Below are 55,642 nucleotides of genomic sequence, written 5' to 3'. Positions count from 1 at the left end.
GGCCTCCAAGTGCGGGATGACTCCGCAGTACGAGGGCCTCGAGCGCCTGCAGAAGCGTTACGCCGACCGCGGCTTCACCGTGCTGGGCTTCCCCAGCAACCAGTTCGGCGGTCAGGAGCCGGGCACCGCCGAGGAGATCGCGACGTTCTGCTCCGCGACGTACGGCGTGAGCTTCCCGCTCTTCGAGAAGACGGACGTCAACGGCGAGGACCGGCACCCGCTCTACGCGACGCTGACCGAGACCGCCGACGCCCAGGGCGCGGCCGGCGACATCCAGTGGAACTTCGAGAAGTTCCTGATCAGTGCGGACGGCCAGGTCGTCGGCCGGTTCCGTTCGCGTACCGAGCCCGAGGCCGACGAGGTCGTGGGCGCGATCGAGGAGCACCTTCCGCGTTGATCCGAGACCGCTTCGTACGACTCGTCGTGGCGGGTTCCGCCGTGCTGGCCGCTGCGGCCGGCACGGCGGGCGCGGGCACGACCGCGCCCACGGCCATGGCCACGACCGCGGCCGAGCAGCCGCGTGTGCTCACGCTCCCCGACGACATGGTGGACACCGGCGGCGGCAGCCAGCTCATCACCGCCGTGGCACCGGACACCGGGTCGACCAGGGGCACCGTGACCTGGTGGGACCTGCGGGACGGCGTCTGGCACGCCGCGGGTTCCGCGCCCGCCCGCTTCGGTGCGGGCGGTCTCGTCGAGGGCGAGGAACGCGCCCAGAGCACCTGGACCACCCCCACCGGCCTGTACGACCTGCCGTACGCGTTCGGCATCAAGCCCGCGCCGAAGGGCACCCGGATGCCCTACCGCCCCGTCACCCGGGACTCCTACTGGTGCCAGGACAACGCCTCCTGGTCCTACAACCGGTGGGTCGAGCCGCTGCCGCCGGACTGCGCCGCCTCCGAGTCCGAGCACCTGATCAGGTACCGCAAGCCGTACGTCCACGCCTTCGTCATCGGCTTCAACTACGACGAGCCGGAACAGGAGCGCGGCGCCGGCATCTTCCTGCACGCCAACGGCCCCGGGCCCACCGCGGGCTGCGTCTCCGTGCCCGTCGAGGCCATGCGCCGCCTGCTCGTGTGGGCCGATCCGGACCGCTACCCGCACATCGCGATCGGCACGGAGTCGGGCGAGACCGCGATCACCACGTACTGACGACCGGGAACGGCCGGTGAAGCCGTTCCCCTGCTCTCCTCTGCCGACATTTGCCTAAAGGGTTTAGGTGAATGCATACTCGTTGCAGGCAGAGGAGGGTAATGTCATGGCACCACGCGCAGGACTCAGCGCCGCACGCCTGGTCCGGGCGGGAGCGGAACTGGCCGACGAGGCCGGCTTCGAGCAGGTGACGCTCTCGGCGCTCGCCAGGCGGTTCGACGTCAAGGTCGCCAGCCTGTACGCGCACCTGAAGAACTCCCACGACCTCAAGACCGGGATCGCGCTGCTCGCGCTCGAGGAGCTCGCCGACCGGGCCGCCGACGCCCTGGCGGGACGGTCCGGCAAGGAGGCGCTCGCCGCCTTCGCGGACGTCTACCGCGACTACGCCCGCGAGCACCCCGGGCGCTGGGCGGCGGCCCAGTACCGGCTCGACCCGCAGACGGCCGCCGCCAGTGCGGGCGTCCGGCACGCCCAGATGACCCGCGCCCTCCTGCGCGGCTACGACCTGGCGGAACCGGACCGGACGCACGCCGTCCGGCTGCTCGGCAGCGTCTTCAACGGCTACGTCGGCCTGGAGGCGGGCGGCGCGTTCAGTCACAGCGCCCCCGACACGCAGGAGACCTGGACGCGTGTCGTGGACGCCCTCGACGCCCTGCTGCGCAACTGGCCCGCACCCGAGAACGACCAGCCCGACAGGCAGAGGACATGAACACCGAGAACCCGTGGATCACCACCCCCGTCACCGCGGACCTCCTGCGCGGCGCCCTCGAACTGGAGCGCACCGAGCGCGGCATACTCCCGCACCGGCTGCCCGCCCGGGCCCGCGCCCAGAACACCGACCCGCAACTCGCCATGGCCGAGGCCCAGCCCGCCGGGGTCCGGCTGGTCCTGCGCACCCGGGCCACCCGCATCGAACTCGACACCGTGCCCACCAAGCGGGTCTACGCGGGCGTTCCCCCGCGCCCGGACGGCGTCTACGACCTGCTGGTCGACGGCCGTCTCACCGGCCGGGAGAGCGTCACCGGCGGCAACACCCTGACCATCGACATGACCACCGGTGCGTTCGACCACCGGACCGGCCCCGCAGGCACCCTCCGCTTCAGCGGTCTGCCCGAGGGCGACAAGGACGTCGAGATCTGGCTGCCGCACAACGAGACCACCGAACTGGTGGCGCTGCGCACCGACGCCCCCGTCGCGCCCGTACCGGACCGGGGCCGCAGGGTGTGGCTGCACCACGGCAGTTCGATCAGCCACGGCTCCGACGCCGCGGGCCCCACCGCCACCTGGCCCGCGCACGCCGCCGCCCTCGGTGGCGCGGAACTGATCAACCTCGGCTTCGGCGGCAGCGCGCTGCTCGACCCGTTCACCGCCCGCGCCCTGCGCGACACCCCCGCGGGCCTGCTCAGCGTCAAGATCGGCATCAATGTCGTCAACACCGACCTGATGCGCCTCCGCGCCTTCGGCCCCGCCGTCCACGGCTTCCTCGACACCGTCCGCGAAGGCCACCCCACCGCACCGCTCCTGGTGGTCTCGCCCGTCCTGTGCCCCATCCACGAGGACACCCCCGGCCCCACCGCCCTCGACCCCGCCTCCCTTGCCACGGGACAGCCGCGCTTCCGGGCCACCGGCGACCCGGCGGAGCGTGCGAACGGCAAGCTGACGCTCAACGCGGTCCGCGAGGAACTGGCCAGGATCGTCCGGCAGCGGTCGGCGGAGGACCCGAACCTGTACTACCTCGACGGCCGCGCGCTCTACGGCGCCGACGACTACGCCGAGCTGCCGCTCCCCGACGAACTCCACCCGGACGCCGCCGCGCACCTGCGCATCGGCGAGCGCTTCGCGGCCCACACCTTCGCCGCCGGCGGTCCCTTCGCCCTCCCCGAGGGCGCGCCGGACCAGGCATGACGCCATTGACCGGGCCGCCGGGCCGCAATCACGGACAGCTACGCTGAAGAGGGTCGAAGAAGGACGAAGCGCTCATTGACATCCTCCCCGCCCTGAGGGGTGGGGATTCCTGGCTCACGTGGGCTGGGGACCTGCGGTCCGTCAGCTCTTGCACGATCGGCACCAGCCGGGTTGAGACCAGCCCGGACCAGCATCACGCGGGCGGAGTTCTTGTCCCTGGGCGAGACGGCTCCGCACGGGGTGCAGGTGTAGGTACGTTCCGAAAGAGGAAGTGCGTGCTTGGTTCTCGCTCCGCACGATGCGCAGTCCATGGTGGTGTGCGCGGGATGCACCAGGCGGACGTCCCGCCCGTGCTTGCGGCCCATCTCGACCAGCGCCGCCTTCGTGGCCCCGATCGCCGCGTCCGCCGCCTTACGGGCCATCGTGGTCCGGCTGAGGAACTTGGGCCGGAAGTCCTCGACCGCAATCGCGTCATGGTCACGGACGACCTGCTTGGCCCACTTACGACCCGTGTCCTGCCGTTGCCGGGCGATCTTCTTCGACACCTTCGCCGCGGCGGTCCTGCCGTGCTGGGCGTGGGGCAGGTCGTGAACGTCGCTGGTCGTCGTCGCGGTCTCGGCAACGCCCCAGTCGATACCGATCACCGCTCCCGTCGGAGGCAGCGGCTCAAGGGCAGTGGTCACGACGAAGCTGGCGTACCAGTGGCCGAGGCTGTCCCGGTGGACGTGCACCGACGTCGGGGCGGCGGGCAGGTCGCGGGACCACACCACCGTCAGCACGATGCCGCCCGCCAGGTGCAGGCGCCCGTCCTTGAGCCGGAAACCCCGGGTGGTGTAGTTCAGCGTCGGGGCAGCCTCGCGTTTGCGCTTGACGCGGGGCATCCCGGCCCGCTGTCGCATCGGCAGCCGCGCCGTGATGTCCTTCAGGGCCTTGGCGCGGGCCTTGCCGAAGTCCGGGATCGTCTGCTGCTGCGCAACGGAACTGCCGTCGCGCAGCCACGCCATCGACCGCCGGGCCTCGGTCAGCATTTTGTCGAGCTGCGCCGGGCCGCACGTGGTTTTCTGCGCGGAGGTCCGGTTCAGGGCGTGGATCTTGCGGGACACGGCCACGCACTCGTTCCACACCCACCGGCACCGCGCCCACTCCGCCTCCAGAGCGGCACGCGCCGTGGACGACACGCGCAGCCGGAAGGTGTACCGGGCATGCCCGAACCCTTCCTCGACCGTCACTGTCGCCGTCATGCCACGGAACGTAACAGTCCCCACTGACAACGAAAGAGAGCGCAGGTCAGAACAGATGCGCAGACAACTCCGCCGCTTCGCGGCTCCGGCCCATGACCCCATTCCTCCCCGGCCTGAAGGCCGGGACCTCCTGGGAGAAATCAGGTGAGGATGCCGTGCTGGTGAGTGGCCCCGGCCGCCGCGTCGTCCTGCCCTCGTGGCTGGCCCACCCGCTGCGCTTCCAGCGCGGGCCCGTCCCGTGGCCGGCGGTGCTGCGCGGGGCCCTGTCCGCGGGACCCGTGATGGCGATCGGGGTGGCCCAGGGGTGGGTCGAGTTCGCGGTGCTGGCCGGGTTCGGGACGCTGTTCGCGGGCTTCAACGACCTGCCGGGGACCCGCCGGACCGGCGCCGTCTATATCGGCCTCCCCGTGCTCGTCGGGGCGCTCGGGCTGCTGATCGGGGCGGCGACCGCCGACGCCGTCCCCAGCGGCTGGTGGGTGCTGCCCCTGCTGTTCGCCGTCGGACTGGCTTCGGGTGCCGTGAGCACCGTGGGCCCGGTCTGCTCACGGACCGGGATGCAGACCCTGTGCCTCATGGTGATCGGGACCGGGGTCCCGCTGCCCGGCACGCCCTGGCTGAAAGCGCTGTTCTTCCTCGTGGGCGCGGTCTGGCTGCTCCTGCTGCGGCTCGTGCTGCGGACCCCGCGGCCGGTCGGCGGCGGTCTGGCCGGCGAACAGGCCGCGCTGGCCGGAGTCTTCGACGCTCTCGTCGGTGCCCTGGAAGCCGTGGGCGGGCCCGGGGCCGAGGCCGCACGGCGCCGGCTGACCGCGGCGATGGACCGCGGCGACGAAGCCCTGCGCCTGCGCCGCCTGTTCCGCCGGCTGGCGCACCGTTCCACGCGCCCCGGCGAACTACTCCTGGCCGAACGGTTCGCGGCCGCCACGGCACTGTGCGAGGCGAGCACCGCCCTGCTGTGGGAGGCGCACCCACTGCCGCCGAACGTCGCGGAGGGCCCCCGTCGCCTCGCGGCCGCACTGCGCGCCGGCGAACCGCCGGGGCCGCTCTTGGCCCCCGGAGGGGACACCCCGGCCCGCGCCGCGTTCGACCACGCGCTCCAGTACGCCGCCGCGGTCTTCGCCCGTACGGTCCCCGGCGTGACCAGCGCCGAGGAGGTGGCACCGCTCCCCGCCCCGGGAACCGTCCCCACCATGCGGCGCCGCGTCCTCGGGCCGGCGGGGCGCGAGTACGGGCTGCGCGTCGCGGTGTGCGTGACGGCGAGTGCCGCCGTGGCCCTCGCCATGCGGGCGGACCACTGGTACTGGCTGCCGCTCACCGCCGTCTTCCTGGTGAAGCCCGACATCGGCCCGCTGTTCTCCCGCGTCGTCAACCGCTTCGTCGGGACCGCGGTCGGAGTCGTCGTCTTCGGCGGCCTGGCCGCGATCTGGGGCGGCGGAGGCGTGTGGTGGACGGTGGTCTGCGCCGCCGTCGCGGGCGCGCTCCTGCCCGTCTCCTTCCGGCACTTCGGCCTGCAGACCTCGGTGGTCACTCTGATGGTGCTGCCCTTCGTCTGGGTGGGCGGCGACACCCAGGCGGCCGGCGACCGCCTGCTGGACACCGCGACGGCCTGCGCGATCGTGCTCGTCGTCGGCCACCTGCCGGGGTTCACCGATCCCACCGCGCGGGTGGCCCACCTGATGGCCGAGGCGCTGCGGCGTACCCGGGAGTACCTGGCCCACGTCCTCACCACCCCCGCCGGCGGGCGCCCCGGGGACCGCATGGTGCTGCGCCGCGCCGCCTACAGCTCCCTGGCCGAGGCGCGGTCCGCCGCCGAGACCGTCGCTGCGGAACTGCCCTGGGGCCGCGGTCCCCACACCGACTGGTTCCGCGTCGTCGCCGCCTCCGAGCGGATCGTGGACGCCGTCACCGCCTGCGCGGTCCGTGTCGAGCAGGGCGCGGAACGCCCCTCGCGCGAGGAGGGCGCCGGGGTCGTCCAGGCCCTGGACGCGCTCGCGGACTCCCTGGACGGCCGAACGCCGGCCACCGTCCGGCCGGAGCTCCGGCAGACCCCTTCCTGCGCGTCCCTCGCCGACGTCGTGGCCGAGCTGCGGCACATCCAGGTCTTCACCGGCGCCCTCACCGCGGGATCCCGTACCGCCCGTACCACATAGCCGCCGGGGCCGGAGCCGTCGCGTGCATTCGTCGCGATCAACCCGGTGGAGCGGCTATGGTCGGGCCAGTCGGCGACACCGGGAGGTTGACGAGGTGGCCGTTTTCCTGCTTGGGGTGGGTGCAGCGTGCTGCCTGGGCTTCGGCTTCGTCCTCCAGCAGCTCGCCGCCCAGCGCGCCCCGCTGTCCAGCTTCCTGTCCTTCCGGCTGCTGCTGGATCTCATGCGGATGCCGCAATGGCTGCTCGGCATTTTCCTGATGATCTTCGGCATGGTGCTGAGCGCGCTCGCCCTCGCCGAGGGGGAGCTCTCCCTCGTCGAACCCCTCACCGCGACGAACCTGCTCTTCGCGATGGCACTGTCGCGCCATCTGACCGGCCAGAGACTCGGCCGGCACGGCTGGTCGGGCGTGGGCTTACTGGCGCTGGGCGTCACCGCCTTCATCGCGGCCGGACGGCCCACCGGCGGCGGCCAGGTCGGCGGCCCCTTGCGGCACTGGCTGGTCATCGGCATCGTCATGGGCATCGCGCTGCTGCTGGTCGCCTGCGCGAGGCGGCTGCGCCCGTCGCCGGAAGCCACCGTCATCGCGCTCGCCGCGGGCCTGCTCTACGGGCTCCAGGACTCCCTCACGCGCACCTCGGGCCAGATCGCCGAGGCGGAGGGCATCGCGGCGCTGCTCGTGCACTGGCAGCCCTACGCCATCCTCGGCATCGGGCTCACCGGCCTCGTGCTGGTCCAAAGCGCCTTTGAGACGGCTCCATTGCGCATGTCCCTGCCCGCCCTGACCGCCGCGCAGCCGCTCGCCGGCATCGCCTGCGGTGTCGGCTTCCTCGGCGACCGCCTCCGTGTCACACCCGGGGCCCTCGCCTGGGAGGCGGCGGGCCTGGTCGCCGTCACCGTCGGCGTCGTGCTGCTCGGCCGCCATCCGGCGCTGCCCTGCGCCCAGAGCGCGCGCACGGGCACCCGCCCCGACGCGACGGGCGAGGAGGAGTCGGTCCGGGCGGCCGGCTAGTCACGCCGCCAGGAGCCGGGCGACCTCCGCGAGCGGGGGCCAGGACCACTGGCCGGCACGGGCGGCGAGGAAGTGGCGGCGCGTCCCCACCAGGGGGTCGAGCGGCCGGCACACGACGTCGGCGCGCTGCCGCTCGACACCCGACTCGGCGAGGAGGGCGACCCCCAGACCGGCCCCCGCGAGCAGGTTCACCAGGTGGAGGCTGTCCACGCGGTGGACGATGCGCGGGGCGAAGCCGGCCAGGGCGCACACGCGCTGCACGAGTTCGTCGTCGTCACTGCCCCGGGAGTTGGTGATCCACCCGGCCTCCGCGAGCCGGCGCAACCCCGCCAGGGGCACCGGGCCGCCCGGCCCGGGGTCGGACGGATGGCCCGCGGGCAGCAGCAGGAGCATCGGCTGCTCTGCGAACTGCCGCACCGAAAGCCCCTTCGGCACGGTGCGCGGCACCAGGCTGTAGTCGTACACGATGCCGAGGTCGATGTCCCCGGCGAGCAGCAGCTCCAGGGTCTGCTCGGGCTCGTGCTCGTTCAGCTCCACCTCGACGCGCGGGTACCGCTCGCGCAACCGGAGCAGGGCCGGCATCACGGCCGCCTCGACCGCGCTGACGAAGGTCGCCATCCGCACCCGCCCCACCGGTCCGGGCTCGCCGCGCAGCTCGGCGCGTGCCTCCTCGACGAGCGCCAGGATCCCGACGGCGTGCTCGACCAGCCGCTCCCCGGCGGGGGTCAGCCGGACACGGCGGCCCACCGGCGCCAGCAGCGGCGCGCCGACCTCCTGCTCCAGCACGGCGAGGTGCTTGGAGACGGCGGACGTGCCGTACCCCGTGCGCTCGGCGACCGCCGCCATGGTTCCCAGCCGGCTGAGCTCGACCAGGAGGCGCAGTCTGCCGAGGTCGGGAAGGGACTCGATCATCCACTGATGGTAAACAATGCGTCCACCTATGACGCGTGGACAGAAACAGACGTCGGGCGCTGCAATGGACGCGTGAAGCCGCATACCTTTGCAATGCCCCGTATGCCTGGCGCGGTGCTGATCCTGGCCGCGATGACGGTGCTGCACACCGGCAGCGCCCTGACGACCGAACTCTTCGACGACGTGGGCCCGGCCGGCACCACATGGCTGCGCGCCGGATTCTCCGCGGTCCTGCTGCTGGCCTTCACCGGCCGCTCCCTGTGGCCCGCGCTGCGCGCGGCCGCACGCCGCGACCTCATCGCCGCGGCCCTGCTCGGCATGGTCAGCGGCGCCATGATGCTGCTCTTCTCCGAGGCCGCCGCCCGCATCCCGCTCGGCACGGCGACCGCCCTGGAGTTCCTCGGCCCCCTGGCCGTCGCGGTCGCCTCCCTGCGGCGGCCCCGCGAACTGGCCTGGCTGCTGCTGGCCGCGGCCGGCGTCCTCTGCCTCACCTCGCCCTGGCAGGACGGCGCCGACCTCGCCGGCGTCCTCTTCGGCATGGCCTCCGGCGCCTGCTGGGCGCTGTACGTGATCGGCACCCAGCACGTCGGCAGCCGCTTCTCCGCCACGCACGGCCTCGCCGTCTCCTTCACCGTGGCCGCGGTCTTCACCGCGCCCTTCGGCGCCCCCGGCGTGGTGGCGGGCGGCACATTCCAGGTCGTCGCGGCGGTGGCGGGAATCGCCGTGCTGATGCCGCTGGTGCCGTTCCTGCTGGAAATGAAGGCGCTGCAACGCGTGGGCAAGACGGCCTACGGCACACTCGCCGGTATGGAACCCGCCGTCAGCCTGCTGGCCGCCCTGGTCCTGGTCTCGCAAGTGCCTACGGCCTTGCAGGCCGTGGGGACGGGGCTGGTGGTGGTGGCGGGTGTGGGGGCGGCACGCGGCGAGGCCCGCGGGCGGCGCGAGACCGCGCCGGTGAGCACGGGTGAGGCGCCCGTCCTGCCCCCTGCGGTCAGTTCCTCCCCCTGAGGACGCGCTGCGCTGGCTGCCTGGGTTTTTCCCCGCCCTCCCTCCCGATTGCCCGGCGCGGTAAGTGCGGGCCCCGCGCTGCGCGCGTTGTGGGGTCGGCGCCGCGCCGGGGTACGTCCTCAGCGCTCGCGGTTTGCCCCCACATCGTTCGGCATCGACCACGCGGACCCCGCTCGTCGCTTCCGGGCGCACCCCGCCACACCCCCTCCTGGGCCGGTTGGGGCGACTTACGGCCGGTGGGGGTGACTGTTGGGCGGCCCCAGGCACGGTGCCGTCTCATCCACCCACCAGGGATCAGGCGCTTGCAACTACGGAGGGGGCGGGGTCGTAGGGGTGGCGTTCTGGACTGTGGAGCATATTTGGGTGCACAACCCGGAGTGCGCAGCGGAAAGTGCCTGAGGCACCTAAATGTGCTGTCCAGAATGGCAGCCCCGGAGGCCCCGGACCCGGCCCCCAACAACTGGCGTCGGGGCGCCCTGACTTCACAGGGCACACGGGCGGGAGGGCGGGGAAAAAACCCGGTAAGCGGCAACGCTAGCGCTTGCCGAAGTACTTGGGCGGGAAACCCCCGCCCGCCAGCACACGCCCCACCGCCCCACCCGCGATCACCGTGAGGCGCTCCACCCCCTCCGCCCCGAGGTACTCGTACGGCGCGCGGTCGAGGCGGTCCGTCACGGCCTCCACCTCGCGGCGCAGTTCCATGCCGCGCTCCGTGAGTTCGCCCTCCGCGTCGAGCAGGCCCCGGTCGCGGAGGCGGTCCTGCGCGGCGGCCCAGTCCTCGGCGGACCAGCCCCGGCTGCGCTGGACGAACCGCGGGGTGAAACTCTTGCCCGTGGCGGTGTGCGTGACGAGCGCCTCGATCCCGTCGAGCCCTGTGGCGAGCAACGCGGCGAGATGGCCGTCCCCGCGGTGCTCGCGCAGCAGCGTCGCGGCGTGCCACAGGGCGAGGTGCGGCTGCTCGGGCACGGGGAGTTCCGCGTTGGCGGCGTAGAGGGGACGGGCCTCGCGGGTGCAGGCCTCGGCGGCGCGCAGGGCGAGCACGGCCGCGTCCGCGATCTCGGCGGAGGCGATGCCGTCCGCGCCGAGCAGCCGGGTCAGGACGGCGTCGGCGATGCGCAGCCGCGCGTCGAGGACGGCCGCGGGCGCGGCGAGTTCCCAGGCGCGCGGGATGACGGGCGCGATGACCGCGTGGTTGAAGTTGTAGAAGGTCGCGGCGACCGTTCCCGCCGTCACCGCGCCGAGCGGTGCGGCGCGCCCCGCGAAGTAGGCCATGGCGCCGCGCTCCAGCCCGATCGCCGAGAGCATGTCGTCGTACTCGGGGGAGAAGTAGACGACGGAGTGCAGGGGGTTCAGGGTGTTGTGGCAGCGCCGTCCGGCGCGCGGTTCCAGGGCGGTGGCGGTCATGGACAACAGGTTACCGACCGGTTGGCATGTCATAAGAGGTGCCTCTGGGGACAGCGGATTCCGTGATGGAGAAGCGGCAACGACACTGTTTCCGCAGACATGGGGCATCACAAGCGCTGATATGGCTAGTCTGAGCGCCGCCCGCCCCGAAGCCCCTGGAGGCCCCCATGCCCGCCGCCGACCGCACGCTCCCGGTCACCGACCGGACCCGTCACCGGCGCCTTCGCGAGCAGGGCAGCGTCTCCCGCGACGACCTGGACGCGGTGCTGGGTGCCGGCTTCGTGTGCCATCTGGCCGTCGTGGTCGACGGCACCCCGCTCGCCGTGCCGACGGTCTACGGTCACGACGCCGGGACCGGCACGCTGTACCTGCACGGCTCGGTCGCCAGCCGCAGCCTCGTGCAGGCGCCCGGCGCCCAGGTCTGCGTCACCGTCACCCACGTCGACGGCTTGGTCCTCGCGCGGTCCGTCTTCGAGCACGGCGTCAACTACCGCAGCGCCATGGTCGTCGGAGTGCCGCGCCGGGTCACGGACCCTGAGGAGCGGCTGCACGGGCTGCGCGTGCTCAGTGAGCAGTGCGCCCCGGGCCAGTGGGACTACGCCCGCCGCCCCGACCGCCGGGAACTGGCGGCCACCGACCTGCTCGCCCTCGCCACCGACGAGGCCTCCGTCAAGATCCGCACCGGCCACCCGGGCGACGGCGACGGCCCCGACGCCGCGCTGCCGCTCTGGGCGGGAGTGGTCCCGCTCGGCACGACCCGGGGCACCCCGGTCCCCGACCCCGCGTTGCGCGCCGGCATCCCCCTGCCGCCGCACCTCGTGGATTAGCCCCCCACCGACCAGCTGAACCGCGGTTCGCGCCGCTCCAGGAACGCCGCCACGCCCTCCGCGGTGTCGCTGCTGTCCGCGGCCTGCCGGGCCCAGTGCTCCACACGGGAGGGGGCGGGGTCCGGGGCCGTGAAGTCCTTGGCTGCGGCCTGGGTGAGCTGCGAGCGGACGGCCAGCAGGCCCGCGTACTCCTCGACGCGCTTGTCCAGGGCGCCGTCCGGCAGCACCTCGTCCACCAGTCCGGTCCGCAGGGCGCGTTCGTGGTCGATGAGCTCGGCGGAGAAGAGCAGGTGCTTGGCCGTGGACGGGCCGACCAGGCCGGTCAGCCGGCGGGTCGAGGAGGCCGGGTAGACGATCCCGAGCCGCGCGGGCGTGACCCCGAAACGCGCGCCCTCGGCGGCGAAGCGCAGGTCGCAGGCGGCCGCGAGCTGGCAGCCGCCGCCGACGCAGAAGCCGCGGACGGCCGCCAGCGACGGCTTGGGGAAGGCGGCCAGCGCCTCCTCCGCCTCGACGGCCGCGCCCTGTGCCGCGCCCGGGCCGCCGGCCGCGTCACGCAGGTCGGAGATGTCGGCGCCCGCGCAGAAGGTGCCGTCGGCGCCGGTGAGCACCAGCACCCGTACGGCGGGATCGTCCGCCAGCCGGTCCAGCAGACGCGGGAGTTCGCGCCACATGGCCAGGGTCATGGCGTTGCGCTTGGCCGGATTGCTGATGGTCACGGTGGCGGTGGCGCCCGCCGTCTCCAGCAGCAGACCGGGCCCGGACGGGTCGGACATGCCCGCATCCCCCACTCGTCGTGTCGTCGCGGGAATCCGCGCCGGCCGTGTGCCCATTGGCGCGCACCACGGTCACGGGGATCCTATCGGTGCCTCCGGCCGGGCAATCGGGGGTATATGTCCGGTAGCCGGCCCGGACCGGTCCCGACGCGTTCAAGGAGGCGGCCATGGCTCCGTTCACGGGACGCAAGAAGTACCCGGACCCCCCGGAGGCCGGGCTCAAGCGCAGTTTCGGCTGGGTCGCCGCGCTCGGCGTGGTCCTCGTCGTCTGCGGCCTGATCGGGCTCTTCTACGTGGGAATCGCGACCATCACCTCCATGGTGCTGTTCGGCTGGCTGCTCCTCATCGGCGGGATCGTGGGTCTGGCGCAGGCCGTGCAGAACCGCGACCACAACTACTTCTGGCTGGCCCTGGTCGTCGCGGCCCTGTACATCGCGGCGGGTGTGGTCGTGATCCGCAATCCGGCGCAGACGGCCGCGGCCCTGACGATGTTCGCGGCGCTGCTGTTCCTGACCGGCGGGATCTTCCGGCTGTTCGGCGGGCTGGTGGTGCGCGGACCGCAGATGGTGTGGACGCTGATCCAGGGGGCGATCGGCATTCTGCTGGCCGTCCTGGTGCTGGCGAACTGGCCGCACAGCAGTGTCTACGTGATCGGCGCCTTCTTCTCTGTGGCACTGCTCTTCGACGGTCTGGGCCTGCTCGGGGCGGGTCTGGGCGGCCGCCGGATCGTCGGCATGGTGGCCGACGCCCGGCAGACCCCACTGGAGCATTGAAACCGGTACCGGCGCGTCATCATGGCGCATCGAGCCCACCAACTCCGGTCACTCCGTGTCGCAGGCGGTCGAAAGCTGCGGATTTACGGTCAGCGACTCGGGGTGGAGTCCCCGGCTGCCGACACTCGGAACGTGAGGCGGACCCCGTCGCCGCCCAGCGGGCCGGGAAGGGGAACCGCGGGGAGCATCGCTGAATGCGAGGGTGAACGCCGCCATGGACGTACGCGGGAGCGTCCCGCCCGAACCGGTGCCGCCGGTGGCACCGGACTTTCCGCGCCCCTATGAGGGCGTGTGGCGCTTCACCGCCTCCGCGCTGGACTCCTCGGTGCCGCAGGCCCGGCACGCCGTCCGGGACCTGCTCGTGCGGCAGCGCGTGCCCATCGACGACGACCTGCTGCAAGGCCTGCTGCTGATCGTCTCCGAGCTGGTGACGAACGCGGTGCGGCACGCCGCGCTGCTCTCCCCGGAGATCGCGGTGGAGGTCGCCGTCGGCCTCGACTGGGTCCGCGTGGCGGTCGAGGACAACCACCCCTACCGCCCCAAGGCGCTCCAGGTGGACGACGCGGACACCAATGGACGCGGCCTGCTGCTGGTCAAGTCGGTCACCGCCGAGGCGGGCGGGATGTGCGACGTGCAGCAGACCGCTTCCGGGGGAAAGGTCATCTGGGCGGCGCTTCCGCTGCCGCCCGGCGCTCCGTTGTGACGGGCGGCGGCTACCAGCCGGCGCGCTCGCCCGTGAGCTCGCGCACGGCGGGCAGTGCCGCCCCCAGCACGGTCCGGAACCAGGCGGAGAACGGCCCGGACTCCTCCAGCGCGGCCAGCTCCCGCGGGGTCACGAAGGCGGTCTCGCCGATCTCCTCCGGGTCCGGGTGCAGCGGCGCGGTCATCAGCCCCACGAAGAGGTGGTTGTACTCCTGCTCCACCAGGCCCGACGCCGGGTCCGGGTGGTTGTAGCGGACCGTGCCGGCCTCGCGCAGCGACGCGGGGGCCGCGCCCAGCTCCTCGGCGGTGCGGCGCGCGGCGGCGACGAATGGCGGCTCCTGCGGGTACGGGTGGCCGCAGCAGGTGTTGGACCACACGCCGGGGGAGTGGTACTTGCCCAGGGCACGGCGCTGCAGCAGCAGCCGGCCCTCGCCGTCGAAGAGGAAGACCGAGAAGGCCCTGTGGAGCCGGCCCGGCGGCAGGTGCGCCGAGAGCTTCTCCGCGGTGCCGATCGTCACGCCGGTCTCGTCGACCAGTTCGAGCATGATCGGAGCCGAGGCACCGTTGGCGGAGGTGTCCGGGGCGGGGGTGAGGGGCCGGCCGGCGGCGGGACTCGTGGGCATGGCCATCCTTTGCATCGACGACAAGACCTCAGTTTGCCTCACGCGGGGGGTCCGGAGGTCGTCGCAGCGCGCTCAATGTCGGTGACGCTGTGTCGATCGCGCCGCCCGGCCGCCCACGGCGTCAGTGGCACAGCCGTGCCTCGTGCTCCGCGTGGCCGCCGGGTTCCAGCTGGAATGTGCAGTGCTCCACGTCGAAGTGGCTGCCCAGGCAGCCCTGCAGGTCGTGGAGGACCTTCTCGTGGCCCACGGCGTCCAGGGTGTCCGGGCTCACCACCACATGGGCGGAGAGCACCGGCATGCCCGAGGTGATGGTCCACACGTGCAGGTCGTGCAGGCCCTCGACGCCGGGCAGTCCGAGGATGTGGTTGCGGACGTCCGCCATGTCGACGTCCCGGGGGGCCGCCTCCAGGAGGACGTCGATGGCCTCCCGCAGCAGCTTCCACGTGCGCGGGACGATCATCACACCGATGAGCAGCGAAGCCACCGGGTCGGCCTGCTGCCACCCGGTGGTGAGGATCACCACGGCCGCCACGACCACCGCGAACGAACCCAGGGCGTCCGCCATGACCTCCAGGAACGCGCCGCGGACGTTCAGGCTCTCGCGCTGCCCGCGCATCAGCAGCAGCAGCGACACCGAGTTGGCCACCAGGCCGATCACGCCGAAGACGACGGTGAGCCCGCCCTCGACCGCGGTCGGGCTGATCAGCCGGGAGACCGCCTCGTAGAAGATGAACGCGCCCACGCCGAACAGCAGCACGGCGTTGGCGACCGCCGACAGGATCTCCGCCCGTGCCAGGCCGAACGTACGGCGCTCGCTGGGCGGGCGGTTGGCGAAGTGGATCGCCACCAGCGCCATGGCCAGGCCCGCCGCGTCCGTGGCCATGTGGCCCGCGTCGGCGAGCAGCGCGAGGGAACCGGTGAGGGCGCTGCCCACCACCTCCGCCACCAGGATCAGCAGCGTGATGCCGAGCGCGATCCGCAGCCGCCCGCGGAACTGGGCCGCCGCCGTCCCGGTCAGCCCCGCGGCGGACCCGTGGCTGTGGCCGTGGTCGTGCCCGTGACCTGCCCCCATCGTCTGGGCCTCCCCTGTCGCCGTCCGTGCTCGGGCGCCGGCCCGCAACGGCCGGCGTGCCCCAGTGAACAACGGTGACCGTCCGTGGGCAACTCGCCACCGATCACCGTTGTCATGTGCGGTGACCTGCGGCGATGGCGCGGGTACGGGGAGTGTTCCGGAGGCCGACGGGTCAGGGGCGGCGGGCCTCCGGGTACCGCAGGCACCAGCCCTCCCACGCCGACTCGACCATCTCCCGGACCCCGCGCACGGCGCTCCAGTCCAGCTCCTTGCGGATCAGTTCGGCGGAGGCCACCACGCTCGCCGGATCCCCGGCGCGGCGCGGGAAGACCACCGGCGTCACGTCCGGGTACCCGGCGACCTCGGTGATGAGGTCGACCAGTTCACGAACGGAGACACCCTCGCCGCGTCCGATGTTGACGGTCAGGTCCTCGGCGGTGTCCCGGCCGGTGACCCAGCGGGCCGCCGCGAGATGCGCGTCGGCCAGGTCCTCGACGTGGATGTAGTCGCGCACGCAGGTGCCGTCGGGGGTCGGGTAGTCGTCACCGAAGATCCGCGGGGGCTCGCCCTTGGTGAGCTTCTCGAACACCATCGGGACGACGTTGAAGACCCCGGTGTCCGCCAGCTCCGGCACGGCCGCGCCCGCGACGTTGAAGTACCGCAGGCAGGCAGTGGAGATCCCGTGGGCCCGGCCCGCGGCCCGCACCAGCCACTCGCCGGCGAGCTTCGTCTCCCCGTAGGGGCTCAGCGGCAGGCACGGCGTGGACTCGGTCACCAGCGGCACGTCGGGCAGGCCGTACACCGCGGCGGAGGAGGAGAAGACGAAACGGCCGATCCCGGCCGCGGTCACCGCCTCCAAGAGGATGCCGAGGCCGCCCACGTTCTCCCGGTAGTACCGCAGCGGCTGCTCCACGGACTCGCCGACCTGCTTCCGCGCCGCCAGGTGCACGACACCCGTGACGCCGTGCTCGGCGATCGTGCGGTCCAGCAGGTCCCGGTCGAGTGTGGAACCGGTCACCCTCGGCACGTCGGCGGGGACCCGCGAGGCCACGCCGGCCGAGTCGTCGTCGTAGACCACGACACGCTCCCCGGCGCGGGTCATCGCCCGCACGACATGAGAACCGATGAATCCCGTGCCACCAGTGATCAGCCACGTCATGGCGTTCACCCTAGCGGCGGATCCGCACGGAGGGTTGTCCCTTCGCCCCCGAACCGTGATGATGATCAAGCCATCCGCACGAAGGTCAGGGAAACACCCGGTGAACGGAACCTTCCGGGAATCCGATAGCCTCTGCCCTCACAGCCGCCCCGACATGGCGCGCCAGGGTGTCCGGCCGGCATGTCAGCGCTCGGTGCCGACCGGCACCGCCCCACCCGTCCACTGTGTGTCCCAGGGAGTGAGTCCGTCTGTCGACCGTCATACTCACCGGTCCTCCGGTCGCGGGTTCACCGATCGAGGCCGATCTGCGCGGCCTCGGTTTCGAGGTGGTCGCGGCGGACGGCGCCGGTGCCCTCGCGGCACGCATGGCCGCCGTCCCGCCCGCCGAGCGCATAGCGGTCGTCGACCCGCGCTTCGTCGGTCATGTGCACGCGCTGCGGCTCGCGCTGACCGACCCCCGCTTCGACGCCGCCGCCGTGCCGGGCGCCCTGTCCGTCCGCGCGGCCGCCCGCCCCGCGCTCGTACGGGCTCTGGCACCGGCCGGCGGCCGGGACCGGGGCGCGGGCCGTACCGCCGTCACGGGCGCCGAGAGCCTGCCCGACGAGCTGGCCGCCGGCCTGGACGCCGAGGGCGTCACCGTGCAGCGCCCGGAACTCGGGGTCCTGGTCGCCCGGGTCCCGGCCGACGCGCCGGAGCGGGCGCTGGCCCAGGAGGCCGTCGCCGCGGTGGACGACGAGGCGGTGCGCCTGCGCGGCGCCGTGAAGGCCCGCGACGGCTTCTTCACCACGCACTTCGTCAGCCCCTACTCCCGCTACCTCGCGCGCTGGTGCGCCCGGCGCGGCCTCACGCCGAACCAGGTGACGACCGCCTCGCTGCTGGTCGCCCTGATCGCCGCCGGCTGCGCCGCCACCGGCACCCGTTCCGGCTTCGTCGCGGCGGGTGTGCTGCTCATCGCGTCCTTCGTGCTGGACTGCACCGACGGGCAGCTCGCCCGCTACTCGCTCCAGTACTCCACGCTCGGGGCCTGGCTCGACGCCACCTTCGACCGCGTCAAGGAGTACGCGTACTACGCGGGGCTCGCGCTCGGCGCGGCCCGCGGCAGCGACGACGTGTGGGCGCTCGCCCTCGGCGCGATGGTCCTGCAGACCTGCCGCCACATGGTCGACTTCGCGTTCACCGAGGCCACCTACGACGCGGACGCGAAGGCCGGCCGCACCGCCGCCCTGTCCGACCGGCTCGACCGGGTCGGCTGGGCGGTGTGGATACGCAGGATCATCGTGCTGCCCATCGGCGAACGCTGGGCGCTGATCGCGATCCTCACTGCGGTCGCCACGCCGCGTGTCACCTTCGTGGTACTGATCATCGGCTGTGTCTTCGCCGCCTGCTACACGACCGCCGGCCGTGTCCTGCGCTCGCTGACCCGTCGGGCCGTACGCACCGACCGCGCCGCCGCCGCGCTGGCCGAGCTCGCCGACACCGGGCCCCTCGCCGAGGCCGTCGCCCGCCTGCTGCGCGGCCGCGGTTTCCCGGCCGCCGCCGCGGTGGGCGCGGCAGTGATGATCGCCACGTCACTGGCGGCCCCGGCGGGCAGCTGGTGGCCGCTCGTGGCTGCCGCCGTCTACGTGGTCACCTCGGGTCTCGCCGTCGCGGGACCGCTCAAGGGCGGTTTCGACTGGCTGGTCGTGCCCCTGTTCCGGGTGGCCGAGTACGGCACCGTGCTGGCCCTCGCGGCCGCCTCCAAAGTGAACGGGTCCTTGCCGGCAGCTTTCTTTCTGGTTGCCGTGGTCGCCTACCATCACTACGACACGGTGTACCGCATCCGCGGCGGTACCGGGGCGCCCCCCCGGGCCCTGGTACGCGCGACGGGCGGGCACGAGGGACGGACGCTGCTGGTCACGGCCGCGTCCGTGGCCCTGGCGCACAGCACGGGGTTCACGGTGGCGCTGACGGTTCTCGCCGTCGTACCAGCCCTGCTGGTGCTCACCGAGAGCATCCGCTTCTGGATGTCCTCGGGAGCGCCCGCCCTGCACGACGAAACAGGAGAACCCGCATGATCGGCCTCGTGCTGGCGGCCGGCGCCGGAAGGCGTCTTCGCCCCTACACCGACACCCTGCCCAAGGCCCTGGTACCGGTGGACCCGGCGGGCGAGGGCAGGACGACCGTCCTGGACCTGACGCTGCGCAACTTCGCCGAGGTCGGCCTGACCGACGCCGCCGTCGTCGTGGGGTACCGCAAGGAGGCCGTGCATGAGCGCCGGACCGCGCTGGAGGCCAAGTACGGCGTCAAGCTCCACCTCGTCGAGAACGACAAGGCCGAGGAGTGGAACAACGCCTACTCCCTGTGGTGCGCCCGTGACGTGCTGGCCGAGGGCGTGATCCTGGCGAACGGCGACACCGTGCACCCGGTCTCCGTCGAGCAGAAGCTGCTGGAGGCCCGCGGTGGCGCCCGCCGCATCATCCTCGCCCTGGACACGGTCAAGGACCTGGCCGACGAGGAGATGAAGGTCGTCACGGCCGAGGACCAGGGTGTGCGGCGGATCACCAAGCTGATGGACCCGGCCACCGCCAGCGGCGAGTACATCGGCGTCACCCTCATCGAAGGCGCCGCCGCGGCCGACCTCGCCGACGCGCTCAAGGCGACCTACGAGCGCGACCCGCAGCTGTACTACGAGGACGGCTACCAGGAGCTGGTCGACCGCGGCCTGCGCGTCGACGTCGCGCCCATCGGCGAGGTCCCCTGGGTCGAGATAGACAACCACGACGACCTGAACCGGGCCCGGGAGATCGCGTGCCGGTACTGACGAGGCTCATCCCCTCGCCGGTCGTCGTCGACATCCGTGCCGGGGCACTCGACGACCTGGCGGTCGTCCTGGCGGACCAGCGCATATCCAGCTCCGGCCGGCTGGCCGTCGCGGTCAGCGGCGGCTCCGGCCAGGTGCTGCGCGAACGGCTGGCCCCGGCGCTGCCCGGCGCAGAGTGGTTCGAGGTGGCCGGCGGCACCATCGACGGTGCCGTCAGGCTCGCCGACGCCATGCGCGGCAAAAGGTACGACGCGGTGGTGGCCCTCGGCGGCGGCAAGATCATCGATGCCGCCAAGTACGCCGCGGCCCGCGTCGGGCTGCCGGTGGTGGCCGTCGCGACCAACCTGGCGCACGACGGCCTGTGCTCGCCGGTGTCCACGCTGGACAACGACAACGGCCGCGGCTCCTACGGCGTGCCGAGCCCCATCGCCATGATGATCGACCTCGACGTGATCCGTGAGGCCCCGGTCCGCTTCGTGCGCTCCGGCATCGGCGACGCGATCTCCAACATCTCCTGCATCGCGGACTGGGAGCTGTCCCACCGCGAGACGGGCGAGCCGATCGACGGCCTGGCCGCCGCGATGGCCCGTACCGCCGGCGAGTCCGTGCTGCGGCACCCCGGCGGCATAGGCGACGACGAGTTCCTGACCGTGCTCGCCGAGGCGCTGGTGCTCACCGGCATCGCGATGTCGATCAGCGGCGACAGCCGGCCCGCGTCGGGTGCCTGCCACGAGATCAGCCACGCGATCGACCTGCTGTACCCGCGGCGGGCCGCCGCCCACGGTGAACAGGTCGGCATCGGCGCCGCCTTCGCGATGTTCCTGCGCGGCGCCGAGGAGCAGGCGGGGCTCTTCGCGGAGACCCTGCGCACCCATGGACTGCCCGTCACACCCGGCGAAATCGGCTTCACCGAGGACGAGTTCGTCAAGGCCGTCGCCTACGCACCGCAGACCCGCCCCGGGCGCTACACGATCCTCGAGCACCTGGAACTTTCCACCGACGAGATCAGGGACACATACGCAGACTATGCCAAAACCATCGGTAGCTGAGCTGCGGCCGGTCGTTCACCCCGCAGGGCTGAAGGACCGCCGCAGCGGTGAGCACTGGGCCGGGCGCATCTACATGCGCGAGGTCTCCCTGCGCTGGACCCGTCATCTGGTGAACAGCCGGGTGACACCCAACCAGCTCACATATCTGATGATCGTCGCGGGCATCGCGGCCGGCGCGGCACTCCTGGTGCCGGGCCCGGCCGGAGCCGTGGCCGCCGCCTTGCTGATCCAGCTATACCTGCTGCTGGACTGCGTGGACGGCGAGGTCGCCCGCTGGCGCAAACAGACCTCGATAACCGGCGTCTACCTCGACCGGGTGGGCCACTACCTGTCCGAGGCCGCGCTGCTGATCGGCTTCGGCGTGCGCGCCGCCGACCTCTTCCACCGGGACGGCGCGAGCACCCAGTGGGGCTGGGCGTTCCTCGGGACGCTGGCCGCGCTGGGCGCGATCCTGATCAAGGCGGAGACCGACCTGGTGGACGTCGCCCGGGCGCGCAGCGGCCTGCCCGCGGTGCAGGACGAGGCCTCCGTGCCGCGCTCCTCCGGTCTGGCGCTGGCCCGCCGCGCCGCGGCCGCCCTGAAGTTCCACCGGCTGGTCGGCGGGGTCGAGGCCTCGCTGCTGATCCTGGCTGCCGGCGTCGCGGACGCCTTCCACGGCGACCTGCTGTTCACCCGCGTGGCGGTGTGCGCCCTGGCCGCCATCGCCGTACTCCAGACGCTGCTGCACCTGGTCTCGATCCTCGCCTCGAACAGGCTGAGGTGATCGCGGTGGGGACGTCGGCGGAATCGGTGCGCCTCGGCGCGGTGATCATCACTATGGGCAACCGTCCGAAGGAGCTCGGCGACCTGCTGGACTCGGTCGCCAAGCAGGCCGGCCCGGCGATAGAGGTCGCCGTCGTCGGCAACGGTTCCCCGCTGCCCGAGCTGCCGGCCGGCGTGCGCACCGTGGAGCTGCCCGAGAATCTGGGCATCCCCGGCGGACGCAACGTCGGCATCGAGGCCTTCGGCCCCGGCGGCCGGGACGTCGACGTCCTCCTGTTCCTCGACGACGACGGGCTGCTGCCCAACGAGGACACCGCGGCGCTGGTCCGCGAGGCCTTCACCGACGACGCCCGGCTGGGCATCGTCAGCTTCCGGATAGCCGATCCGGAGTCCGGCACCACGCAGCGCCGCCACGTCCCCCGGCTGCGCGCCTCCGACCCGATGCGCTCCTCGCGTGTCACCACCTTCCTGGGCGGGGCCAACGCCGTCCGCACCGCGGTCTTCCAGCAGGTCGGCGGATTGCCGGACGAGTTCTTCTACGCCCACGAGGAGACCGACCTCGCCTGGCGGGCCCTCGACGCGGGCTGGCTGATCGACTACCGCTCGGACATGGTCCTGTACCACCCGCTGACCGCCCCGAGCCGGCACGCCGTCTACCACCGCATGGTGGCCCGCAACCGGGTGTGGCTCGCCCGGCGCAATCTGCCCTGGGCGCTGGTGCCGGCGTACCTGGGCGTCTGGCTGCTGCTGACCCTGCTGCGGCGGCCGTCGCGTCCGGCGCTGCGCGCCTGGTTCGGCGGCTTCCGGGAGGGCTGGTCGACCCCGTGCGGCCCGCGCCGGCCCATGCGGTGGTCCACCGTCTGGCGGCTCGCCCGACTGGGCCGGCCCCCGATCATCTGACAAGCTCGAAAGTCGACAGCACTCGGCGCATCCGGCGCCTTCCGGCCGGATGCGCGCCCACGGGACGAAAGTGTCGACAGTGAGCGAGACAACGCACGACGGTACGGTCGCCGCGGGTGCCGGATCGGCGTCGTCCGCGGACGGCCGCCTGACGCCGGCGGAGCTCGCGGCCAAGTACGGCCTCGCCGTCAGCGGCGCCCGGCCGGGCCTTGCCGCGTACGTGCGGCAGTTGTGGGGCCGCAGGCACTTCATCGCGTCGTTCGCCAGGGCCCGGGCGTCCGCGCAGTACACCCAGGCCCGCCTCGGCCAGCTGTGGCAGGTGCTGACGCCGCTGCTCAACGCGGCCGTCTACTACTTCATCTTCGGCCTGCTGCTCGGCACCGACCGCGGGGTCGACAACTTCATCGCGTTCCTGGTGACGGGCGTCTTCGTCTTCACCTACACCCAGTCCTCGGTGATGGCCGGGGTCCGCTCGGTCTCCGGCAACCTCGGCCTGATCAGGGCGCTGCACTTCCCCCGTGCCTCGCTGCCGGTGGCGTTCACGCTGGTGCAGCTGCAGCAACTGCTGATGTCGATGCTCGTGCTGCTGGCCATCGTGCTCATGACCGGCGAGGTGCCGCGTACGGCCTGGCTGCTCGCCGTGCCGGCGCTGCTGCTGCAGTCGGTGTTCAACGCCGGTCTCGCGATGATCATGGCGCGGCTGGGCAGCAGGATGACCGACCTGGCCCAGCTCATGCCGTTCATCCTGCGCACATGGATGTACACCTCCGGTGTGATGTACAGCATCACGCACTTCACGGCGCACGCCCCCGCGCCCGTGCAGCTGGCCCTGCAGCTGAATCCGGCCGCCGTCTACATCGACCTCGTGCGCTACGCGCTGATCGACAGCTTCACCGCGGAGCAGCTGCCCCCGCATGTCTGGGCCGTCGCGCTGGGCTGGGCCCTGGCGACCGGTGTGGGTGGTTTCGTCTATTTCTGGAAGGCCGAAGAGCAGTACGGCCGCGGCTGACCGCGAAATTCATCGCCTGTTGGGGCGGCCTTAGTGAGACAAGTGGCCGAAACGGTCATTCGGGACCTGTGTGGCTCCTGATTTTTCCGGGACTTTGCCAGCACCCTGGAAGGCGGCCCTCCGAATGTGCGTTGGAGCTTGCGGATCGACATCGTTGTGCACCCCGGCGCACGCCCGGGCGGCTCTGCGCCGTAAGCTGTAGCGGTACTCAATCGCCGGATCTCAGGTGATACGTCCGGAGAGTCGGTTCGGGTGCGCGGCGGCCCGGAGCAGGAGATATGGCAGCGGCGTGTCCGAAATTGGGTGTTATGGGCTATCAGTGTAGAACGGGGGATGTGACGGCTATGGCTCTGTGGACCCCTGGGGAGAAAGCGCCCACCGCCCGGACACCGGGACGTCCACGGTGACCGGCCTCCGCCCCGCGGCGTCGGGCGACGCGGCTCCGGACGCCCATTCACAGGCAGTGCTCGCCAAGGCGACCAGGGAGAACTTCCCGGTCGCCCCGTTCTTCCTGCCCCGCTCCTGGCGGGGCGACCTGATGGCGGTCTACGGCTACGCCCGGCTCGTGGACGACATCGGCGACGGCGACCTGGCCGGCGGGGGCCGCGAGGACGCCCTGCGCCTGGGGCTGCCCACCGACGCCGCCGACGACCGCCTGGCCATGCTGGACGCCTTCGAGGCCGATCTGCGCCGGGTCTTCGACGGCCCGCCGGACACGGTCCGGCACCCCCTGCTCCGCGCCCTGCGGCCCACCGTGCTGCGGCACGGCCTCACCCCCGAGCCGTTCCTCGGTCTGGTGGAGGCCAATCGGCAGGACCAGGTCGTCCGCCGCTACGCCACGTTCGAGGACCTGCTCGCCTACTGCGAGCTGTCGGCCAACCCGGTCGGCCGCCTCGTCCTGGGCATCACCGGCACCTCCACTCCCGAGCGGGTCCGCCTCTCGGACGCGATCTGCACCGCGCTGCAGATCGTGGAGCACCTCCAGGACGTGACCGAGGACCTCGGCCGCGACCGCATCTACCTGCCCGCCGAGGACATGAAGCGCTTCGGCGTGACCGAAACCGATCTCACCACCGCTACCGCGGGCGCATCGGTGCGCGCGCTGGTGGCCCATGAAGCGGAACGCGCCCGCGATCTTCTGAATGAAGGCACCCCCTTGGTGGGTAGCGTCCACGGCAGGCTCAGACTGCTGCTCGCCGGATTCGTCGGGGGAGGGCGCGCCGCCCTCCGGGCGATCGCGGACGCCGGGTACGACGTGCTGCCTGGGCCGCCGAAGGCGGGCAAGTACAGCCTCCTGCGCGAGGTGGGGTCGACATTGCGAAGAGAGGGGTGAGCCGGACAGTGAACGGCTCCGATCGCATGTCCGGACCGGTGCTCGCGGCATACGCCTACTGCGAGAGCGTCACCGGCCACCAAGCCCGCAACTTCGCCTACGGCATCCGGCTGCTGCCCACCCCCAAACGGCAGGCGATGTCGGCTCTGTACGCCTTCTCCCGCCGGGTCGACGACATCGGCGACGGCGACCTCGCGCCCGCCGAGAAGCAGGCCCGGCTGGACCAGACGCGCGCGGTGCTGGCGCGGGTCCGCGCCGGCGAGGTCACCGAGGAGGACACCGACCCGGTGGCCGTGGCCCTCGCGGATTCCGCCCGCCGCTTCCCGATCCCGCTCGGCGGGCTCGACGAGCTGATCGACGGCGTCCAGATGGACCTGCGCGGCGACACCTACGAGACCTGGGAGGACCTGGCGGCCTACTGCCGCTGCGTCGCCGGGGCCATCGGCAGGCTCTCGCTCGGCGTCTTCGGAACGGCGACGTCCGCGGAGGAACGCGAGCGTGCCGCCGAGTACGCCGACACGCTCGGGCTCGCGCTCCAACTCACCAACATCCTGCGGGACCTGCGCGAGGACGCGACCAACGGGCGGACCTACCTGCCCGCCAACGACCTTGCCAAGTTCGGCTGTTCGGAGGGCTTTCACTCCGACACCCCGCCGCCCGGGGCGGACTTCGCCGGCCTGATGGAGTTCGAGGTGCGCCGGGCCCGCGCCCTGTTCGCCGACGGCTACCGGCTGCTTCCCATGCTGGACCGCCGCAGCGGCGCCTGTGTCTCCGCGATGGCGGGCATCTACCGCCGGCTGCTGGAGCGCATCGCCGCCGACCCCGAGGCCGTACTGCGCGGCCGGGTCTCGCTGCCCGCCCACGAGAAGGCGTACGTCGCGGCCCGCGGCCTTGCCGGAGTCGATGCCCGCCGGGCGGCCAGGAGGCGCGTGTGACACCCGCCCCAGCCGCCACGGGCGCCACCGCCGCTCCGGGCGGCGCGTCCGAACCGGGTACGGCAGCATCCCCGCGGCGGACGAACGTGTTTTCGCGCTGCGCGGCAACCGGCACCGTGTCCGGTGCGTCACTGTCGGCAACGGTACGGTGCGCCCTTCGGGGCGGGCCGAGGGGGAGGGCGCATGGCTGAGCACACGGCCGTCGTGGTCGGTGGCGGGCTCGCGGGCACGACCGCGGCCCTGGCCCTGGCCGACGCCGGGCTGCGCGTGACCCTGCTGGAGGCCCGGCCCCGGCTGGGCGGCCTCGCGTTCTCCTTCCGCCGCGGCGACCTGACCGTCGACAACGGCCAGCACGTCTTCCTGCGCTGCTGCGACGCGTACCGCCGGTTCCTGGACCGGATCGACGCGGCCGACCTCGTCACCGTGCAGGACCGGCTCGACGTGCCCGTGCTCGACGTCGGCCGCGCGCGGCCGCGGCTCGGCCGGCTGCGGCGTGCCGCGCTCCCCGTGCCGCTGCACCTGGCCGCGAGCCTGGCCACCTACCCGCACCTGTCGCTCGCCGAGAGGGCCTCCGTCGGGCGGGCCGCGCTCGCCCTGCGGGGCCTGGACCTCGCCGACCCCGCGCTGGACGCCGTGGACTTCGGCAGCTGGCTGAGCCGGCGCGGCCAGTCGCCGCGCACGATCGAGGCCCTGTGGGACCTGGTCGGCGTCGCGACCCTCAACGCCACCGCGGGGAACTCCTCGCTGGGCCTGGCCGCGATGGTCTTCAAGACCGGCCTGCTGTCCGACCCGGGCGCCGCCGACATCGGCTGGGCCTCCCGGCCGCTCGGCGAACTGCACGACGACCGGGCCCGCACGGCCCTGGACAAGGCCGGGGTGCGGACCCTGCTGCGGGCCCGCGTCACCTCGGTCACCCGCACGGACGCGGCCGAGCCGGTACGGTCCGGCGGCGACACGGACGACCATGCCGCTGTCTGGGAGGTCGAGGCCGAGACCGGCCCCGGCCGCGCCGAGCGCCTCACCGCCGACGTCGTGGTGCTGGCCGTCCCGCAGCAGGAGGCGCACGGACTGCTGCCCGCGGGCGCCCTGGAGGACCCAGGCGCCCTGCTGCGCATCGGCACCGCGCCCATCCTCAACGTCCACGTCGTCTACGACCGCGAGGTGCTGCGGCAGCCCTTCCTCGCGGCCCTCGGCAGCCCCGTGCAGTGGGTCTTCGACCGTACGGAGCCATCCGGGCTCACCGGCGGCGGCCAGTACCTGGCCCTGTCCCAGTCCGCGGCCGAGGAGGAGATCGACCTCCCGGTGGCGGAGCTGCGGGCGCGCTACCTGCCCGAGCTGGAGCGGCTGCTCCCGGCCACGCGCGACGCCGTCGTACGCGACTTCTTCGTCACCAGGGAGCGGACGGCGACCTTCGCGCCCACCCCCGGTGTCGGCGCCCTGCGCCCCGGTCCCCGTACCCGGGCACCCGGCGTGTGGCTCGCCGGCGCGTGGACCGCGACCGGCTGGCCCGCGACCATGGAAAGCGCAGTCCGCAGCGGTTTGCAAGCCTCCCGTGCAGCTTTGACCGCACTCCGCCATCCCTTCGACCCACGCCCCTTCGAAATCGAAGGCCTGGAGCCGGCATGAGCCTCACCAGTGCAACCAGAGGAGACAATGTGACCGCTGGCCACGAGCAGATGAACACGGGCGTCGACAGAGCGACCGTGACCGCGCTCCTGGAGCGCGGCCGCGAGCTGTCCACGCCGGTGCTGCGCGCCGCCGTGGACCGTCTCGCACCCCCCATGGACACGGTCGCCGCCTATCACTTCGGGTGGATCGACGCCGCGGGCAACCCCACCCACGGTGACAGCGGCAAGGCCGTCCGTCCCGCACTGGCCCTGCTCTCCGCCGAGGCCGCGGGGGCGGGCCCGGAGACCGGCATCCCCGGCGCGGTCGCGGTCGAGCTGGTGCACAACTTCTCGCTGCTGCACGACGACCTGATGGACGGGGACGAGCAGCGCCGGCACCGCGACACGGTCTGGAAGGTGCACGGCCCCGCCCAGGCGATCCTGGTCGGCGACGCGCTGTTCGCGCTCGCGAACGAGATCCTGCTGGAGCAGGGCACCGCGGAGGCCGGCCGGGCCACCCGGCGGATCACCACCGCCACGCGGAAGCTGATCGACGGTCAGGCGCAGGACATCTCCTTCGAGCACCGCGAGCGGGTCACCGTCGAGGAGTGCCTGGAGATGGAGGGCAACAAGACCGGCGCTCTGCTGGCCTGCGCCTCCTCCATCGGCGCGGTGCTCGGCGGGGCCTCCGAGGCGGACGCCGACGCCCTGGAGGAGTACGGCTACCACCTGGGCCTGGCCTTCCAGGCCATCGACGACCTGCTGGGCATCTGGGGCGACCCGGCGGCGACCGGCAAGCAGACCTGGAGCGACCTGCGCCAGCGCAAGAAGTCGCTGCCGGTGGTGGCGGCGCTGGCCGCCGGGGGCCCGGCCTCGGAGCGCCTGGCGGAGCTGCTGGCAGCGGATGCGAAGGCCGCGGATTCGTTGGACCGTAATGATATTGAGTCCTTCGACGAGGAAGAGTTCGCGACGAGGGCGGCGTTGATCGAGGAGGCTGGGGGTCGGGAGTGGACATCCCAGGAGGCCCGACGCCAGTACGCCACCGCAATTTCCGCACTCGACAAAATGGACATGTCGGGTGACGTTCGCCGTAAGCTCGTGGGCCTGGCGGATTTTGTGGTGGTTCGCGAGAAGTAAGGACGCAAGTGGAGCGCAGTACGTCGCCGGCCGGGAGCGCGTAACGGCCGACGGCAGCCCCAACACCGCAGACAGAACGACTGTGCAAAGGGGAAGCCATGACAGCGACGACCGACGGCGGTTCCGGGGGCATTGCGGCCTCCGGGGCACCCTCGGCCAGCACGAGGACAGCGGGCAGACCGACGCATGCGACGCCCGGTTCGTCACGCGACGGCACGACACGTCCCATCGAGACGGAGGCGGCGCGCGCGGCGCGTCGCGCCACCGACCACCTGCTGGCCCGTCAGCACCCTGACGGATGGTGGAAGGGCGACCTCGAGACCAATGTGACGATGGACGCCGAGGACCTGCTGCTCCGTCAGTTCCTCGGTATCCAGGACGAACGGATCGTCGCGGCCGCCGCCCGCTGGATCAGGTCCCAGCAGCGCGCCGACGGCGCCTGGTCGACCTTCCACGGCGGTCCCGGCGACGTCTCGGCCACCGTCGAGGCGTACGTCGCGCTCCGGCTCGCGGGGGACGCACCTGACGCCCCGTGGATGGCGTCGGCCTCCGCCTTCGTACGCGAGCAGGGCGGTGTCGCCCGGGCCCGGGTCTTCACGAGGATCTGGCTCGCCCTGTTCGGCTGGTGGCGCTGGGAGGACCTGCCGGAGCTGCCGCCCGAGCTGATCTTCCTGCCCAAGTGGGCGCCGCTGAACATCTACTCCTTCGCCAGCTGGGCGCGGCAGACCATCGTGCCGCTCACCATCGTCGCCGCCCACCGTCCGGTGCGGCCGGTCTCCTTCGGGATCGACGAACTCCATGTCGACCCGGCGCTGCCGAACCCGCCGGTCAAGCGGGCGTTCCTGGGCAGCTGGGACGGGGTGTTCCAGCGGCTCGACCGGGCCCTGCACGCCTACCGCAAGGTCAGCGTCCGCCCGCTGCGCCAGGCCGCGCTGCGCTCCGCCGCCCGCTGGATCATCGAGCGGCAGGAGAACGACGGCTGCTTCGGCGGCATCCAGCCCCCCGCCGTCTACTCGGTGATCGCACTCCACCTGCTCGGCTACGACCTCGACCACCCCGTGCTCCGCGCCGGCCTGCGGGCCCTGGACGACTTCGCGGTCTGGCCGGACGAGGACACGCGCATGATCGAGGCGTGTCAGTCCCCGGTCTGGGACACCTGCCTGGCGGCCATCGCCCTCGCCGACGCGGGCGTCCCGGCCGACGACCCGGCGCTGGTCAAGGCGGCCGAGTGGATGCTCGGCGAACAGATCAGCAAGCGCGGCGACTGGGCCGTGCAGCGGCCCGATCTGCCGTCCGGGGGCTGGGCGTTCGAGTTCGAGAACGACACCTACCCCGACATCGACGACACCGCCGAGGTCGTGCTCGCCCTGCTGCGTGTCGACCACCCGGAGCCGGGCCGGCTGCGGTCCGCCGTCGAGCGCGGCGTCCGCTGGAACCTGGGCATGCAGTCCAAGAACGGCGCGTGGGGCGCGTTCGACGCCGACAACACCAGCGCCTTCCCCAACCGGCTGCCCTTCTGCGACTTCGGGGAGGTCATCGACCCGCCCTCGGCCGACGTGACGGCGCACGTGGTCGAGATGCTCGCCGCCCTCGGCATGGAGCACGACCCCCACGCCCGGCGCGGCATCGACTGGCTGCTCTCCGAACAGGAGCCGAACGGCGCCTGGTTCGGCCGCTGGGGCGTCAACTACATCTACGGCACCGGCTCGGTGGTCCCCGCCCTCGTCGCGGCCGGGCTCCCGGGCAGCCACCCCGCCGTCCGGCGGGCCGTGGAGTGGCTGGAGTCGGTGCAGAACGAGGACGGCGGCTGGGGCGAGGACCTGCGGTCCTACTCCTCCGCCGACTGGGCCGGCCGCGGCGAGTCGACCCCCTCCCAGACCGCCTGGGCGCTGATGGCGCTGCTGGCGGCCGGTGAGCGGGAGAGCGAGTGCGTCACACGCGGCGTGCGCCGGCTCGTCGAGACCCAGAAGGAGGACGGCTCCTGGGACGAGCCCTACTTCACGGGCACCGGCTTCCCACGGGACTTCTCCATCAACTACCACCTCTACCGGATGGTGTTCCCGCTCACCGCCCTCGGGCGCTACGTGCACGGGGAGCCCTTCGGCGGCGTACGGAAGGGGGACTGATGGGGCCGTCCGGCCCACCTCTGCTCATCGTCTGCGCGCTGCGGGTGGAACGGTTCGCACTGCGCGGCGGCGGCCGCGCACGCGCGGCGGCGGGGGCCCACCCGCGCGGCAAGGGGGAGGGACCCCCGGTCGTCTTCGTGCGCACAGGTATGGGGCCGCAGGCCGCGGAGCGCGCCGTGACCGAGGCGCTGCGCGACCCCGCGCTCGACGGGGCCCCCGTTCTCACCACCGGCTTCTGCGCCGGACTGGCCACCGGAATGCGGCCCGGCGACGTGGTCGTCGCCGACGGCCCGCAGGACGGTGCGACACTGGCCGCCGCGCTCAAGGCGGCCGGGCACACCGTGCACATCGGCCGGCTCGCCGAGTCGGACCATGTCGTACGGGGACCGGAGCGCACGGCACTCCGGTCCACCGGTGCCATCGCCGTCGACATGGAGTCGGCGGCGATGATGCGGGCCGCGCTCGCCCGGGGTCCTCGCCCGGTCGCGGCGGCACGTGTGGTCGTCGACACGCCCGAGTTCGAGCTCGTGCGTCTCGGCACCCTCCGCACCGGAATCACCGCGTTCCGCGTACTGAGGGATCTTCTTCCGGCGTTTCTTGATTGGCACCGCTCTACCGCGCTCCCCTGGAGGTGAGCTAGATGGCCATGCCTCTCCGTCAGTCCATCCGGGTCGGCACCTACCTCTTCGAACAGAAAATGCTCCGCAGGCGCGAGAAGTTCCCTCTCATCGTCGAACTGGAGCCGCTCTTCGCCTGCAACCTCGCATGCGAGGGCTGCGGGAAGATCCAGCACCCCGCCGGGGTGCTCAAGCAGCGCATGCCCGTGGCCCAAGCCGTCGGCGCGGTCCTGGAATCGGGTGCGCCGATGGTCTCCATCGCCGGTGGCGAACCGTTGATGCACCCGCAGATCGACGAGATCGTGCGGCAGTTGGTGGCGAAGAAGAAGTACGTCTTCCTCTGCACCAACGCCATGCTGCTCCGCAAGAAGCTCGACAAGTTCACGCCGTCGCGGTATTTCGCGTTCGCCGTGCACATCGACGGCCTGCGCGAGCGGCACGACGAATCGGTGGCCAAGGAGGGCGTCTTCGACGAGGCCGTCGAGGCGATCAAGGAGGCCAAGCGGCGCGGTTTCCGGGTCACCACGAATTCGACCTTCTTCAACACCGACACCCCGCAGACCATCGTCGAGGTGCTCAACTTCCTCAATGACGAGCTCGAGGTCGACGAGATGATGATCTCGCCGGCGTACGCCTACGAGAAGGCTCCCGACCAGGAGCACTTCCTCGGCGTCGAGCAGACCCGCGAGCTGTTCCGGAAGGCCTTCTCCGGCGGCAACCGGGCGCGGTGGCGGCTCAACCACAGTCCGCTCTTCCTGGACTTCCTGGAGGGGAAGGTCGACTTCCCCTGCACGGCGTGGGCCATCCCCAACTACTCGCTCTTCGGCTGGCAGCGCCCCTGTTACCTGATGAGCGACGGGTACGTGACCACGTACAGGGAGCTCATCGAGGACACCGACTGGAGCAAGTACGGCCGCGGCAAGGACCCGCGCTGCGCCAACTGCATGGCGCACTGCGGCTACGAGCCGACCGCCGTCCTGGCCACGATGACCTCCCTGAAGGAGTCCATCAGGGCCAGCCGCGAGACCGTCGCCGGAAACCGCGGGAAGTGACGTCGCGATGACAGCAGTCGAGCGTGTGTCGCTCGGCCTGCCCTCCGTACCGGCCCGACCGCTCGCGGAGCGCCGCCGTTCGCGGCGCATCCAGGTCGGGCCGGTGGCGGTGGGCGGCGACGCGCCGGTGTCCGTCCAGTCGATGACGACCACACTGACCGCCGACGTCAACGCGACGCTGCAGCAGATCGCCGAGCTGACGGCGGCCGGCTGCCAGATCGTGCGGGTCGCCTGCCCTTCGCAGGACGACGCGGACGCGCTGCCGCAGATCGCGAGGAAGTCGCAGATCCCGGTGATCGCGGACATCCACTTCCAGCCGAAGTACGTGTTCGCGGCGATCGACGCGGGGTGTGCGGCGGTGCGGGTGAACCCGGGCAACATCCGGCAGTTCGACGACAAGGTGAAGGAGATCGCGAAGGCGGCCTCCGACGCCGGTACGCCGATCCGGATCGGGGTGAACGCCGGGTCGCTGGACCGGCGTCTGCTGGAGAAGTACGGCAAGGCGACGCCCGAGGCGCTGGTGGAGTCGGCGCTGTGGGAGTGCTCGCTGTTCGAGGAGCACGGGTTCCGGGACATCAAGATCTCGGTGAAGCACAACGACCCGGTGGTGATGGTCAACGCCTACCGTCTGCTGGCGGCGCAGTGCGACTACCCGCTGCACTTGGGTGTGACGGAGGCGGGTCCGGCGTTCCAGGGCACGATCAAGTCGGCGGTGGCGTTCGGCGCGCTGCTGAGCGAGGGGATCGGGGACACGATCCGGGTGTCGTTGTCGGCTCCTCCGGCGGAGGAGGTCAAGGTCGGTATCCAGATCCTGGAGTCGCTGAACCTGCGGCAGCGTCGGCTGGAGATCGTCTCGTGCCCGTCGTGCGGTCGTGCGCAGGTGGATGTGTACAAGCTGGCCGATCAGGTGACGGCGGGTCTGGAGGGCATGGAGGTTCCGCTGCGGGTCGCGGTGATGGGCTGTGTCGTCAACGGTCCGGGTGAGGCGCGCGAGGCGGACCTGGGGGTGGCCTCGGGCAACGGCAAGGGGCAGATTTTCGTGAAGGGCGAGGTCATCAAGACCGTGCCGGAGTCGAAGATCGTGGAGACCCTCATCGAGGAGGCCATGAAGCTCGCCGAGCAGATGGAGGCCGACGGAGTCCCGTCAGGGGAGCCGCAGATCAGTGTGAGTTGAGCGAACCATCCCCGGAGGGGAGCGAGGTGGGAAAGTGTCGCTGCTCGAAAACATCCGTGGTCCGCGCGATCTGAAGGTCCTCCCGCAGGAGCGGCTGGACGAACTCGCGTCGGAGATCCGTGACTTCCTGGTGCAGGCGGTCGCCAGAACCGGTGGCCACCTGGGGCCCAATCTCGGCGTGGTCGAGCTGACGATCGCGCTGCACCGGGTCTTCGACTCGCCGGCCGACCGGATCCTGTGGGACACGGGTCATCAGTCCTATGTGCACAAGATGCTGACAGGACGTCAGGATTTCTCCAAACTGCGCGGCAAGGGGGGGCTGTCCGGTTATCCGTCGCGCGCCGAGTCCGAGCACGACGTCATCGAGAACAGCCACGCCTCCACGGTGCTCGGCTGGGCGGACGGGCTCGCCAAGGCCAACCAGGTGCTCGGCCGCCAGGACCACGTCGTCGCCGTCATCGGTGACGGCGCGCTGACCGGTGGCATGGCCTGGGAGGCGCTGAACAACATCGCCGCCGCGAAGGACCGCCCGCTCATCGTCGTCGTCAACGACAACGAGCGCTCCTACGCGCCGACCATCGGCGGCCTCGCCAACCACCTGGCCGCGCTGCGCACCACCGACGGCTACGAGCGTTTCCTCGCCTGGGGCAAGCAGGTGCTCCACCAGACGCCGGTCGTCGGCAAGCCGCTGTACGAGTCCCTGCACGGGGCGAAGAAGGGCTTCAAGGACGCCTTCGCGCCCCAGGGCATGTTCGAGGACCTGGGGCTTAAGTACGTCGGCCCCATCGACGGCCACGACGTCGCGGCGGTGGAGTCCGCGCTGCGTCGGGCCCGCCGCTTCAGCGGGCCGGTCCTGGTGCACTGCCTCACCGAGAAGGGCCGCGGGTACGCCTTCGCCGAGCGCGACGAGGCCGACCGCTTCCACGCGGTCGGCGCCATGGACCCGCTGACCTGCGAGCCGCTGACCCCGTCGAGCGGTCCGAAGTGGACCTCGGTCTTCGGCGACGAGATGCTGAGGATCGGTGCCGAGCGCAAGGACGTCGTGGCGATCACCGCGGCGATGCTCCAGCCGGTGGGCCTGGACAAGTTCGCGAAGGCCTTCCCGCGCCGCGTGTACGACGTGGGGATCGCCGAGCAGCACGCGGCGGTCTCGGCCGCGGGCCTGGCCACCGGCGGCCTGCACCCGGTGGTCGCGGTCTACGCGACGTTCCTCAACCGGGCCTTCGACCAGGTGCTGATGGACGTGGCGCTGCACAAGTGCGGGGTCACCTTCGTCCTGGACCGGGCCGGTGTGACGGGCGACGACGGCGCCTCGCACAACGGCATGTGGGACATGTCGATCCTCCAGGTCGTGCCCGGCCTGCGGATCGCCGCGCCGCGCGACGCCGACCAGTTGCGCGCCCAGTTGCGCGAGGCGCTCGACGTGGACGACGCGCCGACGGTCGTCCGCTTCCCCAAGGAGACGGTCGGCGAGCCGCTGCCGGCCATCGACCGGGCCGGCGGCATGGACGTCCTGCACCGCGGTGAGCGCCCCGACGTCCTCATGGTCTCCGTCGGCGCGCTGGGGCACGTCTGCCTGGCCGCGGCCGCCCTGCTGCGCGAGCGCGGGATCGGCGTCACCGTCGTCGACCCCCGCTGGGTCAAGCCGCTGGACGCGGCCCTGCCGGGACTGGCGGCGGCGCACCGCATGGTGGCCGTCGTGGAGGACAACGGCCGTGCGGGCGGCGTCGGTTCGGCCGTGGCCCAGGCACTGCGGGACGCCGACACCGATGTGCCGGTACGGGACTTCGGCATCCCGCAGCAGTTCCTCGCCCACGCCAAGCGCGGTGAACTGCTGGCCGACATCGGGCTCACCCCGGCGGAGATCGCGGGCCGCATCGGCGCGACCCTCGCCCGTCTCGGGGCGCACACGGAGCAACGGACCGAGGAGTACACGAGCGATGACACCGCCCGATCCTGAGCCGAAGGGCTTCGACCTGGCGACGCTGCTGGCCGAGCGGGGCGCGGAGCGCTACGACCTGCACGGCCGCTACCTCAACCACCAACTGCCGCGGATGCTGCACACCATCGGCTTCGACCGGGTCTACGAGCGGGCGGAGGGCGCCTACTTCTGGGACGACGAGGGCCAGGACTACCTGGACATGCTCGCCGGGTTCGGCGTCATGGGCCTCGGCCGCCACCACCCGGTGGTCCGCAAGGCCCTGCACGACGTGCTGGACGCCGGTCTGGCCGACCTCACGCGCTTCGACTGCCAGCCGCTGCCGGGGCTGCTCGCCGAGAAGCTGCTGTCGTACACCCCGCACCTGGACCGGGTGTTCTTCGGCAACAGCGGCACGGAGGCGGTGGAGACGGCCCTGAAGTTCGCCCGCTTCGTCACCGGCAGGCCGCGCGTGCTCTATTGCGACCACGCCTTCCACGGGCTGACCACGGGCTCCCTGTCCGTCAACGGGGAGGGCGGCTTCCGTGACGGTTTCGCCCCGCTGCTGCCCGACACGGCGGTGCCGCTGGGCGACCTGGCGGCGCTGGAGCGGGAACTGGCCCGCGGCGACGTGGCGGCGCTGATCGTCGAGCCCATCCAGGGCAAGGGCGTCCACGCGGCGCCCCCGGGCTACCTGCGGGCCGCGCAGGACCTGCTGCACCGGCACAAGGCCCTGCTGATCGCGGACGAGGTGCAGACCGGCCTCGGCCGTACCGGCGACTTCTTCGCCTACCAGCACGACGAGGGCGTGGAACCGGACCTGGTGTGCGTCAGCAAGGCGCTCTCCGGGGGCTACGTGCCGGTCGGCGCCACGCTCGGCAAGGACTGGATCTTCAAGAAGGTCTACTCCTCCATGGACCGGGTGCTGGTGCACTCCGCCAGCTTCGGTTCCAACGCGCAGGCGATGGTGGCGGGCCTGGCGACGCTGTCCGTGATGGAGGACGAGCAGATCGTGGCCAACGCCCGGGCCAGCGGCGACTTGCTGCGCACGCGGCTGGCCGCGCTGGTGGACCGCTACGAGCTGCTGCACGAGGTCCGCGGCCGCGGGCTGATGATCGGCATCGAGTTCGGCCGCCCGAAATCGCTCGGCCTGCGCAGCCGCTGGACGATGCTGCAGGCGGCCCGCAAGGGGCTGTTCGCGCAGATGGTCGTCGTACCGCTGCTGCAGCGGCACCGCATCCTCACCCAGGTCTCCGGGGACCACCTGGAGGTGATCAAACTGATCCCGCCGCTGGTCATCGGTGAGCCGGAGGTGGACCGCTTCGTGACCGCCTTCACCGCCGTGATGGATGACGCACACGGCGGCGGTGGCCTGATGTGGGAGTTCGGCAGGACACTGGTCAAGCAGGCGGTCGCCCACCGCTGACCGCCCGCCCGACTGCTTTTGCCCCGGAGGCAAGTTTTTTGCCTCCGGGGCGAAGTGTGTCTATACCTGAAGCATGACCTCGACACCGGGGCAGGACGAGCCCCTGCCGGATGTCGCACCCCGGCTGCGGGACCTGCGCCGCCGCGGCGGCCTGACCCTCGAAGCGGCCGCCGCCCGCGCCGGGCTCTCGCCGGCGCACCTGTCGCGGCTGGAGACCGGGCAGCGGCAGCCGTCGCTCCCCATGCTGCTCGCCCTCGCCCGCACCTACGGCACCTCGGTCTCCGAGCTGCTCGGCGAGACCGCCCCGGAGCGCGACCCCGTCGTGCGCGCCGGGACCGCGGAGCCCGCCGACGCCGGCGGCTGGACGTACTGGCCGACGGGGAACCCGGGACGCGCGATGCAGGCCCTGCGCCTGCACGTCCCGCCGGGCCCCCAGGACGGCCTGGTGCGGGTGCACCCCGGGGAGGAATGGCTGTACGTGCTGAAGGGCGAGCTGCGGCTCACCCTCGGCGAGGCCGTGGACCGGCTCGCACCCGGCGACAGCGCCCACTTCGACTCCATGACCCCGCACCGCATCGCGGCCGCCTCGCCCGGCGGCGTCGACCTGCTCTTCGTCCACACGCTGCTGCGCAGCCCCGTCGCGGACCTCTGCCTGGGCAACGGCCGGGCACCGCGACCGCACGGCACCCCCTGACCCGTCCGATGAGAGGACTCCCCGTGTCCGTCAAGACCTCCGGTTCCGAAAAGGCCCCGATGGGCTTCAAGGTCCGTGCCTTCATCTACCTGGTGGGGGTGCACATCATCGCCGCGTTCTTCTTCCTGATCTTCCACCTGGCCGGGGCCAAGTAGACCCCGGCGGGCCGGTTCACGCCGGGTCCGCGGCCCCGTTCTCCAGGAGCAGCGAGCGCAGCCGCTCGCGGCGCTCCGGGGTGAGGCCCAGCCCGTCCTCCAGGTACCGGTCGACCGACCCCCAGTGCTCCTCGATCGTGTCGAAGGCGGCCTCCAGGTACTCCCGGCGGGCGTCGAAGAGCGGGCTCAGCAGCTCCATGACCTCGGGAGTGCCGGCCGGCTCGGCGTGCTCGCCGCGCTGGACGCGGTAGCGGCGGTGCGCCTCGTTGCTCTTGAGGTAGTCCGCCACGATCGCCTCCCGCTCGACACCCAGGGCCAGCAGGATCACCGCGATCGAGGTACCCGCGCGGTCCTTGCCCGCCGCGCAGTGCAGCAGCGCGGGCACGGACGCCTCCTCGGCCAGCAGCTCCAGCATGCGGCTGTGCTCGGCGGTGCGGTCCAGCACGATCCGGTGGTAGGCCTCCAGCATGCGCGCGGCGGCCCGGCCGTCGCCGAGGGTGGTGCGCAGCGCCTCGATGTCGCCCTCGCGGACGGTGGTCCAGAACTCGGCACCATGGGCGGGGTCGCTGAGCGGCATGTTCACGTTGCGCACGCCCGGCAGGTCGACGTCGGGGCCCTCCAGCTTGATGTCGGAGGCGTTCCGGAAGTCGAAGACCGTGTGCAGGCCGAGGGAGGCGAGGAAGGCGGCGTCCTGCTCGGTGGTGTGCGCCAGGTGCCCGCTGCGGAAGAGCCGTCCGTGCCGTACCCGGCGGCCGTCGGTCGTCGGGAGCCCGCCGACGTCACGGAAGTTGCGCACCCCGGTCAGCTCGGGCTCCGACGAGGCGGTCTGCGGCGTCTGCTGGGTCACCGGGGCTCCTTTGCTCGCGGGCCGGGCGGTGCTGGTCACCGGCGGCCGGACCACTGCTGACCCTACGACACCCGGGTTCCGTTGACGTACCGAGCGGTATGTGACGTCCGGGCACGGCCACCCCGTGGCGGGAGGGCCGCCGGACGGCCCGGGGGCCCGCCGTATTCCGCCCGCGGCGCATTTGAGCGGGTGGGATGAATCACCCCGCGTCAGGCCCTGGTTACGGTGGCGTAGCCCGTTTCGGTAGGTGGATGATCTGCTGACGTGGCAGACGATTCGACAAGAGACAACAGTGGCGCGATCGGGTCGTACGCAGCCGTAGGGGACAGCTTCACGGAAGGTGTGGGCGACCCCGGACCGGACGGAAACTTCATCGGCTGGGCCGACCGGCTCGCCGTTCTCCTCTCCGATCGCCGCCCCGAGCACGACTTCCGGTACGCGAACCTGGCGGTGCGCGGCCGGCTCCTCGACCAGATCGTCGACGAGCAGGTGCCCCGGGCCATCGAACTCCGTCCGGACCTGGTGACCTTCTGTGCGGGCGGCAACGACATCCTCCGGCCGGGCAGCGACCCCGACGACGTGGCCGAGCGCTACGAGGCGGCGGTCGCCCGCCTCACGGACGCCGTCGGCACCGTCGTGCTCTGCACCGGCTTCGACACCCGCGGCATTCCCGTGCTGCGCCACCTGCGCGGCAAGATCGCCACGTACACGGCCCACGTGCGGGCCATCGCCGACCGCCACGACAGCCCCGTGCTGGACCTGTGGTCGCTGCGCTCGGTGCAGGACCGCCGGGCCTGGGACTCCGACCGGCTGCACCTGTCGGCGGAGGGCCACACCCGGGTCGCGCTGCGCGCCGGGCAGGTGCTGGGGCTCGACGTGCCGGCCGACCCGGACCAGCCCTGGCCGCCGGAGCCGTTCCGTGCGCCCGCGGAGATCCGCAGGGACAACATCCAGTGGGCGCGGGAGTACCTCGTGCCGTGGATCGGGCGGCGGCTGCGCGGCGAGTCCTCGGGCGACCACGTGGAGCCCAAGCGCCCCGACCTGCTGCCGCTGTAGGTCCCGTTCGGCCGGTTCTCAGCCCGGTCGCCGGACCGCCCGGGCCGCCCGCACGGACGATGCGCTCACACGGCGCTCGCGCCGGCGACCAGTTCGGCCCAGACGACACGGCCCAGGCCGTCGTCGGAGGGCCGGACTCCCCACGCCCGCGACAGCGCACCCACGAGCAGCAGCCCGCGGCCGCCCTCCTCGTCCACGCCCGCCGCACGCGGCCGGGGCGCCGTCGGCGCGCGCCCCTGGTCGGTGACCTCGAGACGCAGCCGCTCGCCGTCGAACCACAGCGCGCACGCGATGTACTCGCTGCCGGTGTGCCGGACGGCGTTGGTGAAGAGCTCGGAGACGATCATCTCGGCGTCGTCGCGCAGACCTTCGTCCGCCTCCCACTCCCGCAGCCGCGCCCGCACGCGATGGCGTGCCGCGGCGACCGAGGACCCGTGGGCGGGCAAACGGAACAGGTCGTGACAGCGACGGGCGTCGAGGTCGCCACGGCGCTCTAACCGCAGAGCGTCTGGTGAGGAGGCCACGTCAGTACTATGCGGTTTCGTTCGAACTGTTGGCAAGATGCGATCTGTAATTTGCAGAACGACCCTCGCGCACTGTTCGATTCCGATGACGGCATGACACACTGCTCTCGGTCGAGGGGAGTTGGGGAAGTGGTCGTGACGGACGCACGGGCGGCCGGTGCTCCCACCGTCCTGCGGGTGGTGCTCGGGAAGCGGTTGCAGGACCTCCGCGAGAAGGCCGGGCTGAGCTTCGAGGACGCGGGCCGGGCGCTGGACGTCACCCATGCCACCATCCGGCGCATGGAGAAGGCCGAAGTCGGCCTGAAGATCCCCTACGTCGAGAAACTGCTGCACACCTACGGGGTCGTGGACCCGGCAGAGGTCGAGGCCTTTGTCTCCCTCGCCCGCGAGGCCAACCGCCCCGGCTGGTGGCACCGTTACCGCGACGTGCTGCCCGACTGGTTCAGCGCCTTCGTCAGCATCGAGGGCGAGGCCGGCGTCATCCGCGCCTACGAACCGCACTACATCCCCGGGCTGCTGCAGACCGAGGACTACGCGCGTGAAGTGCTGCGGGCCGGCCGTCCGCGAGCCTCCGCGGAGGAGGTCGAGCGGGTCGTCGCGGTGCGTCTGGAGCGGCAGGCCCTGCTCGCCCGCCCGGACGCGCCCCTGGTGTGGATCGTCATCGACGAGACGGTGCTGCGCAGACCCATCGGCGGCCCGGAACTGATGCGTGCACAGATCTCCCGGCTCATCGACAGCTGCGCGCTGCCGAACGTGCGGTTGCAGATCATGCGGTTCTCCGACGGCCCGCACCCCGCCATGTACGGGCCGTTCCACATCTTCCGCTTCCGGACCGACGAACTGCCCGACGTCGTCTACTCCGAGAACCTGGTCGGCTCCGTCTACTTCGACGACCGCGACGACGTCTCGTCCTTCCTCGAGGCGCTGGACCGGATGTGCGCACAGGCCGCGCCGGCCCAGCGGACCGAGGAGATCCTCCGCGACATCCTCCGGGAGACATGACGTGCGGCCGCAGCACCCCGACGGCCCGTACCCGGCCCCGGCCCCGTCTCGACGTACGCCCGCCCGGAAAGCACCTGCCCCACGGGCACCGGCGGGGGGATGATGTCATGCACACGGGGCGCCGGAGCGGGCCGGGCAGCCCCTCGACGCCCCGCGCGGCTGCCTCATCTGCCGCGACGCACCCCACCGCACCCCACCGCACCGACCTGGATCCACCCGGACCAGAGGATTCCGAACGGAGTACGGCGTTGACCGACAAGGGCTTCTCCGCGGACGAGATCGACACCAGCAGGCCTCACCCTGCCCGGATGTACGACTACTACCTCGGCGGCAAGGACAACTACGAGGCCGACCGCGAAGCCGCCGAGATGGTCATCCGCATGACCCCCGACGCGCGCCCCAGCGCCCGCGCCAACCGGGACTTCATGCGGCGCGCCGTTCGCCACTCCGCGGCCCAGGGCATCCGGCAGTTCATCGACATCGGCACCGGGATCCCCACCTCGCCCAACACCCACGAGGTCGCCCGGACCGTCGTCCCCGACGCGCGCATCGCCTATGTCGACAACGACCCGATCGTCGCCGCCCACGCCGGTGCCCGGCTCACCAACACCGGCAACGCGGGCTTCTTCCTCGCAGACGTCCGCGACCCCGACTCGATCCTCGAGCACGCCACGCTGCGCGAACTCATCGACTTCGACGAGCCGGTGGCGCTGATGCTCGTCGCCCTCCTGCACTTCGTGCGCGACGACGAGGACCCCACGGGCATCGTGCGCACCCTCGGCAAGAACCTGCCGAGCGGCAGCCGGCTGATCCTGTCCCACGCGACCACCGACTTCCACCGGGACGTGGACGCCGACGCGGGCGAGGCGTACAAGAACGCCACCTCCACGCTCACGCTCCGCGGCAGGGAGCACATCGAGCCCTTCTTCGACGGGTTCCCGCTGGTCGAGCCGGGCCTGGTGCAGGTCCCGAGCTGGCGGCCCGACACCCCGCTGCCCGAGACCGGCGAGCACACCCGGATCGCCTTCTGGGGCGGTGTCGGCCACAAGCCCTGACGGGCCCCTCTGGTCACCGCCCCTTGCCCGTTGCCTACGGCCCACGTCCGGCGTTCAGGCGCCGGGCACGGGCCGCGCGATCGCGTGGACCGGCCGGCGCGCCGCGGCGGGTATCCGCTCCAGGACCCCGCCGGCGAACACGTCGTACAGCGGCAGCGTCTCCAGGTGGACATAGCCGATGTGGCAGTCGCACACCGCCAGCGGGCAGGCGCGCGGCCCCAGCGCGGCCCGGTAGGAGCCGTCGTAGAGGTTGCCCAGCTCGGCCCTGACGAAGTGGCAGCGGCGGACCGTGCCCTCGCCGTCCACGGAGACTACCGATTCGCCGGTGCGGCAGGGCAGTCCCGCGCTGCGGTGCGGGTGGCGGCTCCAGGGGAAGAGCGGGTCGAGGGCGGTCCACTCGTCCGCCTCGGCGTCGGTGTAGGTGTGGCCCTCTGCGGCGTTGATCCACAGGTAGACATGGTCCGGAAGGTCCGCGCGCAGCCGGCGAGCGGCCTCCAGGTGGTCCGGCAGGCCCACCACGCCCACGCTGAAACGAGCCCCTCGGTCAGCGAGTTCGCGGGTCTTGCCGAGGAAGCGGTCATAGGGCGTCTGCCCGGGGTGGAAGGTGCACCACAGGGCGAGCGTGGACAGGTCGGCGGCGTCCAGCCAGTCCGTGCGGCAGCTCAGATTCGTCTGGATCGCCACCCGGCCGATGTGCGGCAGCCGGCTCAGCTCCGCCAGGGTGCGCCGGTACCAGGAGCGCACCAGGCCCTCGCCCCACGGCGTGAACAGCAGCGACAGGCGGTCGCCGTGCTGCGCGGCCGCCCAGCCCGCGAAGCGTTCCAGCGCGGTCCGGTCGGCGGCCAGCTCGGCGCGGCTGTCCCGGCGCTTGGCGAAGGGGCAGTACGGGCAGTCGTAGTCGCACGAGGCGAGCGGGCCCCGGTAGAGAACCGTCAGATCCATGGCGGGCACCCTCACTTCAGTTCGTACGCGGCCATGCGGGCCCGCACCGCCGCGGAGAACAGCGCCGGGCCGATCGCGTCGGAGTGCGCCAGGCCCTCCGGGGACAGGCGCAGCAGCCCCGGCCCCGCGGCGGGGTCCAGCCAGCCGCGATCGGTGAAGCGCTCCAGCTCAGTGGCGAAGTCCTCGCCGGGCGCCGTGCCGAAACGGTCCCGGTAGTCGGCCGCGCGCAGGCCCTCGGCCTGCAGCAGCGACTGCAGGAGGTGCCGGCGGCGGCTCTCGTCGGCGTCCATCGCCCAGCCGAAGTCGGCTTCCGCGAAGTCCTCCTGGGGGCGCGCGGTGTAGTCGTCGACGATCCTGCGTATCTCCTGCATGCCGACGGCGTAGTCGAAGGAGTAGTGCAGGGCCGAGGTGTAGGAACGGGCGCCGCAGCCAAGGCCCACCATGCCGTCGGTCTGGCAGGCGTAGTCCCCGCCGCCGTCGGCCGGTGCGCCGGACCGGCGGAACATGCGCATCGACACCTGCTCGTAGCCGTGTGCGAGGAGGTGGTCGCGCCCGTGGCGGTACAGGCGCAGGCGCTGCTCGTCCCACGCGGTGTCGCCGTCCGTCGAGGCCTCGCCCGCCAGCCGGCCGAGACCGGTCAGCGGGCGCACGTACAGCGGGTAGAGGTAGAGCTCCTCGGGCCGCCAGGCGAGGGCCGCGTCGAGGGACCGCTGCCAGGACGCCTCGGTCTGGCCCTCGATGCCGTAGATCAGGTCGATGTTCAGGACGGGGATGCCGGCGTCCCGGACGCGGCCGAGGGCCGCATCGACGTCGGCGCGGCGCTGCGGGCGCACGGCGGCGCGCGCCTCGGCGTCGTCGAAGCTCTGCACACCCAGACTCAGCCGCGTCGTGCCGCGCGCGGCCAGCACGGAGAGCCGGTCCGCGGTCGCCGTGGCGGGGGAGGCCTCGACGGACAGCGGCACCGCCGTCAGGTCGGCGCCCAGGCCGTGTTCCGCCAGATCGCACAGCCGCTCCAGTTCGGCGGCCTCCAGGAAGGTCGGAGTGCCGCCGCCGAAGGCCGCGTTGGCGAACCGCGCCCCGTCGCCCAGTGCCTCGCGGACGGCCCGCGCCTGGCGTTCCATGGCGTCCAGGTAGGCCGTGGTCAGGCCGTCCGGGGCGCCGATCCGGGTGAAGAGGTTGCAGAAGCCGCAGCGCACTTCGCAGAAGGGGATGTGGAAGTAGAGGGAGAGGGCGTCCTTGGGCTCGTCCGCCCACAGCTCGCGCAGCCGGGCGCTCCCGCGGGGCAGTGGACGGTAGGCCGTCTTGTGCGGGTACGCGTAGACGTAGTGCTGGTAGGGGCGCTCAGGCACGGGCGCTGTCGCCGCCGGTGCCTGGGGGACGGTCATGTCGGTGCGGGTCATCGGGCCTCGTCGAGGAAGAAGTGGGCATAGGGCACGGTCCAGACGACCTCGTGGCCGATGCGGTGGTCGGTGTATCCGTCCTCCCCGTACGCCGTGCCGTGGTCGGAGCAGACGACCGCGAAGCAGCGCCGGCGGCTCGCGGCGGCGGTGAACAGCCGCTCGATGTGGCGGTCGACGTACTCCAGAGCCGCCGCGTGCGAGGCACGGGTGTCGCCGGACTCGCGGGTGGCGCCGGGCAGGTGGAACCAGTTGGGCTGGTGCAGCGCCGAGACGTTCACGAACAGGAAGAGCCGCTGCTCACGCGGCAGCCCGGCCACCACCTTCTCCGCGCGGGCGACCTGCGCCTCGAAGGAGGTGGGGGAGGGCACCCCGAACTCCGGCTCCCAGTGGCTCTCCTGGAACACCCCGGGCAGCACCGAGCCCAGCGGCCCCTGCTTGTTGAAGAAGCCCACCCCGCCGACGCACACCGTGCGGTATCCGGCGGCGGCCAGCCCCGACACCAGGTCGGGTGTGTCGTACACGAAGGTGCCGTCCGCGGTGCTCTCGCTGCCCGCGAACCGCGCGGCGAACAGCCGCGGGTGCGGGCCCGGTTCGGCGGGCGTGGGCAGGAAGCCGGCGAACATCGCCTGGTGGGAGGCGTAGGTGAAGCTGCCGGGCGCATGCCGGCGCTCCCACCGGCCACCGGGCAGATGCCGCGCCAGGTGCGGGATACGGCCCGCCGCCGCCAACTCCTCGGCCACGTCGTAGCGGAGGGTGTCGAGGGTGACCATCAGGATGTCGTGGCTGCCCACGACCTCGTTCATGTCAGGCTTCGGCGGTGCCGGCCGGGTTCTCACGGTCTCGCTCCTTGCGTCGTGCTCGCTCGCGCTCCATCACGGCCGGTACGGCGGCGACCTGTGCGGCGTAGGTGTCCAGGCCCTCGGCTCCGCTGCCGGGCAGTCCGGTCAGCCGCGGCAGGAGGTCCCCGAAGGCGTTGACCTCGCCGACGGCGAAGCGCCGCCAGCCCGTCGCGGGCAGGACGTCGACGCCGACGCAGAGGGTGCCCGGGAAACAGGCCGCCGCGCGCTCCGCGAGGCGCAGCGCGTCGTCCAGGGCCCCTCCGGCGGCTCTGATGGCCGCGCGGGCCGCGCCGAGGTCGCCGCGGCTGCCGCCGAGGTGAAGGTTGGTCATCGGGTGCCGGCTCGTGCGGACGACGGCATGCGTGGCCCGGCCTGCGACGACCACCACGCGCAGGTCGGCCGCGCGGCCGCCGAGGGAGGCTTTCGGCAGCCACCGCTCGACGTGCAGGCCGTCGGGGGCCAGGGCGTCGACCAGGGCAGCAACCTGCGGCTCGGTCGTGTAGTGCCGCACCCGCAGCGAGTTGAACAGCCGCCCGTCGTCCGTGGTCTCCACCGAGGTGGTGGCCCGGACCCTGCCGGGTCCGGCGACGGCGAGCGCCACGACCCCGGATGCGGACGAGCCGTGCGCGGCCTTGACGAAGGCCCGCGGGACACCCGCGTCCCTCAAGCCGTCCCGCAGGTCGTCCCAGCCGCCGACCGGGCCGGTCAGGGCGGGCGGGACCGGGACCCCCGCGGCGGCGAGCCGGGCGTGGCAGCGCCGCTTGTCGAACATGACGGCGACGTCCTCCGGGTCGGCGGAGGGCACCGCGCCGGCCCGGCGCGCCGCGTCCGCGACCTCCCGCACCGCCGCGGTGAAGCGGCGGTACCACAGCGCCGAGCCCTCGACCCGGGCCGGATCGCCGGCACCCCGCAGCAGACGGTCCACGTCGGCGTTCTCGCCGGGGGAGTCGATCCGCACGAACTCGCCCGGCTCGAACCCGTACCCGCCGCCCAGCACCTCCCGCCAGGCCAGCACCCGCGGAGCGGGGTGCCTCGCGGCGCGTACGGCATCGGCGAAGAGTGACGTGCGGCGGTTCTCGGGATTGCCGACGACGGCGAAGCGGACCGCCTCCGCGGCCGGCCCGCTCCGCGCGGGATCATTCGGAGACGGCGACATAGCGCCACTCCTCGTCCCGCCACCGGCGTGCCGTCTGGGCCTCGGAGAGGTCGACCTCGGTCCCGGTGGCACCGAAGGCGGCCCGCACCCGCTCGGCAACGGCCTCGCTCAGGAAGTGGTGGTGCAGGTCGAGCCGCTTGAGGTGGGTGAGGGGCTGCCCGTTCAGCAGTGCCTCGGCGCCGGTGTCGGTGAGGGTGCCCATGGACAGGCTCAGCGACTCCAGTTGCGCCACCACCGGCGCGGATGCCACAGCGGCGGCGATCTCGTCCTGCAACTCGCTGTCCTGGAGACCGAGGTGACGCAAGTCCGGATGCCGGCCGCCCGCCAGCAGCGGCGCCAGGTCGGCGACGGTCGCGTCGCCGCCGTAGTTCGACACCCCGAGCCACAGCTCCAGGCGCTCCAGGGCGGGCAGGTCGCTGGCGCCGACGGCGCGGACGACCTGCCCCGGCAGTCCGCCGGACTCGAAGCGCAGCACGCGCAGCGCCTCGTGCCGCACCGGGCGCAGGGTGAGGGGCTCCTCGCCCGCCCCGTGGGACCCCCCGCCGCGCACCCCCAGCTCCTCCAGCAGCGGGAAGCGTTCCAGCACGGGTGTGACGTCGGTCAGCGGGACCCAGGAGATCTCGCACTCCTCGCTGGTGACGTCGGCGAGGAACAGGGCGCGCAGGGCGGGGAAGCGCGCCGCGTCGGCCAGGATCAGCTCCAGGGCCGGGCGCAGTTCGGCGTACTCGTCGTCCCACCACGGGCCGAGGACCAGGGCCCGCACCTGCCGGGTGTCGACGGCCTGCGTGAAGCCCCGCCACAGTTCGTCGAAGGGCGTCTCGTCGGCCGCGAAGCAGTCCAGCCGCCAGGCCACGTCGCCGGCCGCGGGCAGATCTGCCCGGTCGGTCCCGGTCAGGGTGTGCACGGGCAGCCCGTGCAGAGTCCGAAGGTGTTCGGCGAAGGTCATGGCTGCCTCACTCCGCCACGGCGGTGTAGCGGAAGACGGAGCCGTCCTCGTCCTCGTCCTCGTCACCGGGCTCGGACAGGTCGACCTCGACGCCGGAGGGCTCCAGAGCCGCGCGCACCCGTTCGGCGACCGGGTCGCTCACGAAGTTGTGGTGCAGGTCCAGCCAGGACAGATGGGTGAGAGGCTGACCGGCCAGGAGGGCGGCGACGCCCTCGTCGGTGAGCACACCCAGCGACAGGTCCAGCGACTTGAGCTGTGCCACGACCGGCGCGGAGGCGACGGCGGCGGCGATCTCGTCCTGTATCTCGCTGTTGCGCAGGCCGAGATGGCGCAGTGCGGGCAGGCGGCCACCGGCGAGGAGCGGGGCGAGGTCGGCGACCGTCGCGTCGCCGCCGTACTCGTCGACGCCGAGCCACAGCTCCAGGTACTCCAGCGCGGGCAGTTCGCTCGCCGCGACACCGCGCACCACCTCGCCGGGCAGGCCGCCGGCCTCGAAGCACAGCGTGCGCAGGCGCTTGTGGCTCACCGCGGGGAAGCGCAGGCCCGTGCCGCCGCGGACGCCGAACTCCTCCAGCAGCGGATAGGCGTCGAGGACCGGGGTGACGTCGGACTGCTCGATCCAGGAGATCTCGGCCTCCTCCATCTCCAGGTCGCCGATGAACACGGCCTGCAGGGCGGTCAGCCGGTCCCGGGCTTCGACGAGCCGCTGTACGACGACCCCGGAGTCGTTGTCGTAGGGCTCGCCCCACTGGCCGATCACGAGGGCGCGGACCGATGCCGTGTCCACCGTATTGAGGAACCGGTCCCACAACGCCTCGAACGTCTCCGGGGCGTTGTTGCGGTAGGGGTCGACGGCCAGCCGCCAGGCCACGGCCCCGGCCTCCGGAAGTTCCCGCCGGGCGTCGGGTCCGGGGAATGCGAAGGCCGGCAGGCCGTGCAGTTCCTGCAGGTGTTCGACGTGGGACATGTCGCTGGTCTCCTGACGTGACGGGCCGGTGCTCTGCGCTCGCGAAGAGTTGTACCAAGCCCCTCCGACAGCGGTACGCGCGGGCTGTGGACGGCGAAGCCGCGCGGGGCCGTTGTCGGACCCCCCGCGTAGCGTCGTGGACATCGGGTCGGCGAGGCGCGCCGACGGCGAAGGGAGACACGCATGTACCGGCAGGGGGACGTCCTGATCGTGCCCGTCGCGGAGGCCGCCGTGCCACCGGGCACGGACCGGCTGCCGCGGCAGCCGAGGGACGGGCGGGGCAGGCTCGTGCTCGCGCTCGGCGAGGTGACCGGCCACGCCCACGCGGTCGTCGGGCCCGGCACGCTGGTGCGCGAGGCGGGGCCCTTCGGGGTGGCGTACCTCCATCTCCCCGACGGGGGACGGGTGGTGCACGAGGAGCACGCCGCCATACCCCTGCCGAAGGGCTGGTACCGGGTGGTGCGGCAGCGCGAGTACGTGCCCGGCGCGGTGCGCGTCGTGGCGGACTGAGAAGGACCGGGGAGCGGGAGCGATGACGGTGGCAGAGGCAGCAGGGGCAGTGGCGGTGGAAGCGGCGATCGGGGCGGCGGCGACCCCGATGGAGACGGCCGCGGTGTGGCGCGAGGTCGCCGCGGCGACGGGCCCGGCAGACCGCGCGGCGGCCGAGGAGGGGGTGCGGCAGTCCTACCGGCTGGCGGGTCTGCCCGTGCCGGAACGCATCGTGTGGGCCGGTTCGCCCCGGGAGGGCGTGGCCCTCGCGGCCCGACTGAGGCGGGAGGGGTCCGCGGGCCCGAGTGTCCGCGAGCGGGTGCGCACCCTGCCGTGGGCGGCGGCACGGGAGCGGGTCGCCGAGCGGATGGGCCCGGCCGGATGGGCGGCCCACTGGGCCCTGACCGGGGCCCCGTTGTGGGACGGCACCGTGCTGCTCGCCGAGCGGATACGGACCGGGGTCGCCGAGTCCGCCGCGAATGTGCCCGGCGGGGAGCCGGCGGTCCGCTCGGCCCTGCTCGACGCGGTCCTCGGCCAGCACGACGCGGCCTGGCTCGCGGCGTTCGACGGCCAGGAGGGCACCGGGGACTTGGCGGGGCTGGCCGCGGTGGCCCGGTCCGCGGGCTGGTGGTGGCCGTACGAGCGGATCGCCGTCGTCGCCGAACGCCCCGTGGAACTGCACCGGGACGAGGCCGGCCGCCTCGACCGGGGCGACGGCCCCGCGCTCGCCTTCCCCGACGGCTTCGCCCTGCACGCATGGCGCGGCATGCCGGTGCCGGCCGCGTTCCTCGACGGGCTGTCGGAGCTGACCCCGGCCCGGATACGCGAGGAGGAGAACGCGGAGCTGCGCCGGGTGATGCTGGAGTTCTACGGCTACGACCGCTACTTGGAGGAGTCCGGGGCGCAGCCGGTGCAGCGCGACGCGGCCGGCGTGCTGTGGCGGATCGAGCTGGTGGGGGACGAACCGCTCGTGATGGTCGAGGTCGTCAACTCCACGCCGGAGCCGGACGGCACCCACCGCACGTACTGGCTGCGGGTGCCGCCGCGGACCCGGACCGCGCGGGAGGGCGTCGCCTGGACCTTCGGCCTGGAGGAGGCGGACTACATACCGGAACGGGAGACCTGAGCGTCCAGGGTCTCCGCGTCCACGAGGGCGGCATTGCCCTCCGTGGCGCAGGCGTGCGCGCCGGCGACCGCGCCGAGCCGGGCACTCTCGGCGAAGTCCAGGCCGCGCGCCCTTCCGTACAGGAAGCCGCAGACGAAGGCGTCGCCCGCGCCGTTGGAGTCCCGCACGGGGCCGGGCGGGGGCACGGCGGGGATGTGCCGCGGGGTCCGTCCGCCGTCGCGCGCCAGGAGGTAGGCGCCCCCGGCGCCGGCGGTGGCGACAACCGCCGTGGCGCGTCCGTCGCGCAGGATGCCGCGCATGACGTCCGCGATGCGCTCGCCCGAGCCCGCCGCGCTGAGGAACACCAGGTCGGAGCGGCGGGCGAACTCCCGCTGGTGCTCAGCGAGTCCGTCCCAGTCGTGCAGATCGGTGGAGACGGGCAGGCCCAGCGCCTCGATGTCGTCGTACAGGAAGCGGGTGAAGTGCGAGATCGACAGATGCACGTGCCGGGCGCGCCGCAGGTGCGGGAGGTAGAAGTCGCGGGGCATCCGCAGGTCCGCGGGGTCACGGCCGTCGTAGAAGGACATACGGCGCCCGGTGGTGTCCACCAGGTTCACCGCCCGGCGGGTGCCCGCCGGTGAGATCAGTGCCTCGAAGTCCACGTCGCCCTTGGTGAGGCGCTCGCGGACCAGGCCGCCGAGCCAGTCGTCGCCGGTGAAGTCGAGGAACTTCACCGTCATCCCGAGCGCGCGGCAGCCGAGCGCCACATTGCCACCGGTCTGCCCCGGCCACTCCAGGATCGGCGGCACACCGAGGGAGTCCGCGGCCGGCACGGGCAGGCTGTCGACCCGCACCACCGTGTCCACTCCCGAACCGCCGACGACGAGGATGTCGTACAGCGCCTCATCCGTGGTCATGTGCACCTCCAATAGACCGCCCGGTGCGCCATGTTACGGCTGTGGCGGCCGTTCGGACGTGCGCTCGGCGATACGTTCGGACGCCCACTGGGCCCACTCCTCCTGCATGCGGGTGAAGCGCAGCCCCCATTCCAGGGCGAGCCGGCCGTAGAAGGAGAGGTCGCCCTCGTCCCAGTCGACGGTGCGTTCCAGTTCGGCCAGTTCCTGGTGGTACGCGACCGCGGTCGTGCCCTCGCGCTCCACGTACGTCCTGGCCTGCTCCGGGGCGACCTGGTTGAGGAAGAACACGCGCAGCAGTCCGTCGCTGCGGCGGACGCGCTGCGGTTCCACCTCGACGAGCCAGTGCAGCAGTTCCCGGCGGCCCTCGTCGGTGAGCGTGTACTCCTTGCGGCCGCGCGGGCCCTCGGCGGTGACGGCGACCAGCCCGGCGTCGGCGAGCCGGTTCAGCTCGGTGTACAGCTGGCTCTGGGTCGCGGGCCAGACGTTGACCAGTGACGTCTGGAACCTTCCGAGCAGGTCGTACCCGCTGGCCGGGCGCTCGGTGAGCAGCCCGAGGACGGCATGGCGCAGGCTCATGCCGCGCATCGTAACATGTCACCTTTGACAGGTGGCGGGTGGACAGTCCCCGCCGGACATGTCAGGAGTGAGGCGTCCCGTGCCGTCCGGGACGGCCACGGTCCGGCCGCGGGACGGGTGATCGCCCGTCCCGCGGCTCGGCCGCTCAGTGTGCCGCGGAGCCGGTGAGCAGCTCGGTCCACGCGGCGCGGACCTTGTCCAGGCCGAAGGACTCCCGGAGCCAGCCGCGCGCGTGCCCGGCCTCGGCCTCCCAGCCGTCCTCGACCAGGGTGTGGATCGCATCCGCCATCGCCTCGGGGGAATCGTGGATCCACCGGCGGTCGTAGATCGTGTCCGCGCCCGGCCAGGGCAGCAGTGCCGGGACGGCGCCGGAGGCCATTCCCTCGGCCGGGGCCAGGTGGAAGCTCTCGTCGTCGCTCGTGGAGAGCACGAAGCCGATCCGCCGCAGCCAACTGGCCACGTCGGCGCCGAAACTGTCGAAGACGACCGCGTCCTCCAGCAGCGGAGCGGACTGCACCCGGCGCAGGATCGCGTCGTAGTGCGTGCGCTCCTCAGGCTTGTTCCAGATCCACCAGTAGTCCCACGGCATCTTGGACTTCACCGACAGCTGCCAGCGCGGGTCCCGCGCGCGCAGTGCCTCCAGCACGTCCAGCCCCAGGTCCAGCCGCTTGCGGGCGGGGGCGATGCCGATCATGCCCAGGCGGTAGCGGGCGTCGGCGGACTTGGGACGGTCGAGCTGGCGGTCGTCCACCCAGTTGGGGATCGTCACGATCTTCTCGGCCGGCCAGCCGGTGCGCTCGCGGGTCAGCTCGCTGTAGTGCGGGCTGACGCAGACGATCTGGTCGACGGCGTCGATGTCGACCTTGTCGGGGTAGCCCGCGTACAGCTCGAAGCGGTGCAGCCGGACCAGCAGCCGGGAGCCGCGCCGCTTGTTGTGGCTGTACCAGATGGCCGCCGGGCCGCACCATTCCACGACCACGACATCGGCCCAGGCGGCCAGTTCACGGCTGACCGCCACATCGTGCTTGGCCAGCGCGGGCCACGCGTCGATGCGCACCTCGACCCCGGGCAGTGCCTGGAAGTGGTCGAGCAGCCGGGTGAAGAACTTCAGGTCGTGGCTGGCCACCACGACGCGCAGTGGCCGCGTGCGCTTCCCGAGTCCCGCCGGCTCCGGGGGGAAGGCCCGGTCGAGGTGACCGCGCAGCCGCTCGGCGGCCCGTTCCAGCGAGAAGTGCGCCGCGGCCTCCTGGCAGCGCTTCGCCGCCAGCCGGTAGGCCTCCTTGGAGCCGGCGGCGACGGCCACCGCCTCCGCCGCGTCCTCCAGGGTCCCGCGGCCGGGGACGAAGAGCGGGTAGTCGGCACCGAGCAGTGCCTCGTGCGCGGGTGTGCGGTTGAGCACCACCGGCAGCCCCAGGGTGCCGAACTCCAGCACCTTCGTGGACAGTTCGAGGCTCGCGTCCAGATCCGGGTGGCGCCAGCCGAGCCCCACGTCGCAGCCCGCCGCGATCCGCATCGCCTCCTGGCGGGGCATGCCGCCGTGGTGCACCACGCCCGGGGTGGTGCCGAGCGCGCGCTCCATGCGGTCGTGGAACTCCGGGTGCAGCGGGTCCTCATGGATCTTGTCGCCCACCGTGTGGAGCTCGGCCCGCACACCGCGCGCGGCGAGCGCGCGCGGCAGCTCCGTCATCTCCAGGGTGTTCCAGCGCGGCGCGAACTTGCCCGTGTAGACCATGCGTACGGGGTCACCCGCCGCCTGGTGCTCCTGCAGGTCGAAGTCGGGCAGCGGCACGCTCGGCGGGTAGAGCACGCACTTGCCGCAGGCCTCGGGCACGTACGCCTCGATGAAGCAGCGCAGTTCCTCGGTCTGGCACAGCAACTGCTGCGAGGCCTCGGCGATCCGGGCCAGGTCCTGGGCGGCCTCGGCGGTCATCTCCGCCGCCGACTGCGGGATGTCGGTCAGGTACGCCCAGATCCGCCCGTCGAAGTCGCCGTCCGCCACGATCTGGGTGACCGCCCGGCGGCCGCGCAGCACCAGCAGGTCGCAGGGCTGCTCCTCGTCCAGGGCACGCAGCTTCCGCGAGGCCTGGACGGGGGAGAGCACCCGGTCGGTCGTCACGACGGTGACACCCGGCAGAGCCGCGAGCGGGTCGACCAGCCGCCCGGTGCGCACCGGTGCCTTGAGGACCAGCCGGACCTCGCACCCCGCCAGCGACAGGGCCTGCACCATCGACTGCGCCCAGACCGCGGAGCCGTCGATGAGATTGAGGTCCACGTCCCCGTAGACCATCGCGCGAATCGTGCGCGGCGCCGTCATCGTGCGTCCTCCTGGCGGATCGTGAACAGCCGTGCCGCGCCCTCCGGGGCGCGCCACAGTGACTTGCGGACGAGTGCGGGCCGGAACCCGTTGACCTGCGGCACGAACCCCGAGCCGTCGGCGCTGTAGCCGACCGCGTCGGCGCCGGAGCACTCCTGGGCGCACATCAGGTCGAGAAGGTGGGCCGCCTCGCGTTCCTCGCCGAGGTCGGTCCAGTCGGCGACCCAGGGCGTGGTCGGCCCGTCGCCGGAGGCCCGTACGGTGACACCGCCGGCGGTGAGTTCCGCCAGTTCCGTGCCGGGCGTGGGAACCAGCACCTCGGCGGGCCGGTGGAGCTGCGCCAGGACCTGCCCGATGAGCCGGGAGATCTCCTCGCCGTCACGCGGGTCGGCGAGCACGGCGATGCGCCGGCCGTCCAGCGGGTCGACGGCGCCGGCGATCCGGGCGAGCTGCGACAGCCGGACCCGGGTGGCCCGGGCGGCGAAGATCTCCCGCAGGTCGGCCCGTTCCGTGGTCGCCAGGTCCAGCCGGGCCGGCTGCACGCCGGTGTCGCCGTCGATGACGGCGTCCCAGGGGAAGCGGGACAGCCCCGGGGCGCCCGACGCGGGACCGTCGCGCCACAGGACGGTCGGGCGGCCCGCGGCGCGCGCGGTCGAGAGCAGCTCGGCGAGCCGCCGGTCCAGGTCGGGCGCGAGTCCGGTGCCGGTGTGCGTCCACGGGCCGGGGCCCGTGCAGGCGCTGAGCTGCACGACCAGCACGTCGGGGTCCGTGCGCTCCGCGACGAGCGTGGCGTCGTGCGGCAGCGCGCGGTTGACGACCGCGTCATGGGCGAAGTCGGCCGCCGTCGCCGCGTTGAGCACACCGGCGACGACCAGGCGGTCCCGGGGCCCCGCGGAGAAGGCGCGGTGCGCGAGGTGCAGCCGGTCCCCGTCGGCCGCGGCGGCCTCGGCCAGCGCGGAGGCACCCGTCTTCGGCCGGGCCGCGACCGGCCCGCCGCTCTTGCTGCGCCCGCGCCACATCCCGTACAGCTCGCGCGGCAGCCGTGCCGAGCCGCGCAGCGGGGAGCGGGCCGCGGAGATCAGCACCTGGCCGACCCGCAGCGAGGTGGAGCCCTGGAGCATGGCGACCCGGGCCTCCAGCACGCCGACCCGGTCCCGGGCCTGGCGCAGCGCCGCGGCGATCTGGTCGCGTTCGCGGACCGCGGCGACCGCCCGGTCCGCGCCGCTCTCGTCGCGCAGCGTCTCCAGGGCCCGGCTGTCCTCCTCGTGGCGCCGTTCCAGGTCGAGCAGCCGGTCGCGCTGGGCGCGTGAGACGAAGTCGGTCAGGACGTACTCGCCGGCGATGCGCAGCGCGGTGGCGTTGCCGTCGCCCTCGCCGGGCACCGGGCGGCCCGCACCGTCGTGGAGCGGCAGCAGGCTGTCGGTGCACGCGAAGACGGCGCCGCCGTGCAGGTGGACGTAGCCCAGCCCGGCGGCGCGCAGCACCTGGCAGCGGTGGGCGACCAGCCCGTCCAGCAGCCGGTGGTAGGGCAGTTCGGTCGTGGTGTGGCCGAAGACGACGAGGCCGCGGCCGCCGGGCCGCATCCGGCCGAGTGCGGCCGTGAACGCTTCTTCGTTTCCGTGCCGCGCGGGATCCGGGCCGTACGACAGCAGGAGGAGCTGTCCCTCGCCGACCGGTTCCCGGTCGTCCGGGCCGGAGCGGGTGAGGCCGATGCCCTCGGGCAGGTGCAGATACGGCTCGAGGGGAATGCCGCCGCCGGTCGCGTCGACGATCTCGGTCACGCCGTCAAGGTGCGGGTGGAGCAGATCGAGCAGGCGCATCAGGAGGTCCTCGTGAAGACATGGAAACCGACCCGGTTCTCCCGGAAACCGTACGGCGTGAAACCCGTGTGGCGCAGGCCCAGCGGTTCCACGACGGCCCGGTACTCGGCCGCGGGGCGGTGCAGGATGTAGTCGCCCCGGGGCGTCCGGACCGGCGCGTCCTCGTCGGAGACGATGAGACGGCCGGTCAGGCGCACCAGGGAGGCGAGGTTGATCAGGGACGACTCCCAGAGCGCGTCGTCCATGACGTGGAAGAGCACATCGACGCCGAGCACCACGTCGTACA

53 protein-coding genes (2 of these 53 only partly in view) are annotated in these 55,642 nt (G+C 72.6%); 33 read left to right on the top strand and 20 right to left on the bottom strand.

Features of this window, described 5'->3' with window-relative positions; genetic code table 11:
• The 4 genes from ACIP9H_RS00475 to ACIP9H_RS00460 all read left to right on the top strand — a co-directional run.
• Positions 1 to 397, top strand: partial view of a glutathione peroxidase gene (locus tag ACIP9H_RS00475; protein WP_401585344.1) — the 3' portion only. It extends 92 nt beyond the left edge of the window; the window shows 397 of its 489 coding nt (coding positions 93-489); the start codon falls outside the window, past its left edge; its stop codon occupies positions 395 to 397.
• A complete protein-coding gene (locus tag ACIP9H_RS00470; protein ID WP_401585636.1) occupies positions 397 to 1,152 on the top strand; it encodes a L,D-transpeptidase in 756 nt (251 codons plus the stop codon). The genes ACIP9H_RS00475 and ACIP9H_RS00470 overlap by 1 nt, the downstream gene beginning before the upstream one ends.
• 106 nt (positions 1,153 to 1,258) lie before the next feature.
• The gene (locus tag ACIP9H_RS00465; protein ID WP_401585347.1) at positions 1,259 to 1,861 is read left to right on the top strand and encodes a TetR/AcrR family transcriptional regulator; all 603 of its coding nucleotides are present in this window, start codon (positions 1,259 to 1,261) and stop codon (positions 1,859 to 1,861) included.
• Entirely contained in the window at positions 1,858 to 3,057 is a 1,200-nt protein-coding gene (locus ACIP9H_RS00460) for a GDSL-type esterase/lipase family protein (RefSeq protein WP_401956504.1), read from the top strand. Before ACIP9H_RS00465 ends, ACIP9H_RS00460 begins: the two co-directional genes overlap by 4 nt.
• 38 nt (positions 3,058 to 3,095) lie before the next feature.
• Here ACIP9H_RS00460 and ACIP9H_RS00455 read toward each other — a convergent pair whose 3' ends face one another.
• Entirely contained in the window at positions 3,096 to 4,298 is a 1,203-nt protein-coding gene (locus ACIP9H_RS00455; protein ID WP_401956502.1) for an RNA-guided endonuclease InsQ/TnpB family protein, read from the bottom strand.
• Positions 4,299 to 4,390: 92 nt separating this feature from the next.
• Between ACIP9H_RS00455 and ACIP9H_RS00450 the strand changes: the two genes are divergently transcribed.
• Together ACIP9H_RS00450 and ACIP9H_RS00445 are read left to right on the top strand one after the other, a co-directional pair.
• Entirely contained in the window at positions 4,391 to 6,445 is a 2,055-nt protein-coding gene (locus tag ACIP9H_RS00450; RefSeq protein WP_401956500.1) for an FUSC family protein, read from the top strand.
• A 94-nt stretch (positions 6,446 to 6,539) separates the two neighbouring features.
• Positions 6,540 to 7,454: a DMT family transporter gene (locus ACIP9H_RS00445; protein ID WP_401585358.1), complete on the top strand. Its 915-nt coding sequence runs from the start codon at positions 6,540 to 6,542 to the stop codon at positions 7,452 to 7,454.
• Here ACIP9H_RS00445 and ACIP9H_RS00440 read toward each other — a convergent pair whose 3' ends face one another.
• Positions 7,455 to 8,366 carry a LysR family transcriptional regulator gene (locus ACIP9H_RS00440; protein ID WP_401585361.1) on the bottom strand — a complete coding sequence of 304 codons (912 nt, stop codon included), beginning with the start codon at positions 8,364 to 8,366 and terminating at the stop codon, positions 7,455 to 7,457.
• A 93-nt stretch (positions 8,367 to 8,459) separates the two neighbouring features.
• Between ACIP9H_RS00440 and ACIP9H_RS00435 the strand changes: the two genes are divergently transcribed.
• Entirely contained in the window at positions 8,460 to 9,374 is a 915-nt protein-coding gene (locus ACIP9H_RS00435) for an EamA family transporter (protein WP_401956497.1), read from the top strand.
• A gap of 534 nt (positions 9,375 to 9,908) precedes the next feature.
• Here ACIP9H_RS00435 and ACIP9H_RS00430 read toward each other — a convergent pair.
• The gene (locus ACIP9H_RS00430) at positions 9,909 to 10,778 is read right to left on the bottom strand and encodes a hypothetical protein (RefSeq protein WP_401956494.1); all 870 of its coding nucleotides are present in this window, start codon (positions 10,776 to 10,778) and stop codon (positions 9,909 to 9,911) included.
• Between the two features lie 167 nt (positions 10,779 to 10,945).
• Here ACIP9H_RS00430 and ACIP9H_RS00425 point away from each other — a divergent pair, with 167 nt between their 5' ends.
• A complete protein-coding gene (locus ACIP9H_RS00425) occupies positions 10,946 to 11,605 on the top strand; it encodes a pyridoxamine 5'-phosphate oxidase family protein (protein WP_401585369.1) in 660 nt (219 codons plus the stop codon).
• Here the strand turns inward: ACIP9H_RS00425 and ACIP9H_RS00420 are convergent.
• A complete protein-coding gene (locus tag ACIP9H_RS00420; RefSeq protein ID WP_401585371.1) occupies positions 11,602 to 12,378 on the bottom strand; it encodes an enoyl-CoA hydratase/isomerase family protein in 777 nt (258 codons plus the stop codon). The genes ACIP9H_RS00425 and ACIP9H_RS00420 overlap by 4 nt on opposite strands.
• A 167-nt stretch (positions 12,379 to 12,545) precedes the next feature.
• On the opposite strand from ACIP9H_RS00420, the gene ACIP9H_RS00415 reads away from it, so the two are divergent.
• Together ACIP9H_RS00415 and ACIP9H_RS00410 are read left to right on the top strand one after the other, a co-directional pair.
• The gene (locus ACIP9H_RS00415) at positions 12,546 to 13,151 is read left to right on the top strand and encodes an HdeD family acid-resistance protein (RefSeq protein WP_401585373.1); all 606 of its coding nucleotides are present in this window, start codon (positions 12,546 to 12,548) and stop codon (positions 13,149 to 13,151) included.
• A 214-nt stretch (positions 13,152 to 13,365) separates the two neighbouring features.
• Positions 13,366 to 13,854: an ATP-binding protein gene (locus tag ACIP9H_RS00410; protein WP_401585375.1), complete on the top strand. Its 489-nt coding sequence runs from the start codon at positions 13,366 to 13,368 to the stop codon at positions 13,852 to 13,854.
• 10 nt (positions 13,855 to 13,864) lie between these two features.
• On the opposite strand, the gene idi is transcribed toward ACIP9H_RS00410, so the two are convergent.
• The 3 genes from idi to galE all read right to left on the bottom strand — a co-directional run bounded on the left by idi (position 13,865) and on the right by galE (position 16,707).
• Positions 13,865 to 14,476, bottom strand: coding sequence for an isopentenyl-diphosphate Delta-isomerase (gene idi / locus ACIP9H_RS00405; RefSeq protein ID WP_401585377.1), 612 nt, complete (start codon positions 14,474 to 14,476; stop codon positions 13,865 to 13,867).
• Between the two features lie 121 nt (positions 14,477 to 14,597).
• Entirely contained in the window at positions 14,598 to 15,548 is a 951-nt protein-coding gene (locus tag ACIP9H_RS00400; protein ID WP_401585380.1) for a cation diffusion facilitator family transporter, read from the bottom strand.
• 172 nt (positions 15,549 to 15,720) lie between these two features.
• On the bottom strand, positions 15,721 to 16,707 hold the full coding sequence (gene galE, locus ACIP9H_RS00395) for a UDP-glucose 4-epimerase GalE (RefSeq protein WP_401585383.1): 987 nt from the start codon (positions 16,705 to 16,707) through the stop codon (positions 15,721 to 15,723).
• 248 nt (positions 16,708 to 16,955) lie between these two features.
• Between galE and ACIP9H_RS00390 the strand changes: the two genes are divergently transcribed.
• The 18 genes from ACIP9H_RS00390 to ACIP9H_RS00305 all read left to right on the top strand — a co-directional run bounded on the left by ACIP9H_RS00390 (position 16,956) and on the right by ACIP9H_RS00305 (position 37,401).
• Complete coding sequence (locus ACIP9H_RS00390; RefSeq protein WP_401957113.1) at positions 16,956 to 18,761, top strand: DUF5941 domain-containing protein; 1,806 nt, start codon at positions 16,956 to 16,958, stop codon at positions 18,759 to 18,761.
• The gene (locus ACIP9H_RS00385) at positions 18,758 to 19,507 is read left to right on the top strand and encodes a sugar phosphate nucleotidyltransferase (RefSeq protein WP_401585385.1); all 750 of its coding nucleotides are present in this window, start codon (positions 18,758 to 18,760) and stop codon (positions 19,505 to 19,507) included. Before ACIP9H_RS00390 ends, ACIP9H_RS00385 begins: the two co-directional genes overlap by 4 nt.
• Positions 19,495 to 20,556: an iron-containing alcohol dehydrogenase family protein gene (locus tag ACIP9H_RS00380; RefSeq protein WP_401585387.1), complete on the top strand. Its 1,062-nt coding sequence runs from the start codon at positions 19,495 to 19,497 to the stop codon at positions 20,554 to 20,556. Before ACIP9H_RS00385 ends, ACIP9H_RS00380 begins: the two co-directional genes overlap by 13 nt.
• Positions 20,534 to 21,319, top strand: coding sequence for a CDP-alcohol phosphatidyltransferase family protein (locus tag ACIP9H_RS00375; RefSeq protein ID WP_401956487.1), 786 nt, complete (start codon positions 20,534 to 20,536; stop codon positions 21,317 to 21,319). Before ACIP9H_RS00380 ends, ACIP9H_RS00375 begins: the two co-directional genes overlap by 23 nt.
• A gap of 53 nt (positions 21,320 to 21,372) precedes the next feature.
• A complete protein-coding gene (locus ACIP9H_RS00370) occupies positions 21,373 to 22,218 on the top strand; it encodes a glycosyltransferase family 2 protein (RefSeq protein ID WP_401585641.1) in 846 nt (281 codons plus the stop codon).
• Positions 22,219 to 22,297: 79 nt separating this feature from the next.
• Entirely contained in the window at positions 22,298 to 23,227 is a 930-nt protein-coding gene (locus ACIP9H_RS00365) for an ABC transporter permease (RefSeq protein ID WP_401956484.1), read from the top strand.
• Between the two features lie 403 nt (positions 23,228 to 23,630).
• Entirely contained in the window at positions 23,631 to 24,560 is a 930-nt protein-coding gene (hpnC, locus tag ACIP9H_RS00360; RefSeq protein WP_401956481.1) for a squalene synthase HpnC, read from the top strand.
• A gap of 26 nt (positions 24,561 to 24,586) precedes the next feature.
• Positions 24,587 to 25,495 carry a presqualene diphosphate synthase HpnD gene (gene hpnD / locus ACIP9H_RS00355; RefSeq protein WP_401585395.1) on the top strand — a complete coding sequence of 303 codons (909 nt, stop codon included), beginning with the start codon at positions 24,587 to 24,589 and terminating at the stop codon, positions 25,493 to 25,495.
• Positions 25,496 to 25,678: 183 nt separating this feature from the next.
• The gene (gene hpnE / locus ACIP9H_RS00350) at positions 25,679 to 27,121 is read left to right on the top strand and encodes a hydroxysqualene dehydroxylase HpnE (RefSeq protein WP_401956478.1); all 1,443 of its coding nucleotides are present in this window, start codon (positions 25,679 to 25,681) and stop codon (positions 27,119 to 27,121) included.
• Complete coding sequence (locus ACIP9H_RS00345) at positions 27,118 to 28,239, top strand: polyprenyl synthetase family protein (protein ID WP_401585400.1); 1,122 nt, start codon at positions 27,118 to 27,120, stop codon at positions 28,237 to 28,239. Before hpnE ends, ACIP9H_RS00345 begins: the two co-directional genes overlap by 4 nt.
• Positions 28,240 to 28,337: 98 nt before the next feature.
• Positions 28,338 to 30,365, top strand: coding sequence for a squalene--hopene cyclase (gene shc, locus ACIP9H_RS00340; protein WP_401956474.1), 2,028 nt, complete (start codon positions 28,338 to 28,340; stop codon positions 30,363 to 30,365).
• On the top strand, positions 30,365 to 31,000 hold the full coding sequence (locus ACIP9H_RS00335; RefSeq protein WP_401585405.1) for a 1-hydroxy-2-methyl-2-butenyl 4-diphosphate reductase: 636 nt from the start codon (positions 30,365 to 30,367) through the stop codon (positions 30,998 to 31,000). Before shc ends, ACIP9H_RS00335 begins: the two co-directional genes overlap by 1 nt.
• Before the next feature lie 5 nt (positions 31,001 to 31,005).
• Positions 31,006 to 32,034: an adenosyl-hopene transferase HpnH gene (hpnH, locus tag ACIP9H_RS00330; protein ID WP_401585407.1), complete on the top strand. Its 1,029-nt coding sequence runs from the start codon at positions 31,006 to 31,008 to the stop codon at positions 32,032 to 32,034.
• A 7-nt stretch (positions 32,035 to 32,041) separates the two neighbouring features.
• Positions 32,042 to 33,208 carry a flavodoxin-dependent (E)-4-hydroxy-3-methylbut-2-enyl-diphosphate synthase gene (gene ispG / locus ACIP9H_RS00325; RefSeq protein WP_401956470.1) on the top strand — a complete coding sequence of 389 codons (1,167 nt, stop codon included), beginning with the start codon at positions 32,042 to 32,044 and terminating at the stop codon, positions 33,206 to 33,208.
• A 34-nt stretch (positions 33,209 to 33,242) separates the two neighbouring features.
• The gene (dxs, locus tag ACIP9H_RS00320; protein WP_401956467.1) at positions 33,243 to 35,168 is read left to right on the top strand and encodes a 1-deoxy-D-xylulose-5-phosphate synthase; all 1,926 of its coding nucleotides are present in this window, start codon (positions 33,243 to 33,245) and stop codon (positions 35,166 to 35,168) included.
• A complete protein-coding gene (locus ACIP9H_RS00315) occupies positions 35,149 to 36,552 on the top strand; it encodes an aspartate aminotransferase family protein (RefSeq protein WP_401585413.1) in 1,404 nt (467 codons plus the stop codon). The genes dxs and ACIP9H_RS00315 overlap by 20 nt, the downstream gene beginning before the upstream one ends.
• 73 nt (positions 36,553 to 36,625) lie before the next feature.
• Positions 36,626 to 37,246 carry a helix-turn-helix domain-containing protein gene (locus ACIP9H_RS00310; RefSeq protein ID WP_401585416.1) on the top strand — a complete coding sequence of 207 codons (621 nt, stop codon included), beginning with the start codon at positions 36,626 to 36,628 and terminating at the stop codon, positions 37,244 to 37,246.
• Between the two features lie 23 nt (positions 37,247 to 37,269).
• A complete protein-coding gene (locus ACIP9H_RS00305; protein WP_401585419.1) occupies positions 37,270 to 37,401 on the top strand; it encodes a DUF6126 family protein in 132 nt (43 codons plus the stop codon).
• 16 nt (positions 37,402 to 37,417) lie between these two features.
• On the opposite strand, the gene ACIP9H_RS00300 is transcribed toward ACIP9H_RS00305, so the two are convergent.
• A complete protein-coding gene (locus ACIP9H_RS00300) occupies positions 37,418 to 38,248 on the bottom strand; it encodes a tyrosine-protein phosphatase (RefSeq protein WP_401585422.1) in 831 nt (276 codons plus the stop codon).
• 264 nt (positions 38,249 to 38,512) lie between these two features.
• Here ACIP9H_RS00300 and ACIP9H_RS00295 point away from each other — a divergent pair, with 264 nt between their 5' ends.
• A complete protein-coding gene (locus tag ACIP9H_RS00295) occupies positions 38,513 to 39,304 on the top strand; it encodes an SGNH/GDSL hydrolase family protein (protein ID WP_401585425.1) in 792 nt (263 codons plus the stop codon).
• A 65-nt stretch (positions 39,305 to 39,369) separates the two neighbouring features.
• On the opposite strand, the gene ACIP9H_RS00290 is transcribed toward ACIP9H_RS00295, so the two are convergent.
• A complete protein-coding gene (locus tag ACIP9H_RS00290) occupies positions 39,370 to 39,750 on the bottom strand; it encodes an ATP-binding protein (RefSeq protein ID WP_401585427.1) in 381 nt (126 codons plus the stop codon).
• Positions 39,751 to 39,963: 213 nt separating this feature from the next.
• On the opposite strand from ACIP9H_RS00290, the gene ACIP9H_RS00285 reads away from it, so the two are divergent.
• On the top strand, positions 39,964 to 40,830 hold the full coding sequence (locus ACIP9H_RS00285) for a helix-turn-helix domain-containing protein (protein WP_401585429.1): 867 nt from the start codon (positions 39,964 to 39,966) through the stop codon (positions 40,828 to 40,830).
• A gap of 248 nt (positions 40,831 to 41,078) precedes the next feature.
• On the top strand, positions 41,079 to 41,885 hold the full coding sequence (locus ACIP9H_RS00280; protein ID WP_401956461.1) for an SAM-dependent methyltransferase: 807 nt from the start codon (positions 41,079 to 41,081) through the stop codon (positions 41,883 to 41,885).
• A gap of 54 nt (positions 41,886 to 41,939) precedes the next feature.
• Here the strand turns inward: ACIP9H_RS00280 and ACIP9H_RS00275 are convergent, their stop codons facing one another.
• From ACIP9H_RS00275 to ACIP9H_RS00250, 6 genes are read right to left on the bottom strand one after another with little or no spacing between them, the layout of a single operon-like run.
• The gene (locus ACIP9H_RS00275; RefSeq protein WP_401956458.1) at positions 41,940 to 42,827 is read right to left on the bottom strand and encodes an STM4011 family radical SAM protein; all 888 of its coding nucleotides are present in this window, start codon (positions 42,825 to 42,827) and stop codon (positions 41,940 to 41,942) included.
• 11 nt (positions 42,828 to 42,838) lie between these two features.
• Positions 42,839 to 44,227 carry an STM4012 family radical SAM protein gene (locus tag ACIP9H_RS00270; RefSeq protein ID WP_401585437.1) on the bottom strand — a complete coding sequence of 463 codons (1,389 nt, stop codon included), beginning with the start codon at positions 44,225 to 44,227 and terminating at the stop codon, positions 42,839 to 42,841.
• A complete protein-coding gene (locus ACIP9H_RS00265) occupies positions 44,224 to 45,030 on the bottom strand; it encodes an STM4013/SEN3800 family hydrolase (protein ID WP_401956455.1) in 807 nt (268 codons plus the stop codon). The genes ACIP9H_RS00270 and ACIP9H_RS00265 overlap by 4 nt, the downstream gene beginning before the upstream one ends.
• Before the next feature lies 1 nt (position 45,031).
• On the bottom strand, positions 45,032 to 46,222 hold the full coding sequence (locus ACIP9H_RS00260) for an STM4014 family protein (protein ID WP_401956452.1): 1,191 nt from the start codon (positions 46,220 to 46,222) through the stop codon (positions 45,032 to 45,034).
• On the bottom strand, positions 46,203 to 47,168 hold the full coding sequence (locus ACIP9H_RS00255; RefSeq protein ID WP_401585445.1) for an STM4015 family protein: 966 nt from the start codon (positions 47,166 to 47,168) through the stop codon (positions 46,203 to 46,205). Before ACIP9H_RS00255 ends, ACIP9H_RS00260 begins: the two co-directional genes overlap by 20 nt.
• Before the next feature lie 7 nt (positions 47,169 to 47,175).
• Positions 47,176 to 48,135 carry an STM4015 family protein gene (locus tag ACIP9H_RS00250; protein WP_401585447.1) on the bottom strand — a complete coding sequence of 320 codons (960 nt, stop codon included), beginning with the start codon at positions 48,133 to 48,135 and terminating at the stop codon, positions 47,176 to 47,178.
• A 183-nt stretch (positions 48,136 to 48,318) separates the two neighbouring features.
• On the opposite strand from ACIP9H_RS00250, the gene ACIP9H_RS00245 reads away from it, so the two are divergent.
• Positions 48,319 to 48,645 carry a hypothetical protein gene (locus ACIP9H_RS00245; RefSeq protein WP_360899440.1) on the top strand — a complete coding sequence of 109 codons (327 nt, stop codon included), beginning with the start codon at positions 48,319 to 48,321 and terminating at the stop codon, positions 48,643 to 48,645.
• A gap of 88 nt (positions 48,646 to 48,733) precedes the next feature.
• Positions 48,734 to 49,750 (top strand): DUF6745 domain-containing protein, encoded by a 1,017-nt coding sequence (locus ACIP9H_RS00240; RefSeq protein ID WP_401585644.1) that lies wholly within the window; start codon positions 48,734 to 48,736, stop codon positions 49,748 to 49,750.
• On the opposite strand, the gene ACIP9H_RS00235 is transcribed toward ACIP9H_RS00240, so the two are convergent.
• From ACIP9H_RS00235 to ACIP9H_RS00215, 5 genes are all read right to left on the bottom strand, one after another.
• On the bottom strand, positions 49,726 to 50,646 hold the full coding sequence (locus ACIP9H_RS00235; RefSeq protein WP_401585449.1) for a carbohydrate kinase family protein: 921 nt from the start codon (positions 50,644 to 50,646) through the stop codon (positions 49,726 to 49,728). The genes ACIP9H_RS00240 and ACIP9H_RS00235 overlap by 25 nt on opposite strands.
• Positions 50,647 to 50,679: 33 nt before the next feature.
• Entirely contained in the window at positions 50,680 to 51,222 is a 543-nt protein-coding gene (locus ACIP9H_RS00230) for a PadR family transcriptional regulator (RefSeq protein WP_401585451.1), read from the bottom strand.
• Between the two features lie 145 nt (positions 51,223 to 51,367).
• Positions 51,368 to 53,536, bottom strand: a complete 2,169-nt coding sequence (locus ACIP9H_RS00225) for a glycosyltransferase (protein WP_401585454.1) — start codon at positions 53,534 to 53,536, stop codon at positions 51,368 to 51,370.
• Positions 53,533 to 55,356, bottom strand: a complete 1,824-nt coding sequence (locus tag ACIP9H_RS00220; RefSeq protein ID WP_401585457.1) for a hypothetical protein — start codon at positions 55,354 to 55,356, stop codon at positions 53,533 to 53,535. Before ACIP9H_RS00220 ends, ACIP9H_RS00225 begins: the two co-directional genes overlap by 4 nt.
• Positions 55,356 to 55,642 carry the final stretch of a class I SAM-dependent methyltransferase gene (locus ACIP9H_RS00215; RefSeq protein WP_401585460.1) on the bottom strand. The gene runs 355 nt beyond the window's last position, so 287 of the gene's 642 nt are visible here — the last part of the coding sequence; its start codon lies off the right edge, out of view; the stop codon is at positions 55,356 to 55,358. Before ACIP9H_RS00215 ends, ACIP9H_RS00220 begins: the two co-directional genes overlap by 1 nt.

This window comes from Streptomyces sp. NPDC088732 (assembly GCF_044751205.1).
Lineage (GTDB): Bacteria > Actinomycetota > Actinomycetes > Streptomycetales > Streptomycetaceae > Actinacidiphila.
Note: the sequence above shows the minus strand (reverse complement) of the source record. Positions and strands in the feature narration are given on the sequence as shown.

What these genes read in the sequence shown, in the direction of transcription:
- ACIP9H_RS00465 (WP_401585347.1), top strand. Translation starts at nt 1,259, where the DNA reads ATGGCACCACGCGCAGGACTCAGCGCCGCACGCCTGGTCCGGGCGGGA.
- ACIP9H_RS00460 (WP_401956504.1), top strand. Translation starts at nt 1,858, where the DNA reads ATGAACACCGAGAACCCGTGGATCACCACCCCCGTCACCGCGGACCTC.
- ACIP9H_RS00455 (WP_401956502.1), bottom strand. Translation starts at nt 4,298, where the DNA reads ATGACGGCGACAGTGACGGTCGAGGAAGGGTTCGGGCATGCCCGGTAC.
- ACIP9H_RS00450 (WP_401956500.1), top strand. Translation starts at nt 4,391, where the DNA reads ATGACCCCATTCCTCCCCGGCCTGAAGGCCGGGACCTCCTGGGAGAAA.
- ACIP9H_RS00440 (WP_401585361.1), bottom strand. Translation starts at nt 8,366, where the DNA reads ATGATCGAGTCCCTTCCCGACCTCGGCAGACTGCGCCTCCTGGTCGAG.
- ACIP9H_RS00435 (WP_401956497.1), top strand. Translation starts at nt 8,460, where the DNA reads ATGCCCCGTATGCCTGGCGCGGTGCTGATCCTGGCCGCGATGACGGTG.
- ACIP9H_RS00430 (WP_401956494.1), bottom strand. Translation starts at nt 10,778, where the DNA reads ATGACCGCCACCGCCCTGGAACCGCGCGCCGGACGGCGCTGCCACAAC.
- ACIP9H_RS00425 (WP_401585369.1), top strand. Translation starts at nt 10,946, where the DNA reads ATGCCCGCCGCCGACCGCACGCTCCCGGTCACCGACCGGACCCGTCAC.
- ACIP9H_RS00420 (WP_401585371.1), bottom strand. Translation starts at nt 12,378, where the DNA reads ATGTCCGACCCGTCCGGGCCCGGTCTGCTGCTGGAGACGGCGGGCGCC.
- ACIP9H_RS00415 (WP_401585373.1), top strand. Translation starts at nt 12,546, where the DNA reads ATGGCTCCGTTCACGGGACGCAAGAAGTACCCGGACCCCCCGGAGGCC.
- ACIP9H_RS00410 (WP_401585375.1), top strand. Translation starts at nt 13,366, where the DNA reads ATGGACGTACGCGGGAGCGTCCCGCCCGAACCGGTGCCGCCGGTGGCA.
- idi (WP_401585377.1), bottom strand. Translation starts at nt 14,476, where the DNA reads ATGCCCACGAGTCCCGCCGCCGGCCGGCCCCTCACCCCCGCCCCGGAC.
- ACIP9H_RS00400 (WP_401585380.1), bottom strand. Translation starts at nt 15,548, where the DNA reads ATGGGGGCAGGTCACGGGCACGACCACGGCCACAGCCACGGGTCCGCC.
- galE (WP_401585383.1), bottom strand. Translation starts at nt 16,707, where the DNA reads ATGACGTGGCTGATCACTGGTGGCACGGGATTCATCGGTTCTCATGTC.
- ACIP9H_RS00385 (WP_401585385.1), top strand. Translation starts at nt 18,758, where the DNA reads ATGATCGGCCTCGTGCTGGCGGCCGGCGCCGGAAGGCGTCTTCGCCCC.
- ACIP9H_RS00375 (WP_401956487.1), top strand. Translation starts at nt 20,534, where the DNA reads ATGCCAAAACCATCGGTAGCTGAGCTGCGGCCGGTCGTTCACCCCGCA.
- ACIP9H_RS00370 (WP_401585641.1), top strand. Translation starts at nt 21,373, where the DNA reads ATGGGCAACCGTCCGAAGGAGCTCGGCGACCTGCTGGACTCGGTCGCC.
- hpnD (WP_401585395.1), top strand. Translation starts at nt 24,587, where the DNA reads ATGTCCGGACCGGTGCTCGCGGCATACGCCTACTGCGAGAGCGTCACC.
- hpnE (WP_401956478.1), top strand. Translation starts at nt 25,679, where the DNA reads ATGGCTGAGCACACGGCCGTCGTGGTCGGTGGCGGGCTCGCGGGCACG.
- ACIP9H_RS00345 (WP_401585400.1), top strand. Translation starts at nt 27,118, where the DNA reads ATGAGCCTCACCAGTGCAACCAGAGGAGACAATGTGACCGCTGGCCAC.
- shc (WP_401956474.1), top strand. Translation starts at nt 28,338, where the DNA reads ATGACAGCGACGACCGACGGCGGTTCCGGGGGCATTGCGGCCTCCGGG.
- ACIP9H_RS00335 (WP_401585405.1), top strand. Translation starts at nt 30,365, where the DNA reads ATGGGGCCGTCCGGCCCACCTCTGCTCATCGTCTGCGCGCTGCGGGTG.
- hpnH (WP_401585407.1), top strand. Translation starts at nt 31,006, where the DNA reads ATGGCCATGCCTCTCCGTCAGTCCATCCGGGTCGGCACCTACCTCTTC.
- ispG (WP_401956470.1), top strand. Translation starts at nt 32,042, where the DNA reads ATGACAGCAGTCGAGCGTGTGTCGCTCGGCCTGCCCTCCGTACCGGCC.
- ACIP9H_RS00315 (WP_401585413.1), top strand. Translation starts at nt 35,149, where the DNA reads ATGACACCGCCCGATCCTGAGCCGAAGGGCTTCGACCTGGCGACGCTG.
- ACIP9H_RS00310 (WP_401585416.1), top strand. Translation starts at nt 36,626, where the DNA reads ATGACCTCGACACCGGGGCAGGACGAGCCCCTGCCGGATGTCGCACCC.
- ACIP9H_RS00275 (WP_401956458.1), bottom strand. Translation starts at nt 42,827, where the DNA reads ATGGATCTGACGGTTCTCTACCGGGGCCCGCTCGCCTCGTGCGACTAC.
- ACIP9H_RS00270 (WP_401585437.1), bottom strand. Translation starts at nt 44,227, where the DNA reads ATGACCCGCACCGACATGACCGTCCCCCAGGCACCGGCGGCGACAGCG.
- ACIP9H_RS00265 (WP_401956455.1), bottom strand. Translation starts at nt 45,030, where the DNA reads ATGAACGAGGTCGTGGGCAGCCACGACATCCTGATGGTCACCCTCGAC.
- ACIP9H_RS00260 (WP_401956452.1), bottom strand. Translation starts at nt 46,222, where the DNA reads ATGTCGCCGTCTCCGAATGATCCCGCGCGGAGCGGGCCGGCCGCGGAG.
- ACIP9H_RS00255 (WP_401585445.1), bottom strand. Translation starts at nt 47,168, where the DNA reads ATGACCTTCGCCGAACACCTTCGGACTCTGCACGGGCTGCCCGTGCAC.
- ACIP9H_RS00250 (WP_401585447.1), bottom strand. Translation starts at nt 48,135, where the DNA reads ATGTCCCACGTCGAACACCTGCAGGAACTGCACGGCCTGCCGGCCTTC.
- ACIP9H_RS00245 (WP_360899440.1), top strand. Translation starts at nt 48,319, where the DNA reads ATGTACCGGCAGGGGGACGTCCTGATCGTGCCCGTCGCGGAGGCCGCC.
- ACIP9H_RS00240 (WP_401585644.1), top strand. Translation starts at nt 48,734, where the DNA reads ATGGAGACGGCCGCGGTGTGGCGCGAGGTCGCCGCGGCGACGGGCCCG.
- ACIP9H_RS00235 (WP_401585449.1), bottom strand. Translation starts at nt 50,646, where the DNA reads ATGACCACGGATGAGGCGCTGTACGACATCCTCGTCGTCGGCGGTTCG.
- ACIP9H_RS00230 (WP_401585451.1), bottom strand. Translation starts at nt 51,222, where the DNA reads ATGAGCCTGCGCCATGCCGTCCTCGGGCTGCTCACCGAGCGCCCGGCC.
- ACIP9H_RS00225 (WP_401585454.1), bottom strand. Translation starts at nt 53,536, where the DNA reads ATGACGGCGCCGCGCACGATTCGCGCGATGGTCTACGGGGACGTGGAC.
- ACIP9H_RS00220 (WP_401585457.1), bottom strand. Translation starts at nt 55,356, where the DNA reads ATGCGCCTGCTCGATCTGCTCCACCCGCACCTTGACGGCGTGACCGAG.